Source organism: Actinoplanes lutulentus, assembly GCF_003259845.1.
Classification (GTDB): domain Bacteria; phylum Actinomycetota; class Actinomycetes; order Mycobacteriales; family Micromonosporaceae; genus Actinoplanes; species Actinoplanes lutulentus.
In genome coordinates this window covers 1-57,671 of sequence record NZ_QLMJ01000028.1, presented here as the reverse complement: position 1 = coordinate 57,671, position 57,671 = coordinate 1, and the positions used below count along the sequence as shown (strand labels likewise).

At 69.4% G+C, this 57,671-nt stretch carries 50 protein-coding genes (1 of these 50 running past the window's edge); 19 read left to right on the top strand and 31 right to left on the bottom strand.

From position 1 onward, the window contains the following. From B0I29_RS41690 to tkt, 9 genes are all read right to left on the bottom strand, one after another. Window positions 1–685, bottom strand: the 5' portion of a protein-coding gene (locus B0I29_RS41690; protein WP_111654720.1) for a DUF1996 domain-containing protein. The gene continues 449 nt to the left of window position 1, outside the view; 685 of the gene's 1,134 nt are visible here — the first part of the coding sequence; the start codon lies at window positions 683–685; the stop codon falls past the left edge of the window. Between the two features lie 163 nt (window positions 686–848). After that, on the bottom strand, window positions 849–1,430 hold the full coding sequence (locus B0I29_RS41685; protein WP_111654719.1) for a GTP-binding protein: 582 nt from the start codon (window positions 1,428–1,430) through the stop codon (window positions 849–851). Continuing rightward, window positions 1,414–1,785: a DUF742 domain-containing protein gene (locus tag B0I29_RS41680; RefSeq protein ID WP_111654718.1), complete on the bottom strand. Its 372-nt coding sequence runs from the start codon at window positions 1,783–1,785 to the stop codon at window positions 1,414–1,416. Before B0I29_RS41680 ends, B0I29_RS41685 begins: the two co-directional genes overlap by 17 nt. Next, window positions 1,782–2,207 (bottom strand): roadblock/LC7 domain-containing protein, encoded by a 426-nt coding sequence (locus B0I29_RS41675; protein WP_111654717.1) that lies wholly within the window; start codon window positions 2,205–2,207, stop codon window positions 1,782–1,784. Before B0I29_RS41675 ends, B0I29_RS41680 begins: the two co-directional genes overlap by 4 nt. A gap of 34 nt (window positions 2,208–2,241) precedes the next feature. Then, a complete protein-coding gene (locus tag B0I29_RS41670; RefSeq protein WP_111654716.1) occupies window positions 2,242–4,554 on the bottom strand; it encodes a sensor histidine kinase in 2,313 nt (770 codons plus the stop codon). A gap of 308 nt (window positions 4,555–4,862) precedes the next feature. Continuing rightward, window positions 4,863–5,639, bottom strand: a complete 777-nt coding sequence (locus B0I29_RS41665; RefSeq protein WP_111654715.1) for a GAF and ANTAR domain-containing protein — start codon at window positions 5,637–5,639, stop codon at window positions 4,863–4,865. Beyond that, window positions 5,636–6,337: a GAF and ANTAR domain-containing protein gene (locus tag B0I29_RS41660; protein ID WP_146617066.1), complete on the bottom strand. Its 702-nt coding sequence runs from the start codon at window positions 6,335–6,337 to the stop codon at window positions 5,636–5,638. Before B0I29_RS41660 ends, B0I29_RS41665 begins: the two co-directional genes overlap by 4 nt. A 41-nt stretch (window positions 6,338–6,378) precedes the next feature. Continuing rightward, window positions 6,379–6,783 carry a hypothetical protein gene (locus B0I29_RS41655; RefSeq protein WP_146617065.1) on the bottom strand — a complete coding sequence of 135 codons (405 nt, stop codon included), beginning with the start codon at window positions 6,781–6,783 and terminating at the stop codon, window positions 6,379–6,381. Window positions 6,784–7,023: 240 nt separating this feature from the next. Beyond that, window positions 7,024–9,240: a transketolase gene (gene tkt / locus B0I29_RS41650; protein ID WP_111654712.1), complete on the bottom strand. Its 2,217-nt coding sequence runs from the start codon at window positions 9,238–9,240 to the stop codon at window positions 7,024–7,026. A 348-nt stretch (window positions 9,241–9,588) separates the two neighbouring features. Between tkt and B0I29_RS45445 the strand changes: the two genes are divergently transcribed. Further along, a complete protein-coding gene (locus B0I29_RS45445) occupies window positions 9,589–9,903 on the top strand; it encodes a hypothetical protein (protein ID WP_146617064.1) in 315 nt (104 codons plus the stop codon). Between the two features lie 16 nt (window positions 9,904–9,919). Here the strand turns inward: B0I29_RS45445 and B0I29_RS41640 are convergent, their stop codons facing one another. The 5 genes from B0I29_RS41640 to B0I29_RS41625 all read right to left on the bottom strand — a co-directional run bounded on the left by B0I29_RS41640 (window position 9,920) and on the right by B0I29_RS41625 (window position 13,330). Then, on the bottom strand, window positions 9,920–11,035 hold the full coding sequence (locus B0I29_RS41640) for a hypothetical protein (protein WP_111654710.1): 1,116 nt from the start codon (window positions 11,033–11,035) through the stop codon (window positions 9,920–9,922). Next, a complete protein-coding gene (locus B0I29_RS41635; RefSeq protein WP_111654709.1) occupies window positions 11,035–11,529 on the bottom strand; it encodes a SigE family RNA polymerase sigma factor in 495 nt (164 codons plus the stop codon). The genes B0I29_RS41640 and B0I29_RS41635 overlap by 1 nt, the downstream gene beginning before the upstream one ends. Window positions 11,530–11,679: 150 nt before the next feature. Continuing rightward, a complete protein-coding gene (locus B0I29_RS41630) occupies window positions 11,680–12,747 on the bottom strand; it encodes a magnesium and cobalt transport protein CorA (RefSeq protein WP_111654708.1) in 1,068 nt (355 codons plus the stop codon). A gap of 215 nt (window positions 12,748–12,962) precedes the next feature. Further along, window positions 12,963–13,136 (bottom strand): hypothetical protein, encoded by a 174-nt coding sequence (locus B0I29_RS46175; protein ID WP_181558249.1) that lies wholly within the window; start codon window positions 13,134–13,136, stop codon window positions 12,963–12,965. After that, window positions 13,133–13,330, bottom strand: coding sequence for a hypothetical protein (locus B0I29_RS41625; RefSeq protein WP_111654707.1), 198 nt, complete (start codon window positions 13,328–13,330; stop codon window positions 13,133–13,135). The genes B0I29_RS46175 and B0I29_RS41625 overlap by 4 nt, the downstream gene beginning before the upstream one ends. 156 nt (window positions 13,331–13,486) lie before the next feature. On the opposite strand from B0I29_RS41625, the gene B0I29_RS41620 reads away from it, so the two are divergent. Beyond that, entirely contained in the window at window positions 13,487–14,257 is a 771-nt protein-coding gene (locus tag B0I29_RS41620; protein ID WP_181558248.1) for a GntR family transcriptional regulator, read from the top strand. Between the two features lie 101 nt (window positions 14,258–14,358). Beyond that, a complete protein-coding gene (locus B0I29_RS41615; RefSeq protein WP_181558247.1) occupies window positions 14,359–16,863 on the top strand; it encodes an ATP-binding protein in 2,505 nt (834 codons plus the stop codon). A 608-nt stretch (window positions 16,864–17,471) separates the two neighbouring features. Here the strand turns inward: B0I29_RS41615 and B0I29_RS41610 are convergent. Together B0I29_RS41610 and B0I29_RS41605 are read right to left on the bottom strand one after the other, a co-directional pair. Beyond that, window positions 17,472–17,708, bottom strand: a complete 237-nt coding sequence (locus tag B0I29_RS41610) for a hypothetical protein (protein ID WP_111654705.1) — start codon at window positions 17,706–17,708, stop codon at window positions 17,472–17,474. Between the two features lie 114 nt (window positions 17,709–17,822). After that, window positions 17,823–18,488, bottom strand: coding sequence for a carboxypeptidase-like regulatory domain-containing protein (locus B0I29_RS41605; RefSeq protein WP_111654704.1), 666 nt, complete (start codon window positions 18,486–18,488; stop codon window positions 17,823–17,825). Window positions 18,489–18,603: 115 nt separating this feature from the next. On the opposite strand from B0I29_RS41605, the gene B0I29_RS41600 reads away from it, so the two are divergent. Genes B0I29_RS41600 through B0I29_RS41590 form a run of 3 tightly spaced genes read left to right on the top strand, consistent with a single transcriptional unit; the run spans window position 18,604 to window position 21,595 of the window. After that, a complete protein-coding gene (locus B0I29_RS41600; RefSeq protein ID WP_245973169.1) occupies window positions 18,604–18,819 on the top strand; it encodes a hypothetical protein in 216 nt (71 codons plus the stop codon). A gap of 45 nt (window positions 18,820–18,864) precedes the next feature. Continuing rightward, entirely contained in the window at window positions 18,865–19,983 is a 1,119-nt protein-coding gene (locus B0I29_RS41595) for an acyltransferase family protein (RefSeq protein WP_220091565.1), read from the top strand. 52 nt (window positions 19,984–20,035) lie between these two features. Continuing rightward, on the top strand, window positions 20,036–21,595 hold the full coding sequence (locus B0I29_RS41590; protein ID WP_111654702.1) for an FG-GAP repeat domain-containing protein: 1,560 nt from the start codon (window positions 20,036–20,038) through the stop codon (window positions 21,593–21,595). A gap of 40 nt (window positions 21,596–21,635) precedes the next feature. Here the strand turns inward: B0I29_RS41590 and B0I29_RS41585 are convergent, their stop codons facing one another. After that, a complete protein-coding gene (locus B0I29_RS41585; RefSeq protein ID WP_111654701.1) occupies window positions 21,636–22,532 on the bottom strand; it encodes a dioxygenase family protein in 897 nt (298 codons plus the stop codon). 93 nt (window positions 22,533–22,625) lie between these two features. Here B0I29_RS41585 and B0I29_RS41580 point away from each other — a divergent pair, with 93 nt between their 5' ends. From B0I29_RS41580 to B0I29_RS41570, 3 genes are all read left to right on the top strand, one after another. Further along, complete coding sequence (locus tag B0I29_RS41580; RefSeq protein ID WP_111654700.1) at window positions 22,626–23,126, top strand: MarR family winged helix-turn-helix transcriptional regulator; 501 nt, start codon at window positions 22,626–22,628, stop codon at window positions 23,124–23,126. A gap of 189 nt (window positions 23,127–23,315) precedes the next feature. Further along, window positions 23,316–26,972, top strand: a complete 3,657-nt coding sequence (locus tag B0I29_RS41575) for a CHAT domain-containing tetratricopeptide repeat protein (RefSeq protein WP_111654699.1) — start codon at window positions 23,316–23,318, stop codon at window positions 26,970–26,972. Then, entirely contained in the window at window positions 26,969–27,361 is a 393-nt protein-coding gene (locus tag B0I29_RS41570) for a hypothetical protein (RefSeq protein ID WP_111654698.1), read from the top strand. The genes B0I29_RS41575 and B0I29_RS41570 overlap by 4 nt, the downstream gene beginning before the upstream one ends. Before the next feature lie 74 nt (window positions 27,362–27,435). Here B0I29_RS41570 and B0I29_RS41565 read toward each other — a convergent pair whose 3' ends face one another. Beyond that, window positions 27,436–28,590: an ROK family transcriptional regulator gene (locus tag B0I29_RS41565; protein WP_111654697.1), complete on the bottom strand. Its 1,155-nt coding sequence runs from the start codon at window positions 28,588–28,590 to the stop codon at window positions 27,436–27,438. A gap of 107 nt (window positions 28,591–28,697) precedes the next feature. Here B0I29_RS41565 and B0I29_RS41560 point away from each other — a divergent pair, with 107 nt between their 5' ends. From B0I29_RS41560 to B0I29_RS41550, 3 genes are read left to right on the top strand one after another with little or no spacing between them, the layout of a single operon-like run. Beyond that, a complete protein-coding gene (locus B0I29_RS41560; RefSeq protein ID WP_111654696.1) occupies window positions 28,698–30,782 on the top strand; it encodes an alpha-galactosidase in 2,085 nt (694 codons plus the stop codon). A gap of 20 nt (window positions 30,783–30,802) precedes the next feature. Continuing rightward, the gene (locus B0I29_RS41555; RefSeq protein WP_111654695.1) at window positions 30,803–31,762 is read left to right on the top strand and encodes an acetylxylan esterase; all 960 of its coding nucleotides are present in this window, start codon (window positions 30,803–30,805) and stop codon (window positions 31,760–31,762) included. After that, the gene (locus B0I29_RS41550; protein WP_111654694.1) at window positions 31,759–34,017 is read left to right on the top strand and encodes a glycoside hydrolase family 95 protein; all 2,259 of its coding nucleotides are present in this window, start codon (window positions 31,759–31,761) and stop codon (window positions 34,015–34,017) included. The genes B0I29_RS41555 and B0I29_RS41550 overlap by 4 nt, the downstream gene beginning before the upstream one ends. A 120-nt stretch (window positions 34,018–34,137) precedes the next feature. Here the strand turns inward: B0I29_RS41550 and B0I29_RS41545 are convergent, their stop codons facing one another. The 5 genes from B0I29_RS41545 to B0I29_RS41525 form a co-directional block, all read right to left on the bottom strand. Next, on the bottom strand, window positions 34,138–34,740 hold the full coding sequence (locus B0I29_RS41545; protein ID WP_111654693.1) for a YdeI/OmpD-associated family protein: 603 nt from the start codon (window positions 34,738–34,740) through the stop codon (window positions 34,138–34,140). Window positions 34,741–34,757: 17 nt separating this feature from the next. Then, window positions 34,758–35,834 carry a carcinine hydrolase/isopenicillin-N N-acyltransferase family protein gene (locus B0I29_RS41540; protein WP_111654799.1) on the bottom strand — a complete coding sequence of 359 codons (1,077 nt, stop codon included), beginning with the start codon at window positions 35,832–35,834 and terminating at the stop codon, window positions 34,758–34,760. 86 nt (window positions 35,835–35,920) lie between these two features. Next, a complete protein-coding gene (locus B0I29_RS41535; RefSeq protein WP_245973168.1) occupies window positions 35,921–37,591 on the bottom strand; it encodes a type 2 periplasmic-binding domain-containing protein in 1,671 nt (556 codons plus the stop codon). Window positions 37,592–37,617: 26 nt separating this feature from the next. After that, window positions 37,618–38,529 (bottom strand): carbohydrate ABC transporter permease, encoded by a 912-nt coding sequence (locus tag B0I29_RS41530; RefSeq protein ID WP_111654798.1) that lies wholly within the window; start codon window positions 38,527–38,529, stop codon window positions 37,618–37,620. After that, window positions 38,526–39,518 carry an ABC transporter permease gene (locus tag B0I29_RS41525; protein ID WP_111654691.1) on the bottom strand — a complete coding sequence of 331 codons (993 nt, stop codon included), beginning with the start codon at window positions 39,516–39,518 and terminating at the stop codon, window positions 38,526–38,528. Before B0I29_RS41525 ends, B0I29_RS41530 begins: the two co-directional genes overlap by 4 nt. Window positions 39,519–39,620: 102 nt before the next feature. Here B0I29_RS41525 and B0I29_RS41520 point away from each other — a divergent pair, with 102 nt between their 5' ends. The 3 genes from B0I29_RS41520 to B0I29_RS41510 all read left to right on the top strand — a co-directional run bounded on the left by B0I29_RS41520 (window position 39,621) and on the right by B0I29_RS41510 (window position 43,831). After that, window positions 39,621–40,772 (top strand): ROK family transcriptional regulator, encoded by a 1,152-nt coding sequence (locus B0I29_RS41520; RefSeq protein WP_111654690.1) that lies wholly within the window; start codon window positions 39,621–39,623, stop codon window positions 40,770–40,772. 89 nt (window positions 40,773–40,861) lie between these two features. After that, complete coding sequence (locus B0I29_RS41515; RefSeq protein WP_245973167.1) at window positions 40,862–43,306, top strand: X2-like carbohydrate binding domain-containing protein; 2,445 nt, start codon at window positions 40,862–40,864, stop codon at window positions 43,304–43,306. Between the two features lie 198 nt (window positions 43,307–43,504). Next, window positions 43,505–43,831, top strand: a complete 327-nt coding sequence (locus B0I29_RS41510; RefSeq protein WP_245973166.1) for an SRPBCC family protein — start codon at window positions 43,505–43,507, stop codon at window positions 43,829–43,831. On the opposite strand, the gene B0I29_RS41505 is transcribed toward B0I29_RS41510, so the two are convergent. Continuing rightward, window positions 43,824–47,045, bottom strand: coding sequence for an AAA family ATPase (locus B0I29_RS41505; protein WP_245973165.1), 3,222 nt, complete (start codon window positions 47,043–47,045; stop codon window positions 43,824–43,826). The genes B0I29_RS41510 and B0I29_RS41505 overlap by 8 nt on opposite strands. 247 nt (window positions 47,046–47,292) lie before the next feature. On the opposite strand from B0I29_RS41505, the gene B0I29_RS41500 reads away from it, so the two are divergent. Beyond that, window positions 47,293–47,793, top strand: a complete 501-nt coding sequence (locus tag B0I29_RS41500; RefSeq protein ID WP_111654687.1) for a hypothetical protein — start codon at window positions 47,293–47,295, stop codon at window positions 47,791–47,793. 61 nt (window positions 47,794–47,854) lie between these two features. On the opposite strand, the gene B0I29_RS41495 is transcribed toward B0I29_RS41500, so the two are convergent. From B0I29_RS41495 to B0I29_RS41470, 6 genes are read right to left on the bottom strand one after another with little or no spacing between them, the layout of a single operon-like run. Then, window positions 47,855–48,619, bottom strand: coding sequence for an SDR family NAD(P)-dependent oxidoreductase (locus B0I29_RS41495; protein ID WP_111654686.1), 765 nt, complete (start codon window positions 48,617–48,619; stop codon window positions 47,855–47,857). Further along, window positions 48,610–49,890 carry an enolase C-terminal domain-like protein gene (locus B0I29_RS41490; RefSeq protein WP_181558246.1) on the bottom strand — a complete coding sequence of 427 codons (1,281 nt, stop codon included), beginning with the start codon at window positions 49,888–49,890 and terminating at the stop codon, window positions 48,610–48,612. Before B0I29_RS41490 ends, B0I29_RS41495 begins: the two co-directional genes overlap by 10 nt. Beyond that, on the bottom strand, window positions 49,887–50,714 hold the full coding sequence (locus tag B0I29_RS41485; RefSeq protein ID WP_111654685.1) for a fumarylacetoacetate hydrolase family protein: 828 nt from the start codon (window positions 50,712–50,714) through the stop codon (window positions 49,887–49,889). Before B0I29_RS41485 ends, B0I29_RS41490 begins: the two co-directional genes overlap by 4 nt. Beyond that, window positions 50,711–51,538 carry an amidohydrolase family protein gene (locus B0I29_RS41480; protein ID WP_111654684.1) on the bottom strand — a complete coding sequence of 276 codons (828 nt, stop codon included), beginning with the start codon at window positions 51,536–51,538 and terminating at the stop codon, window positions 50,711–50,713. Before B0I29_RS41480 ends, B0I29_RS41485 begins: the two co-directional genes overlap by 4 nt. Further along, window positions 51,535–52,488: an aldo/keto reductase gene (locus tag B0I29_RS41475; RefSeq protein WP_111654683.1), complete on the bottom strand. Its 954-nt coding sequence runs from the start codon at window positions 52,486–52,488 to the stop codon at window positions 51,535–51,537. Before B0I29_RS41475 ends, B0I29_RS41480 begins: the two co-directional genes overlap by 4 nt. Further along, complete coding sequence (locus B0I29_RS41470; RefSeq protein WP_111654682.1) at window positions 52,485–53,570, bottom strand: mandelate racemase/muconate lactonizing enzyme family protein; 1,086 nt, start codon at window positions 53,568–53,570, stop codon at window positions 52,485–52,487. Before B0I29_RS41470 ends, B0I29_RS41475 begins: the two co-directional genes overlap by 4 nt. 78 nt (window positions 53,571–53,648) lie before the next feature. On the opposite strand from B0I29_RS41470, the gene B0I29_RS41465 reads away from it, so the two are divergent. The 3 genes from B0I29_RS41465 (at window position 53,649) to B0I29_RS41455 (ending at window position 56,238) form a co-directional block, all read left to right on the top strand. After that, window positions 53,649–54,320 carry a GntR family transcriptional regulator gene (locus tag B0I29_RS41465; protein WP_111654681.1) on the top strand — a complete coding sequence of 224 codons (672 nt, stop codon included), beginning with the start codon at window positions 53,649–53,651 and terminating at the stop codon, window positions 54,318–54,320. 97 nt (window positions 54,321–54,417) lie between these two features. After that, the gene (locus B0I29_RS41460; protein ID WP_111654680.1) at window positions 54,418–54,924 is read left to right on the top strand and encodes a DUF4240 domain-containing protein; all 507 of its coding nucleotides are present in this window, start codon (window positions 54,418–54,420) and stop codon (window positions 54,922–54,924) included. A gap of 57 nt (window positions 54,925–54,981) precedes the next feature. Beyond that, a complete protein-coding gene (locus B0I29_RS41455) occupies window positions 54,982–56,238 on the top strand; it encodes a sensor domain-containing phosphodiesterase (RefSeq protein ID WP_111654679.1) in 1,257 nt (418 codons plus the stop codon). 15 nt (window positions 56,239–56,253) lie between these two features. Here B0I29_RS41455 and B0I29_RS41450 read toward each other — a convergent pair whose 3' ends face one another. After that, window positions 56,254–57,222 (bottom strand): diacylglycerol/lipid kinase family protein, encoded by a 969-nt coding sequence (locus tag B0I29_RS41450; protein WP_111654678.1) that lies wholly within the window; start codon window positions 57,220–57,222, stop codon window positions 56,254–56,256. Window positions 57,223–57,671 lie beyond the last annotated feature (449 nt).

The following is a 57,671-nucleotide window of genomic DNA, read 5'->3' as shown; positions in this document are numbered from 1 at the left end:
GTACCCGTTTCTTGGCGTCGCCGGCGATCATTCGCAGACCGCTGGGCGTCGGCATGATGCCGGTCGAATTGTCGCGGATCGACCGGTAGTAGACCCGGAAACCGGTGGTCTCGACCGGCTTCTTGGTGTCCGCCTCGTACAGCGTCGGCACCCAATAAGCGGAATGGTCGACGGCCGGTTCGCAGGTGGTGGCGGTGAATTTCATCAGGTCGCCGGCGGTCGTGTCCGCGTCGACGGCTTTGTTGCCGACGAACGAGTGCATGTGTGAGGCGCCCGGCAGCCCCGGCGCGACGATCGGGTCGTCGGGAAGACGGTGGCTGTATTGGCAGTCGGCCCGGAATTCCGGCAGATTCCCGGCGTCGCCGGCGGGGTCGGCCTTGGTGCTCCGGAAAGCAGCGACCTGCGCGTCCCAAGCGGCGTCGTCAACGGGAATCCAGCCCGTTTCGGCGACGGCAGCGGGTGGGGACGAAGCCAAAGACGATGCCGAAGCCGCCGCGGAAATCGACGGCATTACCGAGGCCGCCGGGGAAGCGGCTGCGGTCGCCGGCAACGGCCGGGCCACGCTCACACCCTGCGGCGCCGGTGCATCCGCCCTGCTCACCCACACCGCCGTGCCGGCGATCAGGACGACGGCGACACCGGCGGCAGCGACGGCAAAACCCCGCCGGGACGCGGAAGACGGCACAGCTCACTCCCCCAGGAACGGTCCAGAAAAGGACGACCGCCGAAAGGGTAAGCAAGATCCGCCGCGCCGGAAAGCCACTTAAAACAGAGGAAAGAAAAACTGCCCGATGGTACGGAATCAAAAAGCGCCGGCCGGAAAGCGTTATTCGCGGCCGGCGAATCCGTCAGTGGTGCGGTCTGCTCCGCCTGATCAGGATCTCCTCGGTTAGCGCGACCAGCACGTCCTTCACCGATTCCCGCCGCCGGGCGTCGCACTCGACGATCGGCACGATGTCGTCGATGCCGAGGGCGTCGCGGACTTCGGCCAGGTCGAAGCGCAGGCCTCCGGCGAACCGGTTGACACCGACGATGAACGGGATCTCGTTCTCCTCGAAATAGCTGATCGCGGGGAACGAATCCTCGATCCGGCGGGTGTCGACCAGCACGATCGCGCCGAGTGCCCCGTCGACCAGGTCGTCCCAGAGGAACGAGAACCGGTCCTGTCCGGGGGTTCCGAACAGATAGAGCAGCAGGGTGTCGTCGAGGGTGATGCGGCCGAAGTCGAGCGCCACCGTCGTGGTGGTCTTGCCGGGTACGGCCGACGTGTCGTCCAGGCCCAGCGATCGCTCGGTCATCTCGGCTTCGGTGATCAGAGGTTCGATCTCGGAGATGGAGCCGACGAACGTCGTCTTGCCCACCCCGAAACCACCGCTTATCACGATCTTCACAGCGATCGGCGGTGCCGCCGTGTCAGAGGGCGCGGACACGATCCCGGATCCTTTCGATCAGGTCGATGGAGAGCACGTCGGGCTGCTCCTCGATGCGCAGGTGGCCGTCGGTGAGCAGGTCACCGACGATGACGCGGACCACGCCGAGGGGTGCTTTGAGCGCCGCGGCGAGGTCGGCCAGGGAATGCGGCCGCTGGCACAGCTCGACGATCCGGCGGGCCTCGAACCGCAGCGGTGCCGAGAGCGCTGCCGGGACGGCCGCCAGTGGGGTTTCGACGCGCAGCCCGTCGTGCCCCGGCCTCGTCCGGCCGCCGGTGAGCATGAATGGGCGTACCAAAGGGTCTTTGTTCTTGTCATAAAGGGGTCCTGGGTGCGGCCACCTTTCGTCGGTCATCGAGGCAGATGCTGCCGGGACTCGGCGATCAGTGCGGGCGTGAGCAGGGTGCCGAAGCGTTCGGCCAGCATGGAGATGTCGTAGGCGACCAGGCCCAGGTCGCACTCGCTGCCGGCGACGACGCCGAGGACGCTGCCGCCGGAGATCTGCGAGACCAGCAGGTACCCGCGCTTCATCTCGATCATGATGATCTTCAGGCCGTCGAAGTCGTAGCGTCGTGAGGCGCTGCGGGCCAGGCTGGCCAGGCTCGACACGATCGCGGCGAGCTGGTCGGCCTCGGCGCGGCTCAGCCCGTCGGAGCCGGCGATCAGCAGGCCGTCCGAGGAGACCGCCACCGCGTCACGGACGCCGTCGGTTCGCTGGACGAAGTTGCCGAGCAGCCAGTTGAACTGCTGGTGGGCTGCCGAAGTGTCAACGCTCATGATTTCTTTTCCCCGTTGCTGTTCATCGGGCGGGTCACGGCCGCCCTGTGTCGTCTACGCCGGCGCGCAACATGCCCGCACGGAACGCGGAGAGCCGGTCACGGACCGCCTCCGGCGAGTCGGCGATGACTGCCGACCGCGGCTGGCTCTGCGCCGGAGCCGGTTGCGGGCTGTCGGCCCGCTTCTTCTGCGGCCGGCGCCGGCGCAGCCCGTTGGGGGTGTGCTCGGACCCGCCCGGCAACGAGGTGAGCTGCCGGAGATCTCTGGTGGAGCTCTCGTCGGCGTCGTCGGACACGACCACGTACTCGATGGTGTCGGACCGCAGGGGCACGGCCTCCGCCCACGGCGACGCGGAAAGCTGGGGCGATACGGAAAGCTGCGGCGATGCGGCAGGCCGCGCTGATGCGGCAGGCCGCGCTGATCCGGCAGGTGCGGCAGGCTCGGTGATCGGATCGCGACCGGCGAGGACTCCGGCCGGCAGCGCCAGCCGGGCCGTGACCCCGGTGACCGGCGACGGCGTGAGCTGCACCTGGACACCGATCTCGGCGGCGAGGCGGCCCACCACGAAGTGGCCGAGGAAGCGGGCCGGCGCGGTGACGAAGTCGCCCTCGCCCCGCAGTCGCTGATTGGCGATCTCCATCTCCTGCGGGTTCATGCCGATGCCCGAGTCGATGACCGCGATGAGATAGTGGTCGCCGACCATCCGGCCGTGTACCTCCACGTCCACGTCGGGCGGTGAGAAGACCAGACCGTTCTCGATCAGTTCGGCGAGCATGTGCGCGACGGTGCCCACCATCGACCCGTTGATCAGCACGTCGTCGACCCGGCGCAGCGTCACCCGGCGGTACTCCTCGACCTCGCTGATCGCGGCGCGGACGACGTCGACGATCGGCATCGGCTCCGTCCACTGCCGCGGGCTGGCCGCTCCGACCAGGACGAGCAGGCTTTCGGCGTACCGTCGCATGCGGGTTGCCAGATGGTCGAGCTCGAAGAGGTTGGCCAATCCGGCGGGGGTGGACTCCTCGCTCTCCAGCTGGGTGATGAACCCGAGCTGCCGGCGTAGCAGGCCCTGATTGCGGTGGCCGAGGTCGGCGAGCGACTCGGCGGTCGCGTGCCGCAGCCGGGCCTGTGCGGTGGCCAGGGTATACGCGGTCTCCTGCACCTGTTCGAACGCCTCGGCGACCTGGCGCACCTCGACGCTGGCTCCCGGGATGACCCGGACCGGCGGAGGACGGATGTCGCGGTCACCGGCCATGGCGCGGTTCACCGCCTCGGGCAGTGACGCGGCGCTGATCCGGCCGGCCTCCTCGGCCAGGGCGGCGAGCGGCCGGGCCAGCCGGCGCGACGCCGCGAGGGCCAGGTAGATCGCGCCGGCGACGCACAGCGCCATGACGGCGGCCAGTACACCGAGCCGCTGCGTCGCCTGATCCTTGATCTTGGCGGCGTTCTGCTGCGCGACGCTGCCCATCCACTTGCCCGCCTGGAGCAGGTCGGCGAGCACCGTGGCGGACGCCGACCAGTAGACGCTGGGGCTGACTTTCAGCTTGCGGCCGTCGCCGGCGGCCAGCGCGGTGTTCTCCATCGCGACGACCTTCTTGCCGTCCGGTGTGCTCAGAACCAGGTTCTGGGCCTGCACCGCGGCCGGGTTGCCGTACTGGTTGAAGGCCAGGATCGCGGAGTCGCGCGCTGATTTCGCGGAGACGAACTGGACGAACTGGGCGGGGCTGAACCGGCCGGCGGCGAAGACGCCGTAGAGCAGCATCCGTTCCTGCGCGGCGGACTCCTTGGCCACGCTGTACATGCTGAGCGTGGCGTAGTTGCGGCGCAGCTCATTGTCGTCGACCGCGTCGAGTCCGAACTCGATGTTGATCAGGCGACCGATCACGGCGGTGTAGAAGCCGGCCGTGTCGGCCGGCGCGCCGGTGCCGGTGTCGGTCCCGGCGCGGACCGTGGTGAGGTCGCCGAGCTGGGCCATCACCGCCGCGACCCGGTCCTCGACCTCGCCGTCCCGCTCGATCAGGTTGCCGACGACCGCGCGCTGCTGGTCGACGGCCTGGCGGGCCGGGGCGAGTTCGGCGCGGAACTCCCGGGTGCCGCCGAGCAGGCCGACCGCGAGGCCGCGCTCGGTCTGCAGGCCGTCCACCAGGTCGAGCACCGCGAGGTCGAGGGTGACGGCGCGGTCGGTCTGTGCGGCCGCGCGGTAGTTGTCGATCTCGCCGGCCGCGATGACGCCGAGCAGCACGAGGATGACGGCCACCGGCAGGGCCAGGGTCCGCGCGATGCGGCCGCGGATCGTGCCGCCGGTTCGGCGGCGCGGCGACGGCGCGGGCGTCTCGTTCGCGGGCACGCGTTCAGCTCCTCTTCCGACTTTGTGTGCTCGTTCACACAGTCGGGTCGATGCCGCTCAGGAAGGGTTCAGCAGGGAATACGGCAAGCGGTCCGAAGAGGATCACTCTCCGCTGCCGCCGCATCAGAATCTGTGTTCCAGCAGTCATGGTCAATAGGTAGTCCGCACGAATTTCATGGCGTGACGACCCGGCGAAGACCGCTCACCGGGGCAGAGCCCGGCTCGCGAACACCGCGACGAGCAGGCCGGCGATCGCGCAACCGGCCATGCTGACCACGATGGACCCGCTGCCCAACAGCAGCAGGCGATCATTGCCGGTCGCGGCGCCGGTCTGCTGGTGTGGCCGGGTCGGGCAGGGTGGCCGTGCCCGAGGTGATGTCGACGGCGAGTTCGGAGAGTTTGCGGTTGGTGTTGCGAGCGTGGCTGCGCATCCGCTGGAAGGCCTCGTTCGGATCGATGCCGTGGCGTTCGGCGAGCAGGCCCTTCGCCTGTTCGATGTCGAGGCGGGTGGTGAACGCGGTCTGCAGCTGCTCGGCGAGTGTGCGCTGGATGTTGACGGCGCGGTGTTGCAGCAGCGCGATGGCGGCGACGTCGGCGAGGGCGCGGGCGAGTTTCTGGTGGGCGCTGCTGAGCGGATCAGGACTGCGGCTGAACAGGTTGACGACGCCGATGACCTGGCCGCGTAACCGCATCGGGGTGGCGTGGGCGGACCGGTAACCGTCGCGGTGGGCGCGGGCGGCGAACAGGCTCCATCGCGGGTCATGGGTCGCGAGGTGGCAGTGCTCGACAGCCTCGCCGGTGCGGTACGCGGTGAGGCACGGCCCTTGGTCGCCGTCGATCTCGAAGAGCTCCAGCAGGCGGGCCGTCTCGTCGGAGGAGGCGAGCAGCCGCATCCGGCCGTCCTCGTCGGCCAGCATCACCCCGGCGCCGTCCACGTCGAGCAGATCGATGCAGTACGTGGTGAGTTCGTGCAGGAATTCCGGCAGGTCGAAGTCCTCTACGAGGGTGTCGGCCAGGTAGACGAATGCTTCGGCGACCCGCTGTTCGCGGGGTGCCCTGCCGGTCAGTGCTCCGGTGCCGGTCATGAGGCGCGGGGAGTGTCGAAGCGCAGCATGCCGGCGAGGACCTCGTCGACGACGACGGCCAGCGAGACATCACGGTGCGTGGCGTGGTCCCGCAACTGGTGCAGGGCGTCGGCGGCACCGGTCGTGGCCTGGCCCATCACCATCCCGGTCGCCTGCTGAACGCGGGCGGCGGACAGGGAAACCGTCGCGCCGGCGCTGGCGCCGCCGTTCAGATCGTCGACCAGGAGCGTGGAGGCAGCGGCCGCGAAGGTCGTGGCCTGGGCGTACGCGGTGCCGGGCAGCGGTCCGGGGCTGCTGCGGCACAGATCAAGCACGGCGACAGGCTGATCCTCGGCGAGGACCGGAAAGGTGAACACCGCCGCCACCCCGGCACGCAGTGCCTCGTCAGCGAACCGCGGCCATCGCTGGCGGGCATCCTGGTCGGCGAGATGCTCCACCAGCACTGGTTGCCGGCTCGTGAAAGCCTCCACGCAGGGCCCTTCGTCGAGCCGGATCTGCAGGTCCTCGACACGGTCGATGAGCAGTCCGGACGTGCCCAGCACAAAACGCCGGGCGCGCGAGACGAAGACCGTCAGCCCGACCCCGGAGACCGAGGGGATCCGCTCGTGGCAGCGGCTGCAGAGCGCAGCAGTGCCGCCCGCGGCCCGCAACCGCGTCACCAAGGACGGGAGTCCGCCCATCTCATCCGGCGAGGTCACCGCGATCCCCCCTGTGACAGCAAGGTGAGTTGCTCAGACCTTCAACCGGCGGGCGGATCCGCGGCCGCGCGGGCCTCGGCCATCGAGGAATACAGCGGCAGCCGGCCCGCACCGATGCGCTGCAACCGGGTCCTCAGAACCGTCTCCGCCGGTAGGCACAGGACCAGCCGGGCCGGCGGCCGGAGCACGTTGGCGGCACGCCGCGCCGCCAGCCACAACGGCAGGCTGGCAGCGTCATCGTCCGCCAACGCGTGCAGGTCGGCGATGACGACACTGGGCCGGCTGGCGAAACAGTCGCGCAGCGCGGCAGTGACCTCCAGACCCAGACGAATCGACCACGAGCCGTGCACCGCGATCTCGGCGACCGACGGCGCCGCGGCCCCGGCGCCGACCGTCACGGACACCGCGTCGCGCAGCATCGTCGTGCCTGAGAACTGTGATGACATGAAAGAGCCTTTCCAGGGCGTCACCCGGCCAGCCGCGAAAGCGGAACTGGACGGCCGCATACGGCGCGACAAGCCACGGAAAGGCAGCACTGCTCCCCCGGACATGACACACCTAGCGCGAACTCGAAAGCGCTACCAGTGGTCTGGGGCAGCAGGACGGTGGACAAACCACCGCGTCCCCAAGCATATAGGTAACCGTTCCCGCAGAGGCGCCTTGTCACCCACAAGAAACGAGACCGCCTAACGCGGTGCGGGGTGATCGCCGGTTCCGCCGGTGGTCGGAGAACTGGTCTGCTGGTGCCCACCGGGACGGATCGGCCCGGCGGCGCCCGCGATGCTGGCCCGGGCGGCGTCCGCGACGGCTGCGGCGGTGATGCCGAACTCCTGGTACAGCCGCTGGTAATCGGCGGAGGCACCGAAATGTTCGAGGCTGACGATCCGCCCGGCATCGCCGACGATCTCCCGCCAGCCCTGGCCGATCCCGGCCTCGACACTGACCCGGGCGCGCACGGCCGGCGGCAGCACCTCGTCGCGGTACTCCAGCGGCTGCCCGGCGAACCACTCCAGACACGGCAGCGACACCACGCGAACCGATATGCCCTCGTCGACGAGCAGGTCGCGGGCGTCCAGGGCGATCTGCACCTCGGAACCCGTGGCGATCACGATGACCTCGGGCACTTCCACGCCACCGGCCAGCACGTACCCACCACGGGCCGCGCCTTCCGCTGAGGCGTACCCATCCTGGCCTCGATCGAGAACTGGAAGATTTTGCCTGGTCAGGACGAGGCCGGCAGGCCTGTCGTGATGCTCCAGGATGGTGCGCCAGCAGACCGCGGTCTCGTTGGCGTCACCCGGGCGGACCACGTCCAGACCCGGGATGGCCCGCAACGCGGCCAGATGTTCGACAGGCTGATGGGTGGGCCCGTCCTCGCCGAGACCGATCGAGTCGTGTGTCCAGACGTAGGTCGCCGGCAGCTGCATCAGCGCCGCCAGCCGCACGGCCGGTCGCATGTAGTCGCTGAACACCAGGAACGTGCCGCCATAGGGCCGGGTCAGGCTTTGCAGCGCGATCCCGTTCAGGATCGAACCCATCGCGTGCTCCCGGATCCCGAAGTGCAGGGTCCGCCCATAGGGACCGCCGGACCAGTCCTTGGTCTGCCGGTCGGCGGGAATGAACGACGGCTCCCCCGCCATGGTCGTGTTGTTGCTCTCCGCGAGATCCGCCGAGCCACCCCACAGCTCCGGCAGGACCGCCGCGAGCGCGCTGAGGATCTTCCCGGACGCCGCCCGCGTCGCCATCCCCTTCGGGTCCGGCTCGAAGCTGGGCAGCGCTTTCTCCCACCCCGCGGGCAGAGCCCGCGTCTGAAGCCGGTCCAGCAGGGCGGCCCGGTCCGGGTTCGCGGTGCGCCAGGCCTCAAATTCCAGATCCCACTGCTTGTGTACGCCCGAAGCACGCGCCCCGGCCTCCCGGGTGTGCGCGAGCACCTCCTCCGGCACGGCGAAGGCGGCCTCCGGGTCGAAGCCGAGCAGCTGCTTGGTGGCGGCGATCTCGTCGGCGCCGAGGGCGGACCCGTGCGCCTTGCCGGTGTTCTGCTTGGTCGGCGCCGGCCAGCCGATGATCGTCCGCAACAGGATCAGCGACGGCCGCCCGGTGTCCGCCTTCGCGGCCTCGGTCGCGGCGAGCAGCGCGTCGATGTCCTCGACGTAGGCTCCGGTGCTGGTCCAGTCGACGGTCTGCACGTGCCACCCATAGGCGGCGTACCGCGCGGCGACGTCCTCGCTGAACGCGATGCCGGTGTCGTCCTCGATCGAGATGTGGTTGGAGTCGTAGAACAGCACCAGGTTGCCCAGCTGCTGGTGCCCCGCGAGGGAACTCGCCTCCGCCGTAACGCCCTCCATCAGGTCACCGTCGGAGGCGACCACGTACACATGGTGGTCGAACGGGCTCTGACCGGGAGCGGCGTCCGGGTCGAGCAGGCCGCGCTCGCGGCGTGCCGCGAGCGCCATGCCGACGGCGCTGGCGAGGCCCTGGCCGAGCGGCCCGGTGGTGATCTCCACGCCCCGGGTGTGCCGGAACTCGGGATGGCCGGGCGTCGCCGATCCCCAGGTCCGCAACGCTCGCAGGTCGCTGAGCTCCAGGCCGTAACCGCTGAGGTAGAGCTGAACGTAGAGGGTCAGGCTGGAGTGCCCGCAGGACAGCACGAACCGGTCCCGGCCGAGCCACTGGTCGTCGGCCGGGTCGTGCCGCATCACGTTCTGGAACAGCAGATATGCCAGCGGCGCCAGGCTCATCGCGGTGCCGGGATGGCCGTTGCCGGCCTTCTGCACCGCGTCGGCGGCGAGCAACCGGGCAGTGTCGACGGCGCGGACATCGACGTCGGTCCAGCCGGCGGCTCCGGCGACAGGCAACGACACGGTACGGCCGGCGCGGGGATCAAGGGCTTGGAAATGGCTCATGACCGGGTCTCTCCGTCGTGGTGGGCCGGGGCGAGGTTCACGGGAGCGGTCACCCGTCGGCGTCGGGTGCCGGCCAGCCCGGGACGGCATCCCCCCTGGTCGCCGTCCCGGGCTGGTCGACGGAGCAATGCAGAGGAGCCCGAATCCGGGCGAAGAGAGACAGCGCGGACGGGGCAGACGGCGGCCGTCGACCTGAAGGGTCCTGCGTTCACGGCGTGCCTCCTCGAACGATGGCCGACCGGTCCGCTGCGCCGGTGGGAACCGGCGGCAGAGACGGGGTCGAGCTGACGAGCGAGGCCGCGAAGTCCGGACGGCCCACCACCGCTGCGGGAGTCCCGCACCGCGGTGATGTCTATCTCGGCCGTCCCATTTCCCCTCGCGGGCGGCGCCAAACCACCGGACGTGTCCGGCGAGGCGTCAACCCGCCGACGGGTTACGGGTCGTCAGGAGCGCGACCTCATCGACGTGCTGCCCGACCTGGACAACGCCGGCCGGGATCTCGGCGTCGCGGCCATGGCCTCCGGCGCCGGTGCCGCTCTCGCTCCCCTGCTGGCCAGTTCGATCGTCGCGATCAGCGGCGGGTATGCGCTGATCTGGCCGGTCGCCGCCGGCTTGGCCGCCGTCGCCGGCATCGTGGTCCTGCGAGTCCGCGGCGCGCGGTAGAACCGGGCCGCCGGCGTCAGGTCAGGGGCAGCCAGGTGCTCAGGTCGGCGCAATCGGCCACCGTGAGCTCCTGAACGATCCGCATCGCGTCCGGCTCGGGGATCCGCGCGCGGTCCGCGAAGCTCAGCTGCAGATGGCAGGTGCCGGTGTCCATCACGATGACGCTGCCGCCCTCCGGCGGGCTGATCGCGCGGTTCTTCGTGTCGAGATACCAGAAGTCGTGTCCGCCGGCCCGCTGCGGCGCCCCCAGATCCGGGCGGATCGTCTCCCAGTCACGGTCGCCCTTGCCGGGCACCGCGTACACGATCACCGGCGGCAGGCTCTTGCCCGCCGGCTGGCCGGTGTAGCCGTACGCCACCGACGCCGACGTGCTCAGCTGCGCCAGGTCGTGCAGGTCCACTGCGGTGACCGCCAGGCCCTGCGGGAGCCAGCCGAACCGGTACGGCACGCTGACCCGCTGCGGCGGATCCTGGATGCGCAGATCCTGCGCCACCTCGATCAGTTCGGCCCGCACCTGCGCGGTAGCCGTCAACCGGAACAGGACGACCCAGGCGCCGGACGCCTCCTGCCAGCCGAGCGCCGGGCCATTGATCTGCGCCGGTTCGGTTACCGCGTGCAGGGGCGTCATGTCCTCGACGATGGTCAGGTTCGGCGTGTACCAGGCCTGCCGCCCGGCGGCACTCACCGGTTCGCCCGTGCGGAGCCCGGCCGGGTCGAAGGTGCCCGGGTCGTAGACCTGCACGGTGGCGCCCTGGTTGACGGTCAGTTCCTCCGGCCGGGCAGCCGCTATCTCGCTGCTGTGCGCGACACGAGCCTCCTCGCGGTTTCCGTTGCTGTTGCGCCACGGGATCACGAAGTCCGATCCCGGTGCCAGCGACACGGACAGCTCCGCCACGCTCCGGAACGGCGGCGCCGGTTCGGCCGGCGGCGGCATGGTGCCCTCCCGCAGGGCCAGCGGCACGGTCAGCGCCGCGGCGGCCACCGCGACCACGGTGGCGGCACCCTGGAGGATCCGCCGGCGGTGCCGGATCCGGACGACGCCGGCCCGGGCCTGCTCCACCATGCCGGTCCCGTCCGGCGCGGTCGCGGCGCGGCGCGACAGCGATTGAGAAAGATCTTCTTCGGTACGCACTACGACACCTCCAGGGACAGCACGGTCCTCGGGCTCAACTCGACGCGGAGCGCGGCCAGCGCGCGGCTCGCGTACGCACGGACGGTCGTGGGCCGGCACTTGAGCACCTCGGCGATCTCCGGATCGCTCAGCCCTTCGTAATAACGCAGCACGATCACCGCCCGCTGCTGGCGCGGCAGCCCGCCGAGCAGCCGCCACAACTCCTCGTCCGGCCGCCCCGGCACCGGCTCCGCCGTTGGCGTGTCCGGTGTGTTCCAGCCCAGCGGCACGGTCGGCACCCGGCGGCGCCGGAGGAACGACAGATACTCGTTGGTCAGCATGGTGCGCACGTAGGCGTACGGTTCCTCCAGCGCCCCGATCCGCCGCCACTTCAGCAGCGCCTTGGTCAGCACGTCCTGGACCAGGTCTTTCGCCTGCTCATGGTCGCCGGACAACAGCGTCGCGTACCGCAGCAGAGCCGGCAGCCGCGCCGCCGCGAACTCCTCGAACCGCACATGTCCCTCCCCGTCGATGTAACCACGGTAGGAGAACGCGACCGCGCCGCGATTTGTTGTGCCGCTCCCGACGCCCCGTTTGCGCGGCAGGGCGGCCGGAGTCGCCGGCCGGGCGCATGAGTCCGGCCGGCTGCCTTCGCCGCGGTGCGTTCAGAGCCAGTGCTTGCGTTTGAAGATGCCCCACAGGGTGAGGCCGAGGGCGAACATCAAGGTGACGGCGAACGGATAACCCAGGTGCCAGTGCAGTTCGGGCATGTCGTCGAAGTTCATGCCGTACACCGAGGCGACCAGGGTCGGGGTGAACAGGATCGCGGCCCAGGAGGAGATCTTCTTGACCTCTTCGCCCTGTTCCATCGTCTCCTCGGCGAGGCGGCGGCTCTCCTCGCCCTGGGCCAGGCTGGCGCCCGACATCTGCCGCATCGCCTCGTTCTGCTCCAGCGACACGAGGGTGGAGTGCACGGTCAGCGCGTTCTCCAGCAGGGTACGGATGGTGTCGGCGCGTTCGGTGACGCGTACCGAATGGTCTAGAACGTTGTCCAGGCGGGCCCGGACCTCGCCGATCGTGGCGTACTTGCCGGCGCCGCGCAGCAGCCCGTGCAGCATCTCGGGGACCGGGCCGATGGCGCGCTGGAACTGGATCGCCTGCGACAGCAGCTGGTAGATCCGCTTCGCTAGCGCGGGGTCGATGTCGCCGGCGCCGAACAGGCTGTCCTCGATCTCGTCGACGTCGGCCTGCAGGCCGGCCGCGACCGGGGCGTACCCGTCGACGATCTCGTCGAGGAACGCGGTCAGTGCGGCTTCCGAGCCGAGGCTGAGGAATTCCGGTTCGGACTCCAGGGCGGCGCGGACCTTCGCCAGGTCCGGCTTGTCGCCGTGCCGCACGGTGACCGTGAAGCGGGGGCCGACGAACAGATGGACCTCGCCGAAGTGCACCAGCTCGTGGGCCTCGTCGTACCAGGCGGGTCGCAGGACGACGAACAGCGTGTCGCCGTACCGATCGATCTTGGAACGTTGATGGCCTTTCTGCGCGTCCTCGATCGCGAGAGGGTGCAGATCGAATTCGGTCTCCACCGACGTCAGCTCGTCCGCGGTGGGCGAGGCGAGCCCGATCCAGGCGACGCCGCCGGTCTGCTTGAGCGCGTCGAAGATCTGGTGCAGGTCGTGTGACTGGTCGGCCCGGTGCCCCTTGACGTAGATGCGGCTGTCGATGAGAGCCACGGAGGCGTCTCCGTTCCTCGGACCGGGCGTGATCCCCTCAGCATCGCCGAGGTCCCGCGCCGTCGCAGGCGTATCCGGCAGTCGCCCGCGGTTCCGCAGCTTCGCCGGCCTGGTGGGGGCGGCCCTCCCCCGGCATCCGCCCCCACCAGTTTTCCCCCGCTCATCGCTGCGCGGGCGCGGCGGCACCCGTACAGCGATGATCTTGGAAAGGGAGGTCAGGCCTCCCCGCCCCCGTCGCCGCCTGCATCGTCGTCGTCACCGTCCCCATCGGTCCCGTACGACGAGGCGCCCGGATATGCGGTGCCGCCAGCCGGGCTGCTGAGTTGGTAGCAGGCGCCGACGACGACGAACAACGCGACCACGGCCGCCATGACGAGGCACGTGATCATTGCTCGCCCGGCGGAACCTGCTTGTCGAACCAGCCAAACGACTGGGCCAGCACCACGCCGAGGCCAAGGAAACCGGGAATAAAGATCTTGATCCAGGCCGCATCGGCGCCCCTGGCCGCGAGCAGGACGGCCAGCGCGACCGTCACCAGAGTGATGGGCAGCATGACGAGCACCACCCGAGTCTTGGAAACCATTGAATCTCCTTCACCGCAGCCACGGTCCAATGTCCAGACCTGATGTATTGACTAGACAATGTGTCCTGACAACAGGCTGGCAGCCGCCCGGCACGCCGTCAAGAGGCAAGGCATATATTGTCTAGACGATCCGGACTGACGGAGGTGTGCGCGACAGTGGAGGCACAGAACAACCCTGGTGCGCCCGCGTACCAACGGATCGCATCGACGTACCGCGGCAAGATCGCCTCGGGCGAGCTACGTCCTGGCGATCAATTACCCACCGAGAGCGCGATCGCTGACCAGTTCGGGGTGGCACGCCAGACGGTCCGCACCGGACTGAGCCTGCTCGTCACCGAAGGGCTCATCGTCGCGCGGCGCCCGCGCGGCCACTTCGTCCGGGAACGCGAACACATGCTCTACCGGCCCCAGGAGCGGTCTCGGCCCCGGCCGGCGACGCCGGAGGTGGACCGGTTCTCCCAGCAGATCTCCGCCGAGGGGCGGGTGCCCAGCCAGCGGATCGAGGTGTCCCTCGTGCAGGCCACGCCGGACCTGGCCGAACGGCTGCGGGTGGAAACGGGAGCCACCATCGTCGCCCGCCGGCGGGTGCGTTCCATCAACGGCGAACCGACGAACATCAACGACTCGCACTTTCCCCTGGACATCGTCAAGGACTCCGAGATCATGTCTCCGGCGTACGTTCCCCGCGGCACCGACCAGGTCCTTGCCGACCTCGGCCATCGGCAGGACCGCGCCATCGACGAGATTTTCGTACGCATGCCCACCCCGGAGGAGATCCACAGGCTGGGGCTGGGCCTGGGCACTCCCGTCGCTGTGCACTACGACACGGGCTACACCGCCGACGGCACGCCGGTCCGCTGCACCGTCAACGTCCTGCCGGGCGACCGGCACAAGATTGTCTTCGAGCGCAGCTGGCACGACGACTGACCGATGACACTGACGGGATGCCCGATAAGTCGGCAATGAGCGGGCGGCCGTCCGTCACCTGACGTACGCGAGCAACGGCACCCGCAACCTAGAGTCCGATGGTGAACCCTGCGCCAGCCCCCGTTCCCGAGATCGTCGGCCGGGCAGAACCCCTGTCCCGCCTCGCCGGCATGCTCGACCGAGCCACAACGGGCGGCAGCGCCATCCTGATCTCCGGCGAGCCCGGCGCCGGCAAGACCACATTCACCGGCGCGGTCGCCCGGATGGCGACCGGCGCCGGATTCCAAGTCCTGACCTGCACCGGAGTGGAGAGCGAGACCGAGGTCGGGCTCGCCGGCCTGCACGAGCTGCTCCGCGTCGCGATCAACCGGGCCGGCGAACTGCCACCGCAACATCGCGACGCGCTACTCAGTGTCTTCGGCATCGGCCCGCCGGCCGCACCCGATCGTCTGCTGCTCACGCTCGCCGTGTACGGCCTGCTCACCCACCTGGCCGACGAGCAGCCGCTGTTGCTGGTGGTGGAGGACGCGCACTGGATGGATGAGCCGACGGTCAACATGATCGGCTTTCTCGCACAGCGGGTGACCGATACCGCGATCGTCATGGTGGTGACTCGCCGGCCGGACGACTCCGAGGCGCTCGGCACGCTCGGCCTCGACGAGATCCTCATCGACCGCCTCACCGAACCCGACGCCCGCACGCTGGTCCGCCACCGGCATCCGGCGATCAGGGATCATGTTCTGCGGCAGGTGCTCAACGAAGCGGACGGCAATCCGCTGGCGCTGGTCGAACTGTCCGGCGAAGCGATGGATCGTGGCCACGACGAAGCCACGGACCCGCCGGTCCAGGTGCCGGTACGCGCTCGGCTGGAGAGCGGCTATGTCGCGAGATTCGAGGCTCTCTCCCCGCAGACCCAGGATCTGCTGCTGCTCGCCGCGGCGAGCAGCGAGACCTCGCTGCCAGAGCTGACGGCCGCGGCAAAGTGCCTGGGCCTCGACATGGACGCGCTCACGGACGCCGAGGACGATGGCCTGGTCGTGATCACCGCCACCGACGTGTCGTTCCGGCACCCGCTCATCCGATCGGCGATCTACCAGCGCGCCAGCCTGTACCGGCGTATCCGGGTCCATCGGACACTCGCGCAAGCCCTGTCGGACAACGATCCGCCGCGGGCCGCCTGGCACCGTGCCGCCGCCACGCTCGGACGCGACGAGGCGGTCGCCCGCGACCTGGAGAACGCGGCCCGCATCGGCACGTCACGAGGAAATCATGCGGCCGCGATGCGTGCTCTGGAGAAGGCCGTCCACCTCACTCCGGCACCCGGCGACCAGGCACGCCGCCTTGCCCTGGCGGCACAGGCCGCCCGGCTGGCAGGGCTGCCCGAGGCCACCCGCCGCCTGTCGGCGCTCGCCGCCGACACCAGCGCCGACCCCGAGACCCACGGCGAACTCGCCATGATCCGGATAGCCGCCGACGTCACCGACGGCACCCGGTCCAGCGACCCCATCGACCTGCTCCAGCAGGGATTACGCACCGCCCGGGACGGCCACGCCGACATAGCCGTGAACCTGATCGCCGGCGCCGCCGTCCTCGGACACTCCCGCGGCATGCCGGACGGGCTGCAAGCCCGCATCGAGCAGGCGCTCGCCGAGCTGCCCGTACCGGAATCCGACCCCCGCTGCGTCATCGCCCGGACGGTCCTGGCACCCACCAGCCACGCGGACACGACCGGACCACTGATCCGGGCCTTCGCCCTGGACGACGCGAACCTGTCGACCTGGATCATCTCCGGACTCGCCATCGCCGCGGAGTCCTTGCAGGACTGGCCGTTGGCGGTGCGCTGCTGGTCGGCAGCAGCCGAGAGATACCGGGCGAGCGGAGCGCTCTCCGACCTTTTCACCGTGCGGGCACGGCTGAGCGTCGCGCTGCTCGCCCACGATCGCCTCGGTGAGGCTCTCCGCGAAGCCGAGGCGGTGGCGCACTCGGCGACCGGCATGGATCTGCCCTCCGCCGTCGCCTTCACCGCGGCGGTCACCGCACACGTGCACGCCTGGCAGGGCCGTCCGGCCACCGCCCCCGAACCGGGAAGCGACCGCGTCGATGTCGACGCGGTGCTCGCCTGGTCGGCCGGCATTGTCGCGCTGACCCAGGGGCTGCTGCCGCAGGCGTACACCGCGCTGTGTGCCACCGCGGGACACCCGGGCACCGCCCTCCTGGCGATCGCGGACCTGGCCGAGGCCGCCGCCGGAGCCGGCCACGCCGGCGACGTCCGCGCTGCCCTGGCCGGCGCGGCGCGCCAGGCCGAGTCACTGGGGTCACCGCTAGCCACGATGCTGGTACATCGCGGGTACGCGCTGCTCGGCGAGAACACCGACGAGCACTGCCTGCGCGCTCTGCGGGTCCCGGATGCGGACCTCTACCCGTTGCAGACCGCCCGGACCAGGCTGGTGTACGGCGAATGGCTGCGCCGCAACGGCCGGATCCCCGAGGCACGTGCCGAGCTCACCGCGGCCGCGACGAGCTTCGAGCAGGCGGGCGCCCGGCCGTGGCTGGCCCGCACCCGGATCGCGTTGAGTGCGGCGGGGGCCATCCCGCCGGCCAGCTGACCGTCCGATCGCCGAAGCGGCTCGACTTCTGCCATCGGTTCTGCCCGCGACGATGCCCGCCGCCGGCGACGACGACGCCCCGGGTTTCTCCGCAACCGTCGCGCGGCGTGAGCTCCGCGGGCCGGGGCTACGATCGACATGGTCGCCGCTCCGTAGACGATGGCAGCCGCGCCCAGCAGCGTCGTGGTCGCGCCGGAGCCGTAGAACACGCCCGCGACGGCCGCGCTCACCAGCCACGGCAGCACGTTGAGTCGCCGTGGGCAGCCCACGACGACCTCGGCCGCGATGGCTATCAGAAACCAGCCGAACATCGCGCCCACTGCGGAGCCCGGTGGCCCGAGCCCCGCCGGCCCGGTGGCGATGCCCGCCAGCAGGGCGGCCACCGACACGGTCAGGTACGCCAGTGGCCCACGATCAAGCAGTCGCTCACGGCAGAGCGGAAGGCACATGCCGCGCAGTCAATCCAGCAGCAGTCGACGCGCGTACGACATCCGATCGACGCGTACAGCCGGGCGCCTCCCGCCGCGGTGCGGGACGTGCCGCCAGTTCTCGCTATGCCCGCGTCATTCCGGGATTCCATGCCCAGGCCCCCGCAACCAGCAGGCTGTTTACTTCCGAGCCGCACTCGTAGCCACGATGTCGATGGCCACTCGCAGAGGTGTTTCTGCCTTCCCCAGCAACGCCCGCGTGATCGCGATCGACGGGATGATGCCCATATCGCTCTCGACCAGAAAGGCTTGGACCGCCTCCATCCCGTTGCTCTCGAGGATGGGGCGGCACTGTTCGACCAGAGCGGTCCAGCGTGCGGCATCCTCTGGGCTGAGACCGATGACGTCGTCGAACACGACCTCTCCTTTCCGTGCTGAGGCCACGGAACGACTCCAGGTCGCTGCGGCGGCCGGAATTCGATCCGCGCCGGGGTCTTCCTGAACTCGGCGCGGATCGGCGGTGCCGTGTCGTTACTGCTCCGGCGTGCACTCCGGGAACAGGTAGAACTCGACGTTGAGGCCCTGGCCGTCGATGTCCAGCGTCTGCGTGGACGTGGCCGGGCAGTCGCCGCCCACCTCCGCGGTCACCGCGTAGGTGCCCGGCGTGACACCGGCGACGGTGAAGGCGCCGTTGTCGCCGGTGGTGACCTGGAGCCCGCCCGGCGCCAGCGTGACGGTGGCGCCGGCGATCGGCAGCCACGTGTACCCGTTCAGCACGCTGCCGGTGAGCTGGCCCTCAGCAGCCGGCGTGACGCTGACGGTGGCCTGGGTGAGCGGACCGACCCGGCCGAAGCGGTCGACCGCAGCCGCGTACAACGGCCGGTCACCGGTGATCTCGCCGGCCGCGAGGTCGGCAGTGGCCGTGCCGCCGCGGACACCGGCCGCGACCGTGGCACCCAGGGTGGTCGTACCGAGGCTGTAGCGGAATCCGGTGACCCGGCGGTCCCCACCGGCGTCGAACGTAACGGTGATCGTGGCGCCGGCGGTGGCCTGCGACCCGTTCGGGAAGGTGATCGCCGGCTGGGTCAGCCCGGCCGGCCGGGCCTGCGCGGGCGCCGTACCGATGATCAGGGTGAAACCCGCGAGCACCATCGCCGCAGCGATCGTGAGCACTCGCCGGCCGCGTACAAACGTCATGAAACCTCCTGCGTTCCCCGTTGGACACAGGAATCCAAACAACCAAGATCACCGATGTAAAGTGAAATCTGGAGGGCGCGCGGCCCGGGTCGCGCCGGATGACACCATGATCAGCATGACTCCTGACGAGCACGCCGCCCGTGCCGCCGAACTCATCGGCGAAGCCGAACGGCTCTACCAGGTCTGCCTGGTCGACTACCAGACCAACATCAACGAGGACGATCACGCGGATCAGCCGTACGTTTCCGGCGCCGACCTCGCGATGCTCACCGCCACGACCCAACTCGCCCAGGTTCACGCAACCCTTGCTCTGCGACGCCCTGCCGAATGATCCCCGCCGTCGAACCTTTTGAGCTGCCTGTGCGTGAACTGTGGAGTGAACCGGAAACGGGTGGCCGGTCTTGACGGTCTGCGCGGCCTCTGCGCGCTCTACGTCGTGTTGTTCCACTGCTGGGCGTACACGTTCCGCGGGTTTCCCCGCTATCGCGGCCCCTACTGGCTGAGCTGGCTCGGGTTCGGCCGGCTCTCCGTGGTGTTGTTCCTGGTCCTGTCGGGGTTCTCATTGGCACTGGCGGCCGCCCGCAACGACTGGCGGCTGGGCAGCCTGGCCCGGTACGCCCGCCGGCGGGCCTGGCGCATCCTCCCCGCGTACTGGGCCGCTCTGGCGTTCAGCCTGGTCATCGCGTGGACCGTGGTGCGCCAGCCGCACTCCGCGGAGCCGACCGCCGGGTCGGTCGTGGTCTACACGCTGCTCCTTCAGGATCTGTTCACGGTTCCCACCCCGAACGGCGCGTTCTGGTCGATCGGGGTGGAGGCGCTTCTGTACGGCGTACTCCCGCTGCTTCTGATCCTGTGCCGCCGGTACGGCCCGGTGGTGATGCTGGCCGTCGTCACCGTGCCGGTGGTCCTGATCGGTGTCGTGGTCTTCGACGGCTCACCGCCGCAGGGCGACAACTGGCTGGCCCCGCATCTCGTGCCGGCCTTCGCGGCCGGCGTGGTGGCGGCGGGCGTGGTCGCGGCCGGGGACCGTCTGCGCCATCTGCCGTGGGCCGTGCTGTCGGTGCTGGCCGCGATCCCCGCCGCAGCCCTCGTCCTGCATCAGGGCGCGCGCTGGATGGTCAACCATTACTACTGGGTCGATCTGGCGGTCGTTCCGGCGATGACCCTGTTTCTGCTGGCGGTGGTGAACGGCCGGCCGGCCGCGCTGATCCGGCTGCTCGAATCGTCGCCGTTGCGGAGGCTGGGCTCGATCTCGTACAGCCTCTACCTGATTCACCTGCCGATCGTGGTCGTGATCGACCAGAAGCTGGTGGCCCCGCGACTGGGTCACGGAACCGTCGCGTTCGCGGCCACGACCATTCTGGCCGGCGGCCTTTCGCTGATCGGCGCATGGTGGTTCGCCAGGGCTTTCGAATTGCCGTTCCGTTCCTGGGCCGACGTCCGGAACGCGATTCTCGTGTCCGTTGCCCCACTGCGCCTTTCGGACCGGACATGATCTGTGACAGATTGGGGCCGCGTCGGCGGTCAACGGGGAGGTCCGGTACGACATGGCAGTGGATCAGGTACGCACTCGTGCCACCGGCTTCAGCAGCGGATCCCGTGCCGTGCACCGGCTGATACTCGCCGCCTCGCTCACCGCCGCGGCGGTCAGCATCCCGGCGCCCACCCAGGCTGCCCAGGCTTTGGCTGCCGCGCCTCTGGCCGCCGCACCTCGGGAGACGTCCTGCGTCCCCGGCACGTCGACCGCTTCCGACGAGGCCATCGCCAAGCAGCTGCGCCCTCTGATGAACGGCCGTCGCCTCGGCTCGCTCGTCAGCGGCCGCGCCATCGCCTGCGCCCGCGTCATCGTGGCCCGGGTCAAGGCCCGTGACCTGCCCGAACGGGCCGCCGTCATCGCCATCACCACGGCGATCACCGAGAGCACCCTCAACAACCATCGGGTCGCGCTCGACCACGACAGCCTCGGCCTGTTCCAGCAGCGGCCCTCGCAGGGCTGGGGCAGTACCAGCCAGCTGGTCGACCCGGCCTATGCGACGGACGCGTTCCTCAAGGCAATGCTGCGCAAGCTGCCCGGCGGCGCCTGGATGACCGGCGGCATCGGCGCGATCTGTCAGTACGTGCAGACGTCGGCCTACCCGGGCGCGTACACGCCGGAGGTGCACGACGCCGCGCTGATCGTGGCGAGCCTGTGGACCGGTGGGGCGTCACCGGCTCCGGCGACGCCGGGCACCCCGTCGGCGTCGCCTGCTCCGACCGGCCCGTACCAGGCGGTGACCGCCACCGCCGAGACCGAGATCGGCACTCTCACCGGACGCCACGACCTGCTGATGGCCGACTGGAACGGCGACAAGCACAACGATCTGCTGGTCGTCAACGGCTCCGGCCTCGCGACCGGCAAGACCGAGGTACGCGTCATGGACGGTGCCCGCGACTACGCCTCCCTGCTGCTGACCACGGCGACCGCGGTGCCCGCCACCGACGAGCGGCACGATTACACGGCCGCCGACTGGAACGGCGACGGCCGCCCCGACCTGGTCGTGGTGCAGAAGACGGGCACCGGCAGCGGCAAGGTCGAGATCGTCGTCGCCGACGGGGCCTCCTCCTTCCGGAACCTGACCCTGACCACGACCACCAGCCTCGCCGCCGACGGCCGGGCCCAGTTCGCGATGACCGACTGGAACGCCGACGGCCGGCCCGACCTCGTCGCGGTGCGGACGGCCGGCACGGCCAGTGGCAAGGTCGAGGTGCAGATCCTGGACGGGGCGTCGAACTTCCAGCGCGACCTCGTACCGTCGATCACCACCGCGGAGCCGGCGCAGGACGGCCTGCAGGCCGAGGTCCTCGACTGGAACCACGACAAGAAGCCTGACGTCGTCCTCGTACGCAAACCGGCCACCGCCGCCGGCAAGACCGAGCTGCACGTCCTGGACGGAGCGGCGGGGCTGAGCCGCACGCTGGTGAAGCAAAGCACCGTGCTGGGCCTCGCCGACGACCGTTTCGCCCTGCTGCTCACCGACGCCGGCGACGGCAAACGCCCCGACCTCGTCGTGATCCAGAAGACCGGCACTGCCAATGGTCGCGGTCATGTGTGGGTCATCGGAGGCTGACGCGGCCAGGCTCCGATCGTACGATGCGACCAGCTGCGGATCAGGCGGCTTGGAGTGAGCGTTTGGCAAGGCCGATGGCGTATCCATCGATGGCCGTGACGGGCGGCGCGGTCGGGTCGGTGGCGGCGCCGAGAGTGACGAAGAGCGGCGTGAAGTGCTCGACCGTCGGGTGGGCGTACGGCATGCCGGGCGCGCGCCCGCGGAAGTCGGCGAGTTCGTCGACGGCGCCGCGGGACAGCGCGTCCGCGGCCCAGGAGTCGAAGTCCGAGGACCAGCCGGGCACGCTGTCGGGCCGGCTCCAGTCGAGGAACGGCAGTCCGTGGGTCATGTATCCGGAGCCGATGACGAGGACGCCGGATTCACGCAGGGTTCGCAGGCGCCGGCCCAGGTTGAGCAGCCGGTCGGGGTCGTGGGTCGGCATGCTCAGCTGCAGGACGGGGATGTCGGCGTCCGGGTACATGATTTTCAACGGGACCCAGGCGCCGTGGTCGAGGCCGCGGGTGCGGTGCTCGTGGACCGGTTCGGTGTCCGGCATCAGCTTGGCGACCTGGGCGGCGAGGCCGGTGGCGACCGGCGTGTCGTACCGCATCTGGTAGTACATCGGGGCGAAGCCGCCGAAGTCGTAGACGAGGTCGTTGGGCTGGGTGCTGCTGAGGCTGAGCGGGGCCGACTCCCAGTGGGCGGAGACGATCAGGATGGCCTTCGGCTTCGGCAGGTCCCGCGCCCAGGTGTGCAGCTGGGTCATCCAGTCGGCCATCTCGAACAGCATCGGCGCGCCGTGGCTGATGTACAGGCTGGGCAGCGGCCCGTCGTCCGGGGTCCAGACCCGGTGGGCGGCGGCTTTCTCAGCGGCGGCGGCCCGGCGCAGGTGCGCGGCGAAGGGGTGCTGGGCCGGGATCCGGCTGTCGGCGGTTGCGGTAGTGCTGAGCGATGTCACGTCGGCTCCCCCTCAAGCAGTTGGTTGTACTTACAACAAATAACGTACGCGCCAATAGTTGTAGGTGCAACTTTATTCGGGGAGGATGTAACCGTGGACACGGAGTGGCTGGACCAGGAAGAACTAACCGCTTGGGTACGCCTCGCGGCGGTGCTGGAGCTACTCCCCGGAGTTCTCGACTCCCAGCTGCGGCGCGACGCCGGCCTGACGCACTTCCAGTACTACGTGCTGGCCATGCTCTCCGAAGCACCCGAGCGGACACTGCGGATGACGGCGCTGGCCGCACAGACCCACGCCACTCTCCCCCGGCTCTCCCACGTGGCGCAGCGACTGGAGGACCTCGGCCTGGTGGAACGGTTCCCGTGCCCGCAGGACGCCCGGGCCACCAACATCCGGCTCACGCCCACCGGCTGGCAGAAGGTCCAGGACAGCGCTCCCGGCCACGTCGCCAACGTCCGGCAGCACGTCATCGACGCTCTGACCCCCGAACAGATCAGCGCGCTGACCGGGATCACCGACGCCATCCTGCACCGGATCGACCCGGACGCGAGCATGTCGGCAACGTACCGCCGTTACGACCCGGTGGTCAGCTAGGTCGGCGGGCCTGATGCTCCACTGAGGGCTGCCGTTCGCGGGTGGCCGGAGTGAATGGCCGGTTTGGTGGGTTGTGGCGGTTGGCGTGGTGCAGCAGTGTGACGGGGTGTTGTCTGCGCCTCAACCCTTAGTGATCTTGGACTGTGTTGGTTTGCCGGTGCCGGCCGAGTTGGCCGGAGGACGCCGGCGATGACGGATCGGTTGCTGATCGATCTGTCCGATGACAGCCGGGTCACGGTGTCGGCGCTCGGTGATGTGGCAGGTGAGCTTCCGGAGCCTGCCGAGCCGTTCCTCCTGGACTGGCCGTGGGACGCGGCTGATGCCGAGGAGTTGCGCTGGTATCTGGAGGACTATCTGCGTAACCCGTACGCGGTGTATCAGGACCGCGGTGAGCGGGCGGCGCAGCGGTTGACCGAGTGGGGTCGGGCAGCGTTCACGGCGGTGTTCGACGGTTCCCGTGCGGCCCGCGACGCCTATGTGAAGCTGCGTCTACAGGGTGGCCCGGTCGAGGTGGTGATTCGCTCGGCAGCGGCGCACCAGCTGAGCCTGCCGTGGGAGCTGTTGACCGATCCCACCCGTCCGGCACCCCTGGCCCTGGACGGAGTGCGGATTCGCAGGGCGCTCCCTGCCGCTGACTTGGGGGGCACGTTCGCCGTCGCTGGTGAGCGGTTGCGGGTGTTGATGGTGATCTCGCGGCCCGCCGGTGACCGAGACGTGGGCTATCGGATGGTGGCCCGGCCGTTGATGCACCGGTTGGAGGCGGTCCGCGGCGATGTCGACCTCGTCGTATTGCGTCCACCGACCTTGGACCGGTTGCGGGAGGTGCTGGCTGAGGCGCGGGCGGCCGGGCAGCCGTTTCAGGTGGTGCACTTCGACGGCCACGGCTCATTCAGCGACCGCCCAGCCCTGGTCGCCTCCGGTATCCCCGTGACCTTGCACGGGTCGGCACCGCAAGGGGTGCTGGTGTTCGAGAAGCCTGGCGGTGGCGCGGACCGGGTACCCGCCGACCGGGTTGCGGCGGCGCTGGGCGAGGCGCAGGTCCCGGTGGTTGTTCTCAACGCCTGCCAGTCCGGCGCGCTGGGCCGCGACGTCGAGGCGGCGGTCGCGACGAGGTTGCTGCAGCAGGGCGCGGCGGCTGTGGTGGCGATGGCGTTCAGTGTGTACGCGGTGGCCGCCGCGGAGTTCATGACCGCCTTCTATGAGCGGCTGTTCGCCGGCGGGCAGGTCGCCGATGCGGTGAGTGCCGGGCGGGCCCGGCTGGCCGACCGCAACACTCGCCCCAGTCCGAAAGGGTTGCTGCCACTGCAGGACTGGCTCGTCCCGGTCCTGTATGCCCGTCAGGATGTCAGCTTCCCCCACCTGCACCGCTTGCCGGCCAGCACCACGGCGTCGTTGGGGCAGATCCTCGATGACGTGCGGCAACAGCCTGACAGCGGCCAGCAGGGTGATCCGCTGGCCGCCATCGGAGGATTCGTCGGCCGCGACGGACTCTTCTACGACCTCGAAGTCGCCACCCGCCTGCAGAAGGTGGTCCTGTTGCAGGGTCCGGGCGGGACCGGCAAAACCGAGCTGGCGAAGGCGTTCGGGCGTTGGTGGCGCGACACAGGCGGCGTCGACAAGCCGGACTGGGTCATCTGGCACTCGTTCGAACCGGGTCTGGCCTCGTTCGGCCTTCCCGGTGTCCTGGCCGCGATCGGGCGGCAGGTGTTCGGCGCGCCGTTCAGCCAGCTCGACGACGACGAGCGGCGCGACGCGGTGCTACGGGTGATGGCCGAGTACCGGTTGTTGCTGATCTGGGACAACTTCGAGTCCGTGCACTCCATGCCGGACCCCACCGGCGCCACCCCACCGTTGGACGAGGCCGGCCGCCAGCAAATGATCGACTTCCTCACCGCTGCCGCGACCGGTGCGAGTGCGGTGCTCATCACCAGCCGCAGCACCGAACAGTGGCTCGGTGACATCCGGCGGATCGAGGTCACCGGGCTGGGCCGGGAGGAAGCCGACGAATACACCGACGACCTGCTAGAACCCTACCCACGCGCCACCAAACGCCGCAGTGACCTGGCGTTCGCTGATCTGATGACCATGCTGGCCGGACACCCGTTGAGCATGCGCCTGGTCCTGCCCCACCTGGACACCACCGATCCGGGCGCCATCCTGCAAGACCTGCGCGACACCGGCGGACATCTGCTCGGCGAGGATAGTAAAGGCCGGATGGGGTCACTGGCCGGCAGTATCGCCTACTCCTACCAGCACCTCACCCCCGAGCAACAAGAAGCATTGCTGGTGCTCTGCCTGTTCCACAGTGCCACCGACGCCGGCGTACTCGGTGTCCTCTCCACTATGGCGAACGTCCCGGAACAGTTCCGAGACCGCAGCAGCGCAGACTGGGTCGCGCTGCTGGACCGGGCCACCGAACTCGGGCTGGTCACCGCGCTGGGCGCAGGCATGTACACCATCCACCCCGCCCTACCCGCCTACCTCGCCGCCCGCTGGCAACACCAACAACCCGACTACCCCAGCCAGCGGGCCGCAACCGAGTCAGCCTTGCTGGACGCCCACACCGCCTTCGCCGGATGGTTGCGCCAGCAGATCAGCGGCGGCGACGCCGGACTAGCGTTCACGGTTATCCGCGTGCAACGGCACACCCTGGGAGCGATGCTCGGCTACGCCCTGCACACCAACCGCCACAACGAGGCGACAGCCATCGTCCAGGTGTTGTCGAGTTACTGGGACGCCGTGGGCCTGGACCAGGAAGCTCGTGGGTGGACCGACCGTATCCAACACGCCACGGAAAGTCCTGACGGCTCCCCACCGCCCCTGGACACCCCCGCCGGCCGGCTGTGGCTTTTCATCGTCGGCGAACACGCCAGCCGCCAAGCCGCCGCGCATCAACTCGACGCCGCCGAACGCACCTATCGCGACATCCGCGAGATGCTCAACACCCAACCCGACACCCGCACTCGATCCAGCTACCTCGCCACTTGCTATCACCAACTCGGCGTGGTCGCCGAGATGCGCGGTGAGCTGGATGCTGCCGAGCAGTGGTACCAGCAGTCACTAACCATCAACGAGCAACTCGGCGACCAGCCCGGCATGTCCACCAGCTACCACCAACTCGGCAGGGTCGCCGAACTGCGGGGTGAGCTGGATGCTGCCGAGCAGTGGTACCAGCAGTCACTAACCATCAACGAGCAACTCGGCGACCAGCCCGGCATGTCCACCAGCTACCACCAACTCGGCAGGGTCGCCGAACTGCGGGGTGAGCTGGATGCTGCCGAGCAGCGGTACCAGCAGTCACTAACCATCAACAAGCAACTCGGCAACCAGCCCGGCATGGCCCGCAGCTACCACCAACTCGGCATCGTCGCTCAACTGCGGGGTGAGCTGGATGCTGCCGAGCAGTGGTACCAGCAGTCGCTCACCATCGAAGAGCAACTCGGTAACCGGCCCGGCATGGCCACCAGTTACGGGCAGCTCGGCATCGTCGCTCAACTGCGGGGTGACCTGGATGCTGCCGAGCAGTGGTACCAGCAGTCGCTCACCATCGAAGAGCAACTCGGTAACCGGCCCGGCATGGCCACCAGTTACGGGCAGCTCGGGCTGCTCGCCGAAGCCCGCGGGGCATCCCGGAAAGCCCTGGAATGGACGATCCGCTGCGTCACCCTGTTTCCGGTATTTCCGCACCCGGTCACCGGCCCGGCACCACACCACCTTGCCCGGCTCACCACCGCACTCGGGTGGGACACCCTGCACCAGGTGTGGCGCGACGTCACCGGCCAGCAACTGCCCCAGTCCGTCATCGACCACATCCGCACTATCCAGAACAAAGGATCCGCCACATGACCGAACCGATCGCCACCGTCGCCCGTGCTGTCGCCGCCCAGCTCACCGACCGCTACGGGCCGCGCCTACCCGGTGACGTCGAAGCCGCCCTGCACCAGCCCCAAACCCGGCCCGAGCAGTATCTCGACCCGGTCTCGATCGGCGGCCTGGTCGTCTCCGTCGCCACCCTCGCCTGGACGATCTACAAAGACCTGAGCAAATCAACACCCGAACCTAAACCCCACGTCATCACCCGCACGATCCGCCTGCAGCTCCCGGCTACCACCGACATCAACCCCGACGACCGCGACCGCATCATCGACGCCGTCGTCACCGAAACCCTCCACGCCGCCGAGCAGGCACCGCCACAACCCAGCATCGAAGCCGACCAAGAACAGCGTGGGCCATGAACCCAGCAGGTCTGACCTGATCAGATAGGCCTAAGCATCGGGCATTTCGCAGGCCGGATACCGCATCAAAGATCTCAGGACGCGACCAGCGCCTTGATGCTGACGGCGGCCGCCCCCCGCGCCCACTCCTCGAACGGCAGCGGCCGGATCGACAACGGGCACTCCGCGGCCGCGCCGAACGCCTGGCGCTGGAAGCTGGCCCGGATGTGTGGCTCGAACAGGTCGTACGCCGACAGGCCCTCGCCGGAGACGACGATCCGGGCCGGGCCGACCAGGTTCGCCACCGCGGCGATGCCGGCGCCGATCGCGGTGCCGGCGCGAGCGAACACGGCACCCACCGCGGCGTCACCCGAGCGGGCCAGCGAAACCGCGTCGGAGAACGTGAGCGAAGGCCGGCCGCTGACCGCCCTGGCCTGGCTCACGATCGCGTCGGCGCCGGCGACCGCCTCGACACAACCGCGGCTGCCGCAGTGGCAGTCGGGCCCGTTCACGTCGAAGCTGATGTGCCCGATCTCGCCGGCCACGCCGTGTGCGCCGGAGACGATCCGGCCGTTGACGACCAGGCCGCAGCCTATGCCGGCGCCTACGGTGACCAGGGCGAACGAGTCGGCGCCCACTCCCTCACCGAACCACTGCTCGGCGGTGGTCAGCGCCTTGACGTCGTTCTCGACGGTCACGGTGAGGCCGGTGGTCTTCTCGGCGCGTTCGGCCAGCGCCACGTCGTGCCAGCGCAGGAACGGCGAGTACCGCACCAGACCGGTGGAGTGGTCGACGTCGCCGGAGACGGCGAGGCCGAGCCAGCGGGTGCGGGCCCGGTAATCGCCCGGTCCGTCGAGCAGGTCGCCGACGAGTTCGCCGAGCTGGGTGAGCACGTGGTCGACGTCGGCCGCGTCCAGCCGGCGGTGTGCTGAGGCGCGGACCTGGGCGCGCAGGTCGCAGACGACGCCGATGAGCTCGTCGCCGGTAATCTTGACGCCGACGAAGAACTCCCGATCTGCCCGGATGGCGAGAGGGCTGGCCGGGCGGCCCGCGCCGGGCCCGGTCCGCTCGGTCGCGGCCAGTTCTTCGAGGTAACCCGCTTCGATGAGCGGACGCGCCGCCTTGGTGACGGCGGCGGAGGACAGGCCGAGACGGCGGGCGAGGGCGACCCGGCTAATCGGTCCCTCGGTCAGGACGGTCGTGAAGACGGCCGTGACCGCGGGCGCGACGCCCTCGGCGGCGGGAAACATACCGGAAATCTATGCTCAATAATTTCCTTCGTCAAGTATTGATTTCGCCGGGAAAACGTACTTAGGCTCCTGCCGCACTGAACACCCTCTTCACATCGAGGAACCAGATGCCCGACCTGCGGTACGTGCCCGAGCAGCGCCTCTGGTTGCTGCACACCCCCTCGACCGTGTACGCCGTCGGCCTCGACGACGACGACAACGTGCGCCACCTGCACTGGGGTGCGCGCCTGACCGAGGCTCAGATAGGGGAACTGGCCCGGCGCGCACCGGCAGAAGGCAGCAGTTTCGACACCGCCGGCGGCCCGGAGGAGTTCGGCGCGGAGGGCGGCGCGCGGTTCGGCCCGCCCAGCCTGCAGGTGCGTTTCGCCGACGGCAGCCGTGGCGTCGAGTGGCGGTACGCCGGCCACGACACCGACGACGGCCACCTGAGCATCCACCTCGACGATCGGCACTACCCGCTGCGTGTCACCCTGCACTATCGGGTGCACGACGACAGCGACGTGATCGAGCGGTGGACATCCATCGCGAACACGGGTAAAAAAATCGTCATCCAGCGCTGCGACAGCGCTGCATGGACCCTGCCGCACCGCGGCAGCTACCGGATGAGCCACCTGGTCGGCGGATGGAACAGTGAGTTCCGGCTGCGCCGCACCGATGTGCCGGTCGCCGAGACCGTCTTCACCAGCCGGACCGGCCTGACCAGCCACCAGGCCAACCCCTGGCTCGCCCTGGACGACGGCAGCGCCTCTGAGGAGCACGGCGAGGTGTGGAGCACCGCACTGGCCTGGAGCGGCAGCTGGCGGATCACCCTGCACCGCGGTCCGACCGGCCGCACCACCTGGACCGGCGGTCACGGCCACGAAGGTCTGACCTGGACTCTGGACAAGGGCGAGACCCTGCGTACACCGGTGTACGCCGGGCTCTACACCGCCGGCGGATTCGGCGCGGCCAGCCGGGCCTGGCACGCGTACGTCAGCCGGCACGTGCTCGCACAGCCCGCGGAGACACGACCGGTGCTCTACAACTCGTGGGAGGCCACCGGCTTCGACGTCGACGAGGCCGGGCAGACGGCCCTGGCCGCGCGCGCCGCCCGGCTCGGCGTCGAGTTGTTCGTCGTCGACGACGGCTGGTTCGGCAAACGGGTCAACGACCACGCCGGGCTCGGTGACTGGACGCCCAACCCGGACCGCTTCCCGCACGGCCTGCGACCGCTCGCCGACGAGGTGCACCGGCTCGGCATGCTGTTCGGTCTGTGGGTCGAACCGGAGATGGTCAACCCCGACAGCGACCTGTACCGGGCCCACCCGGACTGGGTGCTGCACACCGCGCACCGCGGCCGCACCGAGATGCGCAACCAGCTCGTGCTGAACCTCGCCCGGCCGGACACCGCCGCCTGGGCGCACGCCTGGCTCGACCGGCTGGTCGCCGACAACGACATCGACTTCCTCAAGTGGGACGCCAACCGCGCGTTCACCGAGGCCGGATGGCCCGGCCACGCCGACCCCGATCGGCTGTGGCTCGACCACACCCGGGCGGTCTACCAGATCATGGACCGGCTCCGCGCCGACCATCCGCGCCTGCGCATCGAGGCCTGCTCCGGCGGTGGCGGGCGGGCCGACCTCGGCATCCTCGCGCGTACCGATCAGGTGTGGACCTCGGACAACACCGACCCCGTCGACCGGATCGGCATCCAGGACGGCTTCAGCCAGCTCTTCCCCGCACAGGTCATGGGCGCCTGGGTGACCGACAGCCCCAACGTCGCCACCGCCCGCCGGACGCCGCTGCGGTTCCGGTTCCACGTTGCCATGGCCGGCGCGCTGGGCATCGGCGGTGACCTGACCACCTGGCCGGAGACCGAGCTGAAGGAAGCCGCCGAACTGATCGAGGTGTACAAACGCATCCGGCCGGCGGTCCAGCACGGCACGGCGTACCGGATGGCCGGCGACGGCACGCTGAGCGCTGTCGGTTACGCCTATCAGGACCAGTTCGTCGTCCTGGCCTGGTGCCCGTCGCGGCCCTTCGGTCATGACCCGGCGCCGCTGCGGCTGACCGCGCTCGACCCGGCCGCTTTCTATCGCGACACCGAGTCCGGTGCGGTTCATTCCGGGGCCGTGCTGCGGGAGTCGGGTCTCCTCCTCGACCTGCCCAAGGGTGATCATGCCAGCGCCGTGGTCCAACTCATCCGCATTTAACCCCATAAAAGGTGATACACGTGGCTATGTTTGATCTCCCCCTCGATCAACTCCGCGACTACCGCCCCGAGCTCACCGAGCCGGACGACTTCGACGGATTCTGGGCCCGCACGCTGACCGAAGCCCGCGAGCACGACCTGGCAGCGAAGATCACGCCGGTCGACGCGCTGCTGCCGGGCGTGCGCGTGTTCGACGTGCGCTACAACGGCTACGGCGGCCAGCCGGTGGCCGCCTGGCTCCTCGTGCCCGCCTCCCAAGAGGCCGAACCAGTGCCGTGCGTCGTCCAGTTCATCGGCTACGGCGGCGGCCGCGGCCGCCCCCACGAATGGCTGCTCTGGCCCGCTGCCGGGTACGCCGTACTGGTGATGGACTCCCGCGGTCAAGGCGACGGTGACACCCCCGACCTGCCCGGCGACAGCACACCGCACCACTCCGGTCTGCTGACCCGCGGTGTGCTCGACCCCGAGCAGTACTACTACCGCCGCCTGTTCACCGACGCCGTCCGGGCCGTCGACCTGGCCGCCACCCTGCCCGAGGTGGACCCCGCCCGGATCGTGGTGGCCGGTGCCAGCCAGGGCGGCGGCATCGCCCAGGCTGTGGCCGGTCTGCATCCCCGGGTCCGCGGCGCGCTGATCGACGTGCCGTTCCTGACCCATTTCCGGCGGGCCACCGAGATCACCGACTCCCAGCCGTACCAGGAACTGTCGGTCTTCTGCGCGACCAACCGCGACCTGATCGAACAGGCATTCCACACCCTCGGCTACTTCGACGGCGTCCACCTGGCCGCCCGGGCCACCGCGCCGGCGCTCTACTCCGTCGGCCTGATGGACGACGTCTGCCCGCCGTCCACGGTGTTCGCCGCCTACAACCGCTACGCCGGGCCGAAGCAGATCCAGATCTGGCCGTACAACCGGCACGAAGGCGGCGGCTCCTGCCAGGCGCCGGTCCAGCTCCCCTGGCTCCGGGACGTGCTCGCATGATGTCGCTCGTCTATGACCGGCCGGCGGGACGCTGGTTCGAAGCACTGCCGATCGGCAACGGCCGGCTCGGCGGGATGGTCCACGGCGGTGTCGGCACCGAGATCCTGCGGCTGTCCGAGTCGACCGCGTGGTCCGGCGCGCCCTCCGACACCGACGTCAGCCCGACCGCGTCCCGCGAGCTGCCGGTCATCCGCCGGCTGCTCTTCGACGGCGAGCACGGCCAGGCGCAACGGCTGGCCGCCGAGCATCTGACCGGCCGGCCCACCTCGTTCGGCACCAACGTCCCGCTCCCCCGCCTGCGCCTCGACTTCGACAGCGACTCGTCCACGGCTTACCGCCGCGAACTGGATCTCGACACCGCCGTCGCGACCGTCGCCTTCGATCAAAATCAGACCCATTTCGTACGCGAGACGCTCGCCTCCCACCCGCATGGCGTGATCGCGATGCGGCTGACCGCGGACCGGCCCGGGTCCATCAGCTTCACCGCCAGGCTGGACGACACCGTGCTGCCCGGCACGTTCACGAGCACGCCGGACGGCCTCGCGTTCAGCGGCCAGGCCGTCGAGAAACTGCACAGCGACGGTACGCAGGGCGTGGCCGTCGAGATCCGCGTCCGGTTCGAGATCGAGGGCGGGACGCTGCACAGCGATGCCGGGACGGTCACCATCACCGGCGCGGACTCGGCTGTCGCGTACGTCGCTGCCGGTACCGACTGGGACGGTTTCTCCAGCTTGGTCCCGGTGACTGCGGACTTCGACACGATTCGCGCCGCCCACATCGCGGACCACCAGCGGCTGATGCGGCGGGTGTCGATCGACCTCGGCGACCCGGTCGACCTGCCCACCGACGCCCGCCGCGAGCGTCTGGCCCGCGGCGAACGCGACGACGACCTGATCGCCCTGTACTTCCAGTACGGCCGCTACCTGACCATCGCCGGCTCGCGGGCCGACTCGCCGCTGCCGCTGGCGCTGCAGGGTGTGTGGAACGACGGGTTCGCCAGCAGCATGGGCTGGGCCAACGACTTCCACCTCGACATCAACACCCAGCAGAACTACTGGGCGGCCGAATCGACAAACCTCGCCGAATGCCACGAACCGCTGATCCGGTTCGTCCAGCGCCTCGCCGAGACCGGGCGAAGCACGGCACGGCAGATGTACGACGCGGACGGCTGGGTCGCGCACACCGTCACCAACGCCTGGGGTTACTCAGCCCCCGGTAGCGGCATCGGCTGGGGCATGAACGTCACCGGCGGGGCCTGGATCGCCCTGCAGCTGTGGGAACACTACGAATACCAGCCGGACGAGCGGTATCTGCGCGAGCAGGCGTACCCGGTCCTGCGCGACGCCGCGCTGTTCCTGCTGTCCTATCTGGTGCCGGAGCCGGCCACCGGCCGGCTGGTGGCCGGGCCCGCCGAGTCCCCGGAGAACTGGTACCTGGCGCCGGACGGCACCCCGTGCTCGGTCGCGATGGGAGCCACCGCCGACCGAGCCCTGGCCGAGGCGATCCTGCGCATCTGCGGACAGGCGGCTGCCATTCTCGGCGTCGACCCCGACCTGCGCGAACGCGTGGCGGCCGCCCGGGAGCGGCTGACGCCTTTCCGCATCGGCCGGAACGGTCAGTTGCAGGAATGGCTCGACGACTACGAGGAGTCCGATCCCGCCCACCGGCACACCGCGCACCTGATCGCGGTGTTCCCCGAACGGCAGATCACCCCGCGCGGCACCCCGTCACTGGCCAAAGCCGCCGAGATCACCATCGAACGCCGCCAGAGCGCCGACGGCTGGGAGCAGACCGAGTGGGTGGAGGCGAACTTCGCCGCCTTCTACGCTCGCCTGCTCGACGGCGACAAGGCGTTGTTGCACGTCACCCGCCTGATCGGCGACGCCAGCGAGGCGAACCTGCTCACCTACTCGGCCGGCGGCATCGCCGGCGCCGAGCAGAACATCTACTCCTTCGACGGCAACTCCGGCGGCACCGGCGCCATCGCCGAGATGCTGCTGCAGTCCGACGGCGAGGAGATCGAACTGCTGCCCGCGCTGCCGCCTACCTGGCGCGACGGCTCGGTGAGCGGGCTACGCGCCCGCGGCGGCTTCACCGTCGACCTGACCTGGCGCGACGGCCACCTCCACGAGGCCCGCATCCACACCGACCGCCCCGCCCGCACCCGCCTCCGTTACCGCGACACCACCACCGAGATCGCCGTCACCAAGGCGGAGCCGTACCTTCATCGCGCGGCCCTGCTTCCGAACGGATAAGCGGCGAAAGTGGCTACACCCATGGTGGGTGTAGCCACACCCACCATGGGTGTGGCACGAAAGAGCCGCATGGTCCCCTCGGCCGGTCAGGCCGAGGACGCTCGGTAGCGCCGCCGCGCGTCATGAGACCGGAGGCTGGGCCTTCTGTGGGTAGTACGTCTCGTGGCGGGCCAGCATGGCGACGATCTCGACGATCTTCCGCGCGCGGGTCTCCGCCCGTTTGACGCCGTTGACGCGGTGGATGAGAGCGAACCGGTTGGCCTTGGTGAGGACGTCGAACATGGCCTGGGCGGCCGGGACGGCGGCGATGGCGGTGAGCAGGTCGTCCGGTACCACGGCTTCCGACGGCGGGGCGTATGCCGCCGCCCACCGCCCGTCCGCTTTCGCGGCGTCCACCGCGGCCCGGCCGGACGGCAGCATCAGGCCCTGCGCTTCCAGCCGGGCCACGTGCGCGACGTTGCGCTGTGACCAGGAGCTGCGGGCCCTCCGCGGCGTGAACCGGATCCACGAGCTCTCCTCGTCCCGTTTCCGGGCCTGCCCGTCGATCCAGCCGAAGCACAGGCCCTCGTCGACGGCCTGCTGCCAGGTCAGCGTGGTGACGGTGCCGCCTTTTCTGGTCAGGGCCAGCCAGACGCCGGGCGACGCGGCGTGGTTGGCGGACAGCCACGCGCGCAGCGCCTCGCCGTCCGCGACGATCAACTCATCCAGCTCCGCGCTCCCCATGACGGCAGGCTAACCCGCTATCGCGCGGCGAACGACAGGGGCGCGCTGTAACGCTGTCCCGCTTCGATACCGAGCAGGAATCGGACGGTCATCGACGCCGTCGTCGTCCGGTACTCGCTGCGCCAGAGCGTGACAGCCTCCGCCGTGCCGGCCTCTTCGGCGCGGATCTCGTCGAGGGCGGCATGCACCCGCCCGCTGTCCGCCGTGCCGTTCTCCCCGAGCCGCGCGAGATGGCGGAGCCGGGTGTGAGTGCCGCCCGTGGAGTCGTCACCGGGGCCTATCCCGTACGCAATCAAATGATTGGTGACGGCCAGCGGTGCATCCCCGGCGTCGACCACGTGCTCGACGTTGTCGGCCTCGCGCTCCCAGACGAACGCGTCCCCGTGGGCATCAGCGATCAGATAATGGCAGCTGCTGTACCGGGTGTAGTGCTTGGCGCCGTGCAGTTCCTCGCGCGCCTGCTCGGCGGTCCGGCATCGATCCAGCAGGAACCGGGGCAGCTGCGACTCGTCCACGCCGGCCTGTGGTGCGCCCATCGGCCGGATCGTCGCGCCCTGGCCGTCGGCGAGTTCGACGACGGCGAGTCCGGCTTCGTTGATTCCCTCCACGCAGCCGCTCAGGTTGTTGCCGGTGATCGCCACGGAGGACAGCCCGTCCGCCGGGTGCATCTCGACCACATGAGGCCGGGCCAGGGCGGGAAGCCGCTGCCGGGTGTGCGCCGGCGTCGTCGTTTCGATGACCGACTCGTGAATGTCGAAGTTGCGCACGATGCCATCCGGTGGGCACCACACCGCCGAGCATCCTCCCGGCAGCGGCAGGCCGTTCAGGTCGTCGACACACAGCGAGCCGGCGCTCTCCGCGGAGACGCCGAACGCGGCCGCCATGCCCAGCGTGCGCTGGTGATGCTCGGGCCAGTTCGCCGCGAACCAGCGCCGCCGGGCCCGGCCCAGAACCGGCGCCACCGGGCGCGGCGTGGATCCGTAGACATCGGCCGCGGCGCGGGCCAGCGCGAACCCGATCTCCGCCTGGGTGCCGCGCACGACGAGATGAGAGACAACGACAAAATCACCGGGTACGCCCGCGACGGCCGGCATGTCGACGTCTCCTCTGTGTGGCCCGTCCTCTGTCTGGCCCAGCAGAAAGCCCGGCCGGCTGATCGGCAGCCGGCCGGGCTCGCTCGTCACTTCGCGGTGGACTTGTACCGGTCGTACGCCTGCTGGTTGATTTCGAGGTAGCGCTTGAGGCCGACGCCGTCCAGGCCCTGGACGAAGGCGTCCCAGTCGGTGTCGATGTTCTTCGAGCCGGTGATGAAGGCCAGCTGGCCCTGGCTGACGTAGCTGTCCAGGTTGGTCTTCAGGGTCGCGAGCTCGGAGACCTCACCCGGTTCGGTCCAGATCTGCGCCTCCGGGTAGACCTTGGTCAGGTCCACGTTCGGCTCGTACTGCTGCGTCGCCTGGAACAGCCGCCGCTCGAGACCCGCCTCGGCGTAGATGTCCTCCGGCACCGCCTGGGAGTTACGCAGGGCGAGGGTGAAGTTGTACTGGCTCATCGAACCCCAGTTGACGTTCTTCGGCCGCTCGGTGTCCGGCACCGACTTCCAGGTCGGCTTCACGCTCTTGTCGAGCGCGACGTCGGTGGCGCTGGGCTTCACCCAGCCGATGCCCTCGGGCCCGGCGTTGACGGTGATCTGGCCCTCGTCGGTGTAGATGTAGTCGAGCATCTTCAGCGCCGCGACCCGCGCCTCCTTGCTCGACTTGTTGGTCAGCATGAACGTGTAACCGATCGAGGTCGGGTTGTTGTACCCGGTGTAGGCCTTGCCCGCGGGCCCGGTCAGCGGCGGCGCCGCGTCGTACTGCTTGTCGCGGCCGTCCTTGGAGCCGAGCTGGACGAAGATGCCCGGCCACAGCACCGGCGAGGAGCCGAGCTCGACGGCCGCCGGGTTGTTGCCGATGGCCTGCAGCGCCTCGGAGTTCTGGGTGAACGAGGCCTGGTCGATCAGACCGTCCTTGAACAGCGAGGCGATGTACTTCAGGCCCTCACGCCACTCGGGCTTGTCGACCGGGGTGGACACCGTGTCGCCGTCGAGCTGCAACAGCGACGGTACGCCGTTGTTGGCACCGTACGGGGCGTACGCGAACGCGCCCATGAGGTAACCGATCAGGGTGCTGTCCTGCGTATCGGTGCTCATCGGGATCTCGTCGGCCTTGCCGTTCCCGTTCGGGTCCTTGGTCTTGAACGCCGTGAGGACCGTCCGCAGCTCCTCGGTGGTCTTCGGCATCGCCAGGTTCAGCTTCTTCAGCCAGTCCGAGTTGATCCACAGCTTGTTCGGGTACGAGCAGTGGTAGCAGTCGGACCACTGCGGCAAAGCGTAGATGTGGCCGTCGGGCGCGGTGGACATCGCCTTGAGGACCGGGTTGCCGTCCAGCGCCTTCTGCAGGTTCGGCGCGTTCTCCTTGATCAGATCTTCCAGTGGCACCGCGACGCCCTGCTGGCCGAGCTTCTGCACCTCGGTCTTGGTGAACGCGTCGACCCACGGAATCAGCATGAACAGGTCCGGGTAGTCGCCACTGGAGATCGCGATCTGGCGCTTCTCCTTGGCCGGTCCGCCGTCCGTGGTGGTGGTCTGGAACTGGAACTTGATCTTGAATTTGTCGCTCAGCAGCTTGGTGATCTCGTTGGTGTCGAGCTTGGTGTCGGGGTCGGCCGGCGCCAGCGCCGAGATGATGACCTTGTCACCGTCCATCTTCGCCTCGGGAGCGTCGGCCTCCCCGCTGGAGCTGCAGCCCGCCGCGACCAGTGTCGTGGCCGCCGCGAAAGCAATGAATGATCGTCCAGAAAGTCGAGTTCTCATGATTCCTTCCCATTCATTAATTGACGTCAGCCCTTGACCGCACCGACCATCACGCCCTTGGTGAAGAAGCGCGCGACGAACGGGTAGAGGATCAGTACGGGCAGGCTGGAGATGACGATGAGCGCGTACCGCAGAACGTAGGCCAGCTGGATCTGGTGCATCTGCTGGGCGAGATCGGTGGCGCCGGTTCGGGGTGTGTTGAGAAGCAGGATGTTGCGCAACACGATCTGCAGCGGGAACAGATCGGGATCCTTGAGGTACACCAGAGCGTCGAAATAGGTGTTCCACTGGTAAACCGTGTACATCAGGGCGAGCACCGCGAGCAGCGGCTTCGACAGCGGCAGCACGACCGACCACAGGGTTCGCAGCCCGCCGGCGCCGTCCAGCTGGGACGCCTCGTACAGCTCGTCCGGGATGGTGTTGGCGAAGAACGTGCGGGCGATGATCACCTGCCACACGCCGATGGCGCCGGGGATCAGCAGCGCCCACCGGGTGTCCAGCATGCCCAGGTCGTGCACGACCATGTAGGTCGGGATCAGGCCGCCGGAGAACAGCATGGTGAAGATGAGCAGCGTCATGATGACGTTGCGCCCGTAGAAGGTCTTCCGCGACAACGGGTAGGCGATCGCCACGGTCAGCGTGACGCTGATGACCGTGCCGGCGACCGCGTAGATCAGTGAGTTGTAGTAACCGCTGAGGATCTCCGAGTTGCTCAGCGCCGATCGGTACGCCTCCGTCGAGAACTCGACCGGCCAGAAGCTCACCCGCCCGGCGTTGACGGCGGCCGGGCTGCTGAACGAGCTGGCGACGATGTAGATCAGCGGCATCAGCACGAGTGCGAGCAGGATGAGAAGCATGAGCGTGACGACGATCGTGAACACGCGGTCGCCGAACGGCTCACGAATCTTCGGGGCGGAGGGAATGGTCGTCGCGTTCATCGCCACAGTCCGTTTCCGGTGACCCGCTTGGCGACGAAATTGACGGCCAGGAGCAGGCAGAGGTTGACCACGGAATTGAACAGGCCGACAGCCGTGGCCATGCTGAAGTCCGCGTTGATGAGGCCGGTCTTGTAGACGTACGTGGGAATGATTTCGGATTGAGCGAGATTCAGGCTGTTCTGCAACAGATAGGCTTTCTCGAAGCCGATCGCCATCATGTTGCCGACGCCCAGAATCAACATGATCACCGCGGTCGGCATGATTCCCGGCAGGTCGATGTGCCGGATGCGCTGCAGCCGGCTGGCCCCGTCGACCCTGGCCGCCTCGTGCAGCGCGGGGTCGATGCCGGCGAGCGCGGCCATGTAGATGACGGCCGAGTAACCCATCGTCTGCCAGACGTCGGACCACACGTAGATGTGGCGGAAGGCGTCCGGATCGCCGAGGAAATCGATCGGGCCGGCCCCCAGGTGGCCGAGGCCTTCGTTCACGATGCCGGCCCGCGGCGACAGCACGAGGATCGTGATCGAGACGACGACGACCGTGGAGATGAAGTAGGGCGCGTAGGTGACCATCTGCACCGTGCGTTTGAACCACCCGTTGCGGATCTCGTTGAGCGCGATGGCCAACAGGATCGGGATCGGGAAACTCGCCAGGACCAGGTAGAACGCCAGGATGAACGTGTTCTCGAGCAGGGTCAGGAAGACCGGGTTGGTGAAGAGCCGCTGGAAGTTGTCCAGGCCGACCCACGGGCTGCCCCACGGCCCCAGCACCGGGCTGTAGTCCTTGAACGCGATGACGGTGAAGGCCATCGGGATGTACTTGAAGATGACGAAATAGGCGAGCGGGACGGCGGCGAGCAGGTACAGCTGCCAGTGCAGCCGCCAGGACTTCTGCAGTTCGGCCCGTCGGCTGCGCCGGCGGATGAGCGGCTCGGCACGCCGCTGCGTCGCGTCGGCCGGTGGGATCTTGTGGGGGGCGATGGTCGCCATCAGACCTCCTGGCCGATCTCGGGAAACATGGCCGAAACGTAGGCTCAATAATTTCCTTCGTCAAGTATTGATTTCCGTGAGCAGCTGGCCTACCTTTCGGCCATGTTCGCCGAGCCCGAAACCGCCGCCCCGGCGATGACCGCCGTGCTCACGGCCGTGCTGACCGAGGGTCCACTGAGCCGCGTCGGCCTCGCCCGCCGGCTCGGACTCTCGCAAGCCGCCGTCACCAAGGCGGCGCGGCCCCTCATCGACCTCGGCTACCTGCAGGAACTGGCCCCGACCGAGCGGACCGGCCCCGGCGCCGGCCGGCCCGCCAGCCCACTGTCCATCCGAGCCGACCGGGAGTTCTTCCTCGGTGTCAAGATCACCGCCGACGAGCTGATCGGCGTCGTCTGCGATCTCAGCGCCCAGGTGCGGGCGTCGGCCCACCGGCCGCTGACCCACCGCGACGTCGAGCACGTCCTGACCGAGCTCACCCACCTCACGAACAGCCTGCTGGACGAGGGTGGCTACCGGGCCCGCACCCGACGGCTCGGCCTCGCCATCTCCGGCGACGTCGACCGCGGCACCGGCCTGGTGCGGTACTCACCCTTCCTGCACTGGCACGACGTAGCGCTGCGCGAGCTCGCCGAGGCGGCCACCGGGCTGACCGTCGTGGTCGAGAACGACGTGAAGGCACTGACCACCGCCGAGCACTGGTTCGGCGAAGGCGTCGGCGCGGAGTCGTTCGCCCTGGTCACCGTCGGCACCGGCATCGGCTGCGGGCTGGTCGTCAACGGCCGGCTGGTCTCCGGCTCGCACGGTGTGGCCGGCGAGATCGGCCACATCGGCGTCGACGTCAACGGTCCCGCCTGCCACTGCGGCGGGCGCGGCTGCGTGGAGGCCATCGCCGGCGCCGACGCGATCGTCGAACGGGCCCGGCGACTCTCCGGCCACTCGGAACTCACCTTCGACGGCGCGGTCGCCCTCGCCCGCGCCGGCGACCAGCGTGTCGGCGCGGTGTTCACGCAAGCCGGCGACGCCATCGGCTGCGCCATCGCGGCCGTGGCGAACCTGGTCGGTCCGGCTCGCATCGTCGTCTCCGGCGAGGGCCTGGCCGCCTACGACCTGTTCGAGACACCCATCCGCACCGGCTTCGAACGCCAGGCCTTCGGCGCCGCGGCCGCGTGCCCGCTGTCCATCCGACCGCTGCCCTTCGAACAGTGGGCGCGCGGCGCGGCCACCGTCGGCATCCAGGCATTCGTCGCCGCCTGACCCAGCTGTCCCCAAGAACTCCGGCCGGTCCACCGCCGCCCGGCGCTCCACCGCACCCAAAACCGCTCCCGAACACAGGAGATCCGCCCGTGAGAGCCGTTGCTTTAGGCGCCGCGATACTCGTACTGCTGGGCGCGCAATCCGCGCAGGCCGCTCCGAAACCGAGCCCACAACCCGAAGCGCGAGCCGCCGCCGCGCCCGTCACCGCCGAACCGTCCCCAGCGGTGGCCGCGGCCACACCCGACCCGTGGGCGGTCAAGCCGTACATGGGCTGGAGCAGTTACAGCATGCAGGTCTACTCCGGCAACGGTAAGTGGATCACCGCCGACCAGATCATCAAGCAGTCCAACGCCATGAAGGCCAAACTGCAGAAGTACGGCTACAACTACATCAACGTCGACGCCGCCTGGAACGACGGGTTCGACGCCAACGGCCGGCCCAAGCCCAGCACCACCCTGTACCCGCAGGGGCTGCAGAAGGTCATCGACCACGTCCACCGCAATGGCCAGAAGTTCGGGCTCTACACGATCCCGGGCATCTCCCCCGAGGTCTACAACGCGAGCCTGCCGATCGCCGGCGCGCCCGGCTGCACCACCCACGACATCGTCAAGCAGCCGGTGCAGCAGGCCGACTACTGGAACATCGGCTACAAACTCGACTTCACCAACCCGTGCTCGCAGAAGTACATCGACTCGATCGTCGAACTCTTCGCGAGCTGGGGCGTCAATTTCGTCAAGTTCGACAGCGTCACACCGGGCTCCGGGATCAGCGACCTCTCCCTCGACGCCCGCGACGACGTCGCCGCCTGGTCGTCGGCGCTCAAGAAGCACAAGATCTGGTTCGAGCTGTCCTGGGCCCTCGACCCGGCCTACGCCGGTTACTGGCGGTCCAAGGCCAACGGCTGGCGCATCGACTGGGACGTCGAGTGCTACTGCGCCGACGAGGCCCTCACCCAGTGGCAGAACATCGCCCGGCTCTTCCCTCGCCTGGACACCTGGTGGCGGCACGGCGGCAACGGCGGCTGGAACGACCTCGACTCGCTCAACGTCGGCAACGGCACCATGGACGGACTCACCCAGGACGAACGCCGCGCCGCGATGACCCTCTGGGCCATCTCTGCCGCGCCGCTCTATCTCGGCAACGACCTCACCAAGCTTGACGCGTACGGACTCAGCCTGGTCACCAACCCGGAAGTGATCGCGGTCGACCAGGCCGGCACCCCGGCACGCCCGGTCTCCACCGGAACCCAGCAGCAGACCTGGTACGCCCTCAACCCGGACGGCAGCTACACCGTGGCGCTGTTCAACCTCGGCCGCGCCGACAAGGACATCACCGTCGACTTCGCCGACATCGGCCTCACCGGCGCCGCCACGGTCCGCGACCTGTGGGCCCGCAAGGACCTCGGCCGCTTCCCCGCCGCGTTCACCGCCACCACGGTGCCGATCCACGGCGTACGCCTGCTGAAGGTGACGCCGCAGGCCGGCGCCGCGGTCGCCGTCAACGACGACGCCCTGCGTGTCGGTTACCAGGGTGAGTGGACCCGCAACGACGGCAAGGAGGTCGCCGCCACCTCGCAGCCGCTGGCCGTGACGGTCACCGACACCGCCGCCACCAACCCGCCGCCGGCCGGCGGCCCGGTCCGCACGATCGTGCATGACAACACCGACCCGGGCATCGCGTACGCCGGGACGTGGTCGCAGAGCACCGGCCGTGGCATGGGCGACCACAACGACAACGTGCACTACACCGAGCGCAACGGCGACTCGTTCCAGTACACGTTCACCGGCACCGGCATCTCCTACATCACCGAGCTGGACTCCTCGCAGGGCGAGGTCGACATCTACCTCGACGGCCAGTTCGTGAAAACCGTCAACACCGGCCGCGAGCAGGGACAGCCCCGGCTCGTCCAGCAGACCGTGTTCTCGGTGAACGACCTGCCGAACGGCAGCCACACCCTGATGGCGGTCAAGAAGTCGGGCTCGTTCATGCTGCTCGACCGCATCGACGTCCAGCAGCCGGGCCTGCTCGACCCGCCCGCCGCCTCGTTCGCCCGCTCGGCGCCGGCCGACGTCGCGGTGAAGCTGCTGCGCGACGGCAGCGAGTTCACCGGCGTCTCCCGCAACGGCACCGCGCTGCGAAACGGCACCGATTACACCCTGTCGGGCTCGACGGTCACGCTGCGTTCGGCGTACCTCGCCGGTCTTCCGCTGGGTGAGGCGCAGCTGGACTTCGCGTTCCGCGGCGACCACCTGGACGACGTGCACGCCACGACCCGCAACGGCGACTCGGTGTCGTACACGTTCGACGGCACCGGCGTCGAGTGGATCACCGCGACCGCACCCGACCAGGGCCTCGCCGACGTCCTGATCGACGGCAAGAAGGTGAAGCAGGTCAACCTGCACAGCGCCGCCCGCGCCACCCAGCAGACCGTGTTCAGCGTCGCGGGGCTGCGCAAGGGCCAGCACACCATCACGATCGTCAAGGTGTCCGGCGACGTGATGCGCACCGACGTCATCCGTTACCGCACGCGGTGACATAGACCCGGGTGGGCCGGAGCAACGACGCTCCGGCCCACCCGTCTTTCTCAGACCGGACCGCCCACGGACGGGCACACCAGACCTACTACAGGCTCGCCGGGCCCCTATCCGTGATCAGGAGCGCGTCACCATGAGGTACACCGTCTCTATCGAGATCGCCCTGCCGCCGGCACCACGTCGCGAGTCGTGTTGCAGATGAGCACGCAGACGTTCGAGTGCACCGAGACCATCACCCGCCGGGAACCGGTGGACCTGCACGAGATCCCGGTGGCAACCGTCGTTCATTTCGAGCGTGAGATCGTCGGCGGTGGAATGTGGAGCGTCGCGCGCGAGCGGCTGACCGAAGCCGGCCCGCAGAGAACGCTCTGGCAGAGCGAGAACGAATACCGGTTCAGCGGTTTGCTGATGCGGCTTGTCGGGTTCGTGATGCCCGGCGCCTTCCGCAAGCAGTCACGACAGCACATGCAGGACTTCAAGGCGTTCGCCGAGCAGGGGCAGGACGTCCGCGACGAAACTAGCTGAGCAGCGTTTCCCGGCTCGGCGGTCGCCCCGATCGAGGACACGTGAGATCGGCCAGGAAGCTCTCGGCGCGGCGGGCGAAGAGGTGCGCACCTCGTTCGCCGGACCGGACCCGGGCCTCGTCGGCGGCGGCTCGGACCACAGAAACCGGTTCGCCGCGAGCGTGCAGCAGGCGCGCGCGCAACAACAGGAGAAGGCCTTCGGCATACCGCTGGCCGTAAGCCTTGACGGCCTGGTCGGCCCGGTCGAGGGCGGCCGCGGCCCGGTCGGGCATCGCGGCTGCCAGCCACATCTCGGCGATCAGTCCGTACCAGTAGGCGAGGCCCCACCGTGGCGGGTCGGCCAGGGTCGCGGCCAGCAGATGTTCGGCCTCGGCCGCGTTGCCGGCCGGGTCGTCTCCGGTGAGGGCGCGGGCCCAGTGCCAGTCCAGCCGAATGTAGGCTTCCTGCGCGACGCCGGGCTGCTCGGCACCGGCCGCGACCCACCTCTCGGTCGCGTGCAACGCCCAGGCCGCGTCCCCGGCCATCGAAGCGGCCATGGTCTGGTACCGGGTCCAGCCCGACATCTCGAAAGCGTCTCCCTCGGCCTGGTACACCGTGCCGAGCAGGGATCGTCCCGTCTCGACATCGCCGTGCAGCGTGGTGATCACGGCCAGATACCCGACCCACTCATCCGGGATCCGCCAGCGTCCGAGGTCGTCGCGGCGTCGAACCGGGACACCCGCGACCTGGCCGGCGAGGTGGTACAGGCTTTCCTGAGCCTGCCCCGGGTGCGGGCCGGCCGAGTTCGCGAGCAGCGAGGCAACGCCGTCCACGGTGGTGCGGCCCAGCCAGCTGAAGCACTGGAACGCCGCGCCGATGTCGCCGATGTCCCAGTGGTACAGGCCCCAGGCCTGCCGGCCGTACGCCTGGATGATCGGGTCCGCGGACGACTGGCCTTGCTCGTGCAGCCGGCGAGCCCACATCCCCCGGTCTTTCTCGGTGGAGACATAGGCCCCGGTCATCCGGAAGAAGAGGAACTCGGCGGCGGCCGTCTCACGACCGAGCCTGCGGGCAAGATAGGCACCCCGTTCCAGCAGATCAAACGTCGACCCGCCCATGCCCGGGGGCTCGACGGCGAGCAGGTTGAGCAGCGACAGGACGGACAGTTCCAGCTCCGGCAGCCCCGCCGTCCGGGCGATCCGGACGGCCGCTTCCAGGTTCCGATAGGCGGCCGCGAACGCGAGCTTGGTCGCCGCGCGGTGACCGGCACGTGCCAGTGCCTTCGCGGTGCGACCCGGGTCGGCCAGGGGGCCGGCGCCCCGCAGGTGGTACGCGAGGCGTTCGGCGATGGACTCGTCGTCCGCATGGAGGTGTTCGAGGGCGTCGGCGACGCGCAGATGCAGCTGGACGGTCTGCTTGCGCGCGGTGGTCTCGGTCACCGACTCGCGGACCAGGTCGTGCGCGAAGCGCCACGAGAACGGGTCGTCCCCGGTGGTCTCCAGCAGACCGAGTGCCTGCAGCGGTTCGAGGCGTTCGAGGCAGTCCGCGATGTCGGCGCCGATCGCGCGGGCGAGCAGGTCGAGGTCCACGTCGCGGCCGATGACCGCGGCGAGGCGCAGCAACCCGTGCGCGCTGTCGTCGAGACCGGTCATCCGATCGCGGACGACGTCGCGCACGGTGGCCGGCACCCCGGCCCGTACCGATGCGCCGCCGACGCCGAGCGAGCCGCCATCGCTGAGCAGCCGGGACAGTTCCTGGACGAAGAACGGATTACCGGCGGTGCGGGCATGGATGTCGCGGGCGACCTCGGCACCGGGATCGTGGCCGGTCTCGCGGCGGATGAGCTCGGTCACGTCGCTCACGCCGAGTGGGCCGAGCCGGATCCTGCGGTGGCCGGGCTGCCGGCTGGCCTCCGCCAGCACCCGCGACAGGCGGGAGCCGGGCGTGGGTGCGCGATCACGCAGCACACCGATCATCACCGTGCCGGCGGGTAAACGACCCGCCAGATGGCCGAACAACTGGAGCGAGGCGGCGTCGGCCCACTGCAGGTCATCGATGATCAGCAGCAGGGGCCGCAGCGCCGAGGCCTGCCCGACGACGGTGACGACCTGCTCGAACAGCCGGAACTGCGCACCGCCGCCGGGAATCTCCCACGCGGCCGCGGCATCGTCGTCTCGCGGTTCGACGAGACTGCCGAGCTCACTCTCCCGCAACGGCGTGGGCAGGCTGTCGAGGATCGGGCGCAGCGTCTGTTCCCAGGGCCACATCGACGGTGTTCCGTCGCCCTCCAAACACGACCCCCACACGACCAGTGCGCCACGCCGGTCCGCCTCGGTGGCGATCTCTCGCACCAGGCGGGTCTTGCCCACGCCCGGCTCGCCCTCGACGATGCGCAGCGCTGGGCGCCCGGCGAACGCCACCTCGACGGACTCCCGCAGCAGGGCGATTTCCTCGGCCCGGCCGACCAGTCCAGGTGCCGTTCGCACCGACGCACTGCCAACCCCCTCTTCGGTACGCACGACGAGCGGCGAGTTCGAGGACTGCGACAGCACTCGCAGGTGTGCGGCCTGCAGCTCCGGCCCAGGATCGATACCGATCTCGTCGGCGAGGCGGGCGCGGACCTCGCGGAACAACGACAGTGCCTCCCGCTGACGTCCCGCCGCACCGAGGACCGAGATGAGGCCGGCCTGAACGGGTTCGTGGAACGGCGCCATCGATGCGGCCAGCTGCAACGCCGCCAGCACCCGTGCCGGTCGGCGCAGCGACACGGCCAGTTCGGCCGCCTCGGTGCAGGCGGCGTAGAACTCGTCGTCGATGGCGGTGAAGATCGGTTGCGCGGTGGACCGGTGCGTGAACCCGTCGCCCGCAGGGCCCCGCCAGAGGCCGAGCGATGCGACATAGCGATCGAGCGCCATTTCCAGGCGTCGCTGGGCGAGGGCCTCCCTGGCCGCCTCGACGAGTTCCCGGAAGGTGACGAGATCCAGCATGCCGGGTGCCGCGGTGAACAGGTACGCGTTTCCGCGGCGGTGCAGGTAGGAACCGTGGGTCCGGGCAGGGACCGCGGGTTCGAGCAGCCGCCGCAACGCGCCGACGTATTTCTGGATGACGTTGAGCGCAGTGCTGGGGACCTCGTCGTCCCAGATCAGGTCCATCAGCTCGCTCGTGCTGACCGGCCTGCCCGCCCGGGCCAGCAGCAACGCCAGCAGATAAGCCTGCTGCCGGGGACCGGCATCCACCTCGGCACCGTCGCACCACACCCGCAACGGACCAAGCACCTGAAGGCGTAAGCGAGTGTCACCGGCCGGCCGGTCGTCATTGCCCGGCTGGGCAGGATGAACGGGCAGGGCCACGCCGACTCCCGGGTGATACGCAGATTGCCGGCCAGCAACCGTCAAAATCGCACGCTAGCAGCCGCGAAACCCGCGGGTCCACGGTCGGCAACCGATCCAGTCGCTGTAAAGAGGCTCGATCTAGCCTCCGGGAATGACCATCAAGCACACCGCATATGCGACGGTTGACGCGCCCCACCCGGAGATCGACCTGGAGAATTGGCTCTTCGGCCTCTCCGACGACGAATATCAGGCCTGTGCCCGAGGCCACCACGGTGCGGGCACGTTCACCGATGACAAAGGCCGCGGCATGGTGAACACCGAGTCGGTGGGCGGCAACCTCATCGTCCAGCACTACCGGGTCGTACGGGCGGAGAAGTCGTTCGTCGAGATGTACTCGGCCGCGAGCCGCATCTTCCTGTTCCATCTCATCCCGGTGACCGGCGCGGTGCGATGGACGCTCACGACCACGCCGAAGTCCGCCACGTCGTCCACATTCGCGTGCTCCGTCGAGGTGATCCTCTCCCCCGTGCTGGCGGTCCTGGCACGCACGATCGTGCTGGGCCTGTTCATCCGGCGGCACTGCGAGGAGGAGACCCCCAACTTCGCCGCCGACATCCTGCGCAAGCACCGCAAGGTACCGATGTCCGCCTGATAGACGGTTCCAATCCTGGCTTCAGGTTGATCGGAAATGAACCTGCCGCGGACCGCCATCGTCAACCGCGTGCCGGCAGCCGCAGCCCGGCCATCCCTCCGTCCACCGCGAGGGACATTCCGGTGGTGGCGCCCGACGCCGGCGACGCCAGGTACGCGATCGCGCCGGCCACCTCGTCGGCCGTCACCAGGCGGCCGGTGGGCTGCCGCGCCTCCAGCCGGGCCCGCTCCCCCGCCGGATCATCGGTGCGCGCAAGCAGTCGTGCGACCCACGGCGTGTCCACCGTGCCCGGAGCCACACAGTTGACCCGGATACCCAACCCGACCAGGTCCGCGGCAGTGGAGAGCGTCAGCGCGTGCACCGCCCCTTTCGACGCCGAATACAGCGCCCGCTGCACCAGGCCCGCGTTCGCCGCGATCGACGAGAGGTTGACGATCGCGGCGGCCCGGCTGCGTCGCAGATAAGGCAGGGCCGCAGCGGTGGCCCGGGCGATGCCGACCACGTTGATGTCGAGGACCCGGTGCCATTCCGAGTCGTCGTTGGTGTCGATGCCGCCGACCGCGCTGATCCCGGCGTTGTTGACCAGGATGTCGATGCCGCCGAACTCCGCCGCCACGGCGGCCATGGCCGACTCCAGCGACGCCCGGTCGCCCACGTCGGCAACCACCGGCAACAGCGAGGAGGCCGGCTCGCCCGGGTTGAGGTCGAGCACCCCGACCCGCGCCCCCTGCGCCCGAAGCAAGGCCGTGACGGCCGCGCCGATGCCCGATCCCCCTCCGGTGACCACCGCGACGAGGCCGGTGAACGGATGCGCGATCAGATCCATGCGGGACCTCCGGGATAAGAGAAGTGCTGCAGCGTCGAAGGGTGGATCTCGGCCGAGAAACCCGGTGCCGTGGGCACCTGATAGGCGCCGTCGCGGATCACCACCGGGTCGAGGAAGTGCTCGTGCAGGTGATCGACGTACTCGATGCTGCGGTCGGTCAGCGAACCGGACACCGCCACGAAGTCGAACATCGACAGGTGCTGGACCAGCTCGCACAGGCCCACCCCGCCGGCGTGCGGGCAGACCGGGCGGCCGAATTTGGCGGCCAGCAGCAGGATCGCCACGTTCTCGTTGACCCCGGCCACCCGGCAGGCGTCGATCTGGACCACGTCGACCGCTTCGGCCTGCAGGAGTTGCTTGAAGACGATCCGGTTCTGCACGTGCTCACCGGTCGCCACCCGGATACCGGCCGGATGCAACTGCCGGCGGATCGCCGCGTGCCCCAGAACGTCGTCGGGGCTGGTCGGCTCCTCGATCCACCACGGTTGATACGGCGCAAGCGCGGTCATCCACTCGACGGCCTGGGCGACATCCCAGCGCTGGTTCGCGTCGACAGCGATCCGGATGCCGTCGCCGACCGCGGCACGGGCCAGGCGCATCCGCCGGATGTCGTCGTCGAGGTTGTCGCCGACCTTGAGCTTGATCATCCGGTAGCCCTCGTCGACCGCCGCAACGGCCAGGCTGACCAGTTTCTCGTCGCTGTAGCCGAGCCAGCCCGGCGACGTGGTGTACGCCGGATAACCGTGCGTCTCCAGAAAAGCGATCCGCTCACCGGCAGAAGGCCGGGCCGCTTCGAGGATGCCGAGAGCCTCGGCCGGGGTGAGCGCGTCACTGAGGTAGCGCCAGTCGACCAGGTCGACGATCTGCTGCGGGCTCATGTCGGCGAGCAGCCGCCAGACCGGTTTACCGGCGGCTTTCCCGGCCAGGTCCCAGGCCGCGTTGATCAGCGCGGCCGCGGCCAGGTGGACGACGCCCTTCTCCGGGCCGAGCCAGCGGATCTGCGAGTCGTGCGTGAGCCGCCGGGCGAATTCGCCGAGGTCGTCCACCGGCTGGCCGACGACGAACGGGGCGAGCGCGTCGATCGCCGCCCGGCAGACCTCGTTGCCACGGCCGATGGTGAACGTGAAGCCGTGGCCTTCGAGCCCGTTGTCGGCGCGCAGGACCACGTAGGCGGCGGAGTAGTCGGGGTCGGGATTCATGGCGTCCGAGCCGTCAAGGTCCCGGGAGGTGGGGAACCGCACGTCGTGCGCACCCAAGGAAATGATCTTCATGAAGCGCCCCGGATGATGCTGCGCTGGCGGCCGAGGCCGTCGATCTCGATCTCGACCACGTCGCCGGCGGCGAGGTAGGGGAAGCGGCCGGAGAGCGCGACCCCCTCCGGTGTGCCGGTGTTGATCAGGTCGCCCGGTTCCAGCACGGTGTACTGCGAGAGGTGCCAGATCAGGTAGTCGACGCCGAAGATCATGTCGGCGGTGCTGGAGTCCTGCCGCGGTGCGCCGTTGACCCAGCTGCGCAGCCGCAGCGGGCCGGGCACCTCGTCGGGAGTGACCAGAAACGGACCGAGCGGGTTGAACGTCTCGCAGGACTTGCCCTTGGACCACTGTCCGCCGGACTGGTCGAGCTGGAAGGCGCGCTCGGACACGTCGTTGGACAGCACGTATCCGGCGATGTGCGCGGCGGCGTCGGCGGGCGAGTCCAGATAGCGCGCGGTGCGTCCGATCACGACGCCGAGTTCGACCTCCCAGTCGGTGCGCTGCGAGCCGCGCGGGATCAGCACGTCGTCGTCCGGGCCGACGATCGTGTTGGGCGCCTTGTAGAACATGATCGGCGTCTGGGGTGGCTCGGCGCCGGACTCGGCGGCGTGCGCGGCGTAGTTCTGCCCGACGCAGAGCACCACGCCGGGCCGGGCGATCGGAGCACCACGGCGCTGGCCGCTGATATCAATTTCGGACAGGCCCTCGACCGACGCGACACCGCCGGCGGCGAGGAACGCGCCGGTGATGTCGCCGGTCACCGCGGACAGGTCGTAGAACCGGCCGCCGCTCTCGGCGATCGGCCGCTCCTGCCCGGCGGGCCCGACTCGCAGATACTTCACGTCAGCTCCAAGTGGTAGGTGTTGATGGCGGTGCCGCCGAAGACGTCGGCCGGCAGTCCGCCGAGCAGCGCGGTCAGGGCGTCCTTGACCTGGTGATAGGTGGCCGCGAGGGTGAGCACGGGCCAGTCCGAGCCGAACATCAGCCGGCTCGTGCCGAACAGTGCGACGGCCGTTTCGACATAGGGCTGCAGATCGGCAGGGGTCCAGGTCGCCCAATCCGCTTCGGTGACGAGGCCGGAAAGCTTGGCCACGACGTTGGGCCGGGCAGCGACCGGAGTGATCAGATCGCGCCACCGCTCGAATCCCCCGGCGGCGATCGCCGGCTTGCCGAGGTGGTCGAGGACGAACGTGGACTCCGGCAGCACGGCGGCGGCCCGCGCGACCGACGGCAGCTGCGCGGTGCGGACCACCAGTTCGTTGACCAGCCCGGATGCGGCGATCGTGGCGAGTCCTGCGCGCACGTCCGGCCGGTCCAGATGATCGTCGGCCTCGGCCTGTGCCTGGTCACGGATGCCCACGAGCAGGTGTCCGCCGGGACCGCTCCGGTACCGTTCGATGGTCGCGGCCAGATCCGGATCGGTCAGGCTCGCCCAGCCGACGACGCCGGCTATCTCCGGCGTCTCCTGCGCGATGCGCAGGAACGAGGTGGTCTCGGCAGCGTCGCACCTTCCGGCTTCGATCAAGAGGGTACGGTCGACGCCCGCGTTGCCGATCACTTCCGTCAAGTCCTCAACGGTGTAGTCGCGGCGGATCCGTTCCAGCGACGGGTCCTGAAGCCACGGATAGCCGGCGGTCCACAGGTGATGGTGCGCGTCGATGATCACGTGATCAGTCCTTCTTCTCGCAGGTCGCTCCACAGTTCGGCGGGGATCGGCACGGCCGCCATCAGCACGGCGTCCTCCACCTCCGCCGGGCTTCGCGCGCCGACGAGCACGCAGGTGACCGCGGGGTGTTCGGCCGGGAACTGGATCGCGGCGGCCCGCAGCGGCACGCCATGGCGATCGCACACGTCTTTGATGGCGAGCGCTTTCTGAAGCAGCGCGGCGTCGGCCGGCAGATAGTCGTAGCGGGCGCCCGGGCGCGGATCGGCGAGCAGCCCGGAGTTGAAGACCCCGGCGGCGATCACCGCGACCCCCTTTTGCTGGCACAGGGGCAGCAGCTCGGCGCCGCCGGACTGGTCGAGCAGCGTGTACCGGCCGGCCAGCAGCACCGCGTCCAGCAGCCCGGTGCGGACCAGATCGGTGAGCGCCTTCGCCTGGTTCATCCCGGCGGAGACCGCTGTGATCCGGCCCTGCTCGCGCAGTTCGACGAGGGCGGGCAGCGCCTCGGCGACGGCTTGGCCGAGGTGATCGTCCGGGTCGTGCAGGTGCAGGATGTCGGCGGTTTCAAGACCCAAACGGCAAAGGCTTTCTTCGTACGACCTACGAACGCCGTCGCCACTGAAGTCGAAAACCGGGGTCACGTCGGTGGGCTCGGCCCAGATCCTCTGGGTGTCCTCTCCCCCGCCGCGCAGCAGGCGGCCGACCTTCGTGGACAGCGTGAACTCGTCGCGCGGTTTGCCTTTCAGGGCAGCGCCGCCCCTCTTTTCGGCGAGGCCGTTGCCGTAAAGCGGTGCCACGTCGAAGAGCCGCAACCCCAGTTCCCAGGCTCGTTCCATGGTTTGCCTGGCCTGTTCGTCGCCGACCGGTTCGAACAATCCGCCCAGCGGTGCCAGCCCCAGACCAAGACGGGTCGCTGCCGCTTTGCCGATGTGCACTTTCTCGGTGGGATTCATGCGATCCTCCGGTCATCGATCGCGTCGTGATCCCAATCGATGCCCAGACCCGGCGTCGCCGGGGCGAGCGCCTGGCCGTCGACGATCGTGATCTCGCTGCGGGTGATCGCACGCAGCTGCGGGATGTGTTCGAGGTATCGGCTGTTCGGCACCGCGCAGCACAGGCTGACGTGCAGCTCCATCAGGAAGTGCGGGCAGACCGGCACGTTGGCGGCCTCGGCCAGGTGGGCGACCTTGAGCCACGGCGTGATGCCGCCAATCCGGGCCACGTCCACCTGGATCACCCCGGCCGCGCCGCGCCGGATGTATTCGGCGAACTGGCCGGGGGCGTACATCGACTCGCCGACCGCGACCGGGATCGACGTCGCTCGTGACAGCTGCTCGTGCCCGGCCACGTCCTCGGCCGGCAGCGGCTCCTCGAACCAGTACGGGTCGTAGCGTTCCAGCAGCCGGGCCCGGCGGATCGCGTCCGCGGCGGTCAGTGACTGGTTCGCGTCGAGCATCACGTCGAAGTCCGGTCCGACCGCGTCGCGCACGGCGGCGAGCCGCTCGGCGTCCTGCGCCGGGGTGCGGCCCACCTTCATCTTGATGCCCGGCCAGCCCGCGGCCCGGCTGGCGCGGGCGCCGGCGACGAGCTCCTCGGTGTCGAGGTGCAGCCAGCCACCCTCGGTGTCATAGAGCGGGATCCGGTCCTTCGCACCACCCGCGAGCAGCCACAACGGCTGACCGGCGGCGCGGCACCGCCAGTCCCACAGCGCGGTGTCGATCGCGGCCAGCGCGAGGGAGGTGATGGCGCCGACGGTCGTCGCCTTCGTCGTCAGGAACAGGTCACGCCAGATCGCCTCGATCCGTCGCGGGTCCTGCCCCGGAAGCCTGTCGAGGAGGTTGTCGCGGAGCAGAGCGAGCACCGCGGTGCCACCCGTGCCGATCGTGTAGCTGTATCCGACGCCTTCACCACCGTCGTCGGTCGTTACGCGTACGAAAATGGTCTCTTGTTTGATGAATGTCTGGAGAGCGTCGGTGCGCACGGTCTCGACCTCGAGATCGACCAGGTACGCCTCGGCACCGGTGATGACAGGCACGGCCCTCCCTCATGTTTCGTGGATCCTATAGGATCTTTCGTAGATGATTACCCTTCGGTTTCGGCAGGAGTCAACCCCATGACGTCGTTTCGCAGCGTGAAGCGTTCGACCCTCGGCGACGACGTCTACGAGACGCTGCGGTCGGCAGTCCTGGAGCACAGCCTCGCCCCCGGCGACCGCCTCAACATCGACGGCCTCGCCCGCGAGCTGGAGGTCTCCCCCACGCCTGTGCGTGAGGCCCTTGCCCGGCTGGAGTCCGAAGGGCTGGTCCGCAAACGCGCGCTCGCCGGCTACACGGTCAGCCCGCTGCTGACCCGCGAGGAGTTCGCCGACCTGTTCGACATGCGCCTGCTGCTGGAATGCGCCGCCGCCCGCCGAGCCGCTTCCCACGCCACCGCCGCCCAGCGTTCGTCGCTGGTGGCGCAGGCGGGCGGCGCCGCCCTCGACAACGGCGACGACCAGGCGTGGCACGCCGCCTTCACCGCCCAGGACGCGCAGCTGCATCAGCTGGTGGTGGAGGCGTCGGGCAGTCCGCTGTTGCTGGACGCGTTCACCCGGCTGCATGCCCATCTGCATCTGCACCGGCGCTATTTCCCGTACGCACACACCGGGGTCACCCACCAGGAGCACCGCGACCTGGCCGACGCCATCGCGGACCAGGACGCCGACCGGGCCGAGGCCACGATGCGCCACCACCTCAACCAGGCGCGCGACCGCCACCTGGTCGCGTTCACGCAGGAAAAGTCGTAGCAAAGACGCCGAGCGGGTCAAGCCGCAGGTCTTCTCGGCGGCGCCCCTGCCTTCGGCGTCGCGGCCGCGCGCGCTGCTACGCCCGTACCGTAAGGGCGTGAGCGTGCAGAAATTCTGGGAGCTGGTCGAAGCGGCGCGAGCTTCGGCAGGAGATCCGGCCGACGCGGATTCGGTGGGGCAACGGGCGCGGGAGCTGCTCGATGAGCTATCCCTTGACGAGGTTGCCGCGCTGGCGCGTGCGGAGTGGGAGTTGCGGGCGCGGTCCTACCGGGTGGATCTGTGGGGTGCCGCCTATCTGATCAACGGCGGCTGTTCGGACGACGGATTCGAGTATTTCCGGGGCTGGCTGATGGCGCAGGGGCGCGACGTGTTCGAGCGGGCGGTGGACGATCCGGACACCCTCGCCGACGTGCCTGCGGTGCGGGAAGGGCTGGATCTCGAGGCAGAAGACATGTTCGGGGTGGCGAACAGCGTCTACTGGGACCGGACCGGCCACGCGCCGGCGGACACCGCGGGCTACCCGCAGCTGGGCGTGTTCTGGAACTTCGACGATGAGGAGGAGAGGCGCCGGCGGCTGCCGCGCCTCGACGCCGTCGTCGAGTAGACCGGCGCCCGCGGTCAGGCGGCCCACGGCACTCAGCAACCTCATCGTATTGCCGAAATGTGGCTTGTGAGTGCCATGGACATGCGCCATGCCGTCGCCCTTGACGACGTGCTGCGTGAGGGTGCTCTGCACTGCGTCTACCAGCCGTTCGTCGACGTCGACACCGGAACGGTGCTGGCTTTCGAAGCGTTGCTGCGGGGACCGGCCGGCACCGGCCTGCAGTCCCCGCTCGCGCTGCTGGACGCCGCCCGCACCACCGGCCGGCTCGCCGACCTGGAACGTGCGTCACTGCGGGCGTCGCTGCGGGATGCCGCCGACATGTCGCAGGGCCGGCCGGTCACCCTGTTCGTCAACCTCGAACCCACGACGCTGACGCAGCGGCTGGACGTCGTCCTGGAGGCACTTGCCGCTCGCGCCGGCCACGTCCAGGTGGTCGTCGAGATCACCGAGCGCGCTCTCGCCGAGGATCTCGCCGCGGTGCTGACCGGCGCCGAACAGCTCCGCGCCGCCGGTTGTGCCATCGCTCTGGACGACGTCGGAGTCCACCCGGAATCCCTCGCGTTCATTCCGCTGCTGCGCCCGGAGGTCGTCAAACTCGACCTGAAACTCCTGCGTACGGTCAAGGACCCGGCCACCGTCGCCGTCGCCGGAGCGGTGCGTGCCTACGCCGAGCAGGCCGGCGCCGAGGTGGTCGCCGAGGGCATCGAGACGCCGGACGACCTGACCCGGGCGCTGGTCCTGGGAGCCACCCTCGGCCAGGGCTGGCTGTGGAGCCGCGGCGAGCGCCGGTTCCCGCCCTCGACGTTTCGCCCCGAACGGTTCACGGCCCGCCCGATCGGGGCGGCCCTGCGCGCCACGCCGTTCGAGCTGGTCGGTGCCGGCCATCGCATCCGGCACGCGCCCAAGCATCTGCTCGTCCCGCTGTCGAAGACCCTGGAGCTTATGGCGCTGCATGCCTCCGTGTCCCCGGTCCTGCTCGCCGCCTTCGAGCACGCCCGGTTCTTCCGCCCGGCCACGAGCCGGCGCTTCACCACGCTCGCCGCTCACCTGCCGTTCGTCGCCGCGCTGGGTGTGGACATCACTTCAGAACCAGCCCCTGGGGTACGCGGAGGCCACCTCACCGCCGACGATCCGCTGTCCAGCGAATGGACCGTCGTGGTGCTCGGCGCCCATACCGCGGCGGCGCTGATCGCCCGCGATCTCGGCGACACCGGCACGGATGCCGACCGGCAGTTCGCGTTCGCCGTCACGTACGACCGTGCGCTGGTCACCGCCGCCGCGCACTCCATGGTCGGCCGCCTCACCCGGAACTGACCCTGCCGAGCCCGGTCAGGCGCTGGTGACCTCGCGGATCTCGTCGGCGTCGCGGGAGACCGCGCCGGCGTCGTGGGCGAGGTCCGCGGCGTTCTCCGGTTGCGGCACGCACAGCAGCAGCGCCTGCGGCCGTACCGACACCAGCAGTTCCTTGCCGGGGTCGATCAGGTCACCGTCGAGCTGGCGCGGCTGGGCCCGGTTGCTGCGGATCTCCACGGTGGAGGCGGTGAACGTCTCCATCCGCGCGACCGCGCCGGTGCGGCGCAGCACTCCCCAGGCGAGCGCGAGCCAGTGCCGCAGGTTGCGGGGGCTGAGCACCGCGACGTCGAGCTTGCCGTCGTCCGGCTGGGCGTCCGGGAGCAGCCGCATCCCGCCCTGGAGCCGGCCGACGTTGCCGACGATCACCGTACGCGGGCGCCGGGTGAACGCCGGTCCACCGTCGAGCGAGATCGTGACCCGCATCGGCCGGTCGCGCAGGTGCTGGGCCGCCCCGGCGACGTAGGCGAGCCAGCCGACGTGCTTCTTCGCGGTGTCGTTTGTCGCGTCCAGCATCTTCGCGTCGAAGCCCATGCCCGCCATCACCGCGAAGCTCTGGTCACCGACGCAGCCGACGTCGATGCGCCGCCGGCCGCCCTGCAGAACGACCTCGATCCCGGTGGCGAGGTCACCGCTGAGCCCGAGGTTCGCGGCCAGCAGGTTGCCGGTACCGGCCGGCAGCACGGCGAGCGCCACGTCGGTGCCGGCCAGTGCGGAGACGCACGCCATCACGGTGCCGTCCCCACCACAGGCGAAGACCACCTCGGCGCCGTCCCGAGCGGCCTGGGCAGCCTGGCCGGCGCCCGGATCCTCCACGGTGGTCTCCAGCCACATCGGCTCGGGCCAGCCTGCCGCGGCGAGCGCTTCGGTGATGGTCTGGCGCAGTTCATCCAGGTCGGGAACCTTCACCGGGTTGACGACGACGGCTGAGCGCAGCGCTGTGTCCATGGGGGTCCTCAGGTTCGATGGTGTGACGCCTACCAGTACCCGCAACAGCCGCGACTCAGTCCCCGCCACGCGGAAAGCAGGTGAGGCGCTTGACGAAGGCGAGCGCGGTCTCGGCGACCTCTCGCAGCCGTGGTCGATCGTCAGCGAATGGCCCCGGCCCGGCATCTCCACGAACTCGGTCGCGGCCTGGTTGCCTCGCTGCTTCTCGAAGATGGCCGCGCTCGGCCGGCGGGGACGAATACACCACCGGGGTCTCGGGCGACACGATGACCGTACACCTGCCGCCCCGCCGATTACGGGTCCGCAGAGCGTCCAAACTCCTGCGTGCCAAGGGTACGAGCCGGTGAGAAGGCCCACCGGGCTCGCGCTTCCCAGCTGGGACACCACCCGGTACGTTAGTGATAGGTCAACCACTAACAAAGGAACGCGCATGACTGACACCCAGGTTT

Bases quoted from the DNA above. Each gene is read 5' to 3' on its own strand.
- B0I29_RS41680 (WP_111654718.1), bottom strand. From the start codon at position 1,785: ATGACCGACGAAAGGTGGCCGCACCCAGGACCCCTTTATGACAAGAAC.
- B0I29_RS41675 (WP_111654717.1), bottom strand. From the start codon at position 2,207: ATGAGCGTTGACACTTCGGCAGCCCACCAGCAGTTCAACTGGCTGCTC.
- B0I29_RS41665 (WP_111654715.1), bottom strand. From the start codon at position 5,639: ATGACCGGCACCGGAGCACTGACCGGCAGGGCACCCCGCGAACAGCGG.
- B0I29_RS41655 (WP_146617065.1), bottom strand. From the start codon at position 6,783: ATGTCATCACAGTTCTCAGGCACGACGATGCTGCGCGACGCGGTGTCC.
- tkt (WP_111654712.1), bottom strand. From the start codon at position 9,240: ATGAGCCATTTCCAAGCCCTTGATCCCCGCGCCGGCCGTACCGTGTCG.
- B0I29_RS45445 (WP_146617064.1), top strand. From the start codon at position 9,589: ATGTCTATCTCGGCCGTCCCATTTCCCCTCGCGGGCGGCGCCAAACCA.
- B0I29_RS46175 (WP_181558249.1), bottom strand. From the start codon at position 13,136: ATGATCACGTGCCTCGTCATGGCGGCCGTGGTCGCGTTGTTCGTCGTC.
- B0I29_RS41625 (WP_111654707.1), bottom strand. From the start codon at position 13,330: ATGGTTTCCAAGACTCGGGTGGTGCTCGTCATGCTGCCCATCACTCTG.
- B0I29_RS41605 (WP_111654704.1), bottom strand. From the start codon at position 18,488: ATGACGTTTGTACGCGGCCGGCGAGTGCTCACGATCGCTGCGGCGATG.
- B0I29_RS41600 (WP_245973169.1), top strand. From the start codon at position 18,604: ATGACTCCTGACGAGCACGCCGCCCGTGCCGCCGAACTCATCGGCGAA.
- B0I29_RS41590 (WP_111654702.1), top strand. From the start codon at position 20,036: ATGGCAGTGGATCAGGTACGCACTCGTGCCACCGGCTTCAGCAGCGGA.
- B0I29_RS41575 (WP_111654699.1), top strand. From the start codon at position 23,316: ATGACGGATCGGTTGCTGATCGATCTGTCCGATGACAGCCGGGTCACG.
- B0I29_RS41570 (WP_111654698.1), top strand. From the start codon at position 26,969: ATGACCGAACCGATCGCCACCGTCGCCCGTGCTGTCGCCGCCCAGCTC.
- B0I29_RS41565 (WP_111654697.1), bottom strand. From the start codon at position 28,590: ATGTTTCCCGCCGCCGAGGGCGTCGCGCCCGCGGTCACGGCCGTCTTC.
- B0I29_RS41560 (WP_111654696.1), top strand. From the start codon at position 28,698: ATGCCCGACCTGCGGTACGTGCCCGAGCAGCGCCTCTGGTTGCTGCAC.
- B0I29_RS41550 (WP_111654694.1), top strand. From the start codon at position 31,759: ATGATGTCGCTCGTCTATGACCGGCCGGCGGGACGCTGGTTCGAAGCA.
- B0I29_RS41545 (WP_111654693.1), bottom strand. From the start codon at position 34,740: ATGGGGAGCGCGGAGCTGGATGAGTTGATCGTCGCGGACGGCGAGGCG.
- B0I29_RS41540 (WP_111654799.1), bottom strand. From the start codon at position 35,834: ATGCCGGCCGTCGCGGGCGTACCCGGTGATTTTGTCGTTGTCTCTCAT.
- B0I29_RS41535 (WP_245973168.1), bottom strand. From the start codon at position 37,591: ATGAGAACTCGACTTTCTGGACGATCATTCATTGCTTTCGCGGCGGCC.
- B0I29_RS41530 (WP_111654798.1), bottom strand. From the start codon at position 38,529: ATGAACGCGACGACCATTCCCTCCGCCCCGAAGATTCGTGAGCCGTTC.
- B0I29_RS41525 (WP_111654691.1), bottom strand. From the start codon at position 39,518: ATGGCGACCATCGCCCCCCACAAGATCCCACCGGCCGACGCGACGCAG.
- B0I29_RS41520 (WP_111654690.1), top strand. From the start codon at position 39,621: ATGTTCGCCGAGCCCGAAACCGCCGCCCCGGCGATGACCGCCGTGCTC.
- B0I29_RS41510 (WP_245973166.1), top strand. From the start codon at position 43,505: ATGAGCACGCAGACGTTCGAGTGCACCGAGACCATCACCCGCCGGGAA.
- B0I29_RS41500 (WP_111654687.1), top strand. From the start codon at position 47,293: ATGACCATCAAGCACACCGCATATGCGACGGTTGACGCGCCCCACCCG.
- B0I29_RS41495 (WP_111654686.1), bottom strand. From the start codon at position 48,619: ATGGATCTGATCGCGCATCCGTTCACCGGCCTCGTCGCGGTGGTCACC.
- B0I29_RS41490 (WP_181558246.1), bottom strand. From the start codon at position 49,890: ATGAAGATCATTTCCTTGGGTGCGCACGACGTGCGGTTCCCCACCTCC.
- B0I29_RS41475 (WP_111654683.1), bottom strand. From the start codon at position 52,488: ATGAATCCCACCGAGAAAGTGCACATCGGCAAAGCGGCAGCGACCCGT.
- B0I29_RS41465 (WP_111654681.1), top strand. From the start codon at position 53,649: ATGACGTCGTTTCGCAGCGTGAAGCGTTCGACCCTCGGCGACGACGTC.
- B0I29_RS41455 (WP_111654679.1), top strand. From the start codon at position 54,982: ATGTGGCTTGTGAGTGCCATGGACATGCGCCATGCCGTCGCCCTTGAC.
- B0I29_RS41450 (WP_111654678.1), bottom strand. From the start codon at position 57,222: ATGGACACAGCGCTGCGCTCAGCCGTCGTCGTCAACCCGGTGAAGGTT.